This window comes from Pseudomonas putida (genome assembly GCF_028682455.1).
In the GTDB taxonomy this organism is placed as follows: domain Bacteria; phylum Pseudomonadota; class Gammaproteobacteria; order Pseudomonadales; family Pseudomonadaceae; genus Aquipseudomonas; species Aquipseudomonas putida_AA.
In genome coordinates this window covers 1,933,177-1,990,847 of sequence record NZ_JANHLD010000001.1, presented here as the reverse complement: position 1 = coordinate 1,990,847, position 57,671 = coordinate 1,933,177, and the positions used below count along the sequence as shown (strand labels likewise).

48 protein-coding genes (2 of these 48 only partly in view) are annotated in these 57,671 nt (G+C 58.9%); 19 read left to right on the top strand and 29 right to left on the bottom strand.

The features are described 5' to 3' along the window. On the top strand, positions 1-1,932 hold the 3' portion of the coding sequence (traD, locus tag NPS58_RS09595; protein WP_274115156.1) for a type IV conjugative transfer system coupling protein TraD. 252 nt of this gene lie to the left of the window's left edge; 1,932 of the gene's 2,184 nt are visible here — the last part of the coding sequence; the start codon falls outside the window, past its left edge; the stop codon is at positions 1,930-1,932. Continuing rightward, entirely contained in the window at positions 1,929-2,678 is a 750-nt protein-coding gene (locus tag NPS58_RS09590) for a TIGR03747 family integrating conjugative element membrane protein (protein WP_022579854.1), read from the top strand. The genes traD and NPS58_RS09590 overlap by 4 nt, the downstream gene beginning before the upstream one ends. A gap of 91 nt (positions 2,679-2,769) precedes the next feature. Here NPS58_RS09590 and NPS58_RS09585 read toward each other — a convergent pair whose 3' ends face one another. The 7 genes from NPS58_RS09585 to NPS58_RS29580 all read right to left on the bottom strand — a co-directional run bounded on the left by NPS58_RS09585 (position 2,770) and on the right by NPS58_RS29580 (position 9,534). After that, positions 2,770-4,647 carry an ATP-binding protein gene (locus NPS58_RS09585; protein ID WP_034027948.1) on the bottom strand — a complete coding sequence of 626 codons (1,878 nt, stop codon included), beginning with the start codon at positions 4,645-4,647 and terminating at the stop codon, positions 2,770-2,772. Beyond that, positions 4,644-4,835: a hypothetical protein gene (locus NPS58_RS09580; RefSeq protein WP_274115155.1), complete on the bottom strand. Its 192-nt coding sequence runs from the start codon at positions 4,833-4,835 to the stop codon at positions 4,644-4,646. The genes NPS58_RS09585 and NPS58_RS09580 overlap by 4 nt, the downstream gene beginning before the upstream one ends. Positions 4,836-4,884: 49 nt before the next feature. Further along, a complete protein-coding gene (gene ltrA / locus NPS58_RS09575) occupies positions 4,885-6,306 on the bottom strand; it encodes a group II intron reverse transcriptase/maturase (protein WP_003253430.1) in 1,422 nt (473 codons plus the stop codon). 397 nt (positions 6,307-6,703) lie between these two features. Further along, positions 6,704-7,069, bottom strand: coding sequence for an ABC-three component system middle component 2 (locus NPS58_RS09570; protein WP_274115154.1), 366 nt, complete (start codon positions 7,067-7,069; stop codon positions 6,704-6,706). Next, a complete protein-coding gene (locus NPS58_RS09565) occupies positions 7,054-8,142 on the bottom strand; it encodes an ABC-three component system protein (RefSeq protein WP_022579858.1) in 1,089 nt (362 codons plus the stop codon). Before NPS58_RS09565 ends, NPS58_RS09570 begins: the two co-directional genes overlap by 16 nt. Further along, entirely contained in the window at positions 8,139-9,137 is a 999-nt protein-coding gene (locus NPS58_RS09560; protein WP_033991618.1) for a restriction endonuclease, read from the bottom strand. The genes NPS58_RS09565 and NPS58_RS09560 overlap by 4 nt, the downstream gene beginning before the upstream one ends. Positions 9,138-9,210: 73 nt before the next feature. Continuing rightward, positions 9,211-9,534 carry a HigA family addiction module antitoxin gene (locus NPS58_RS29580; protein ID WP_034027947.1) on the bottom strand — a complete coding sequence of 108 codons (324 nt, stop codon included), beginning with the start codon at positions 9,532-9,534 and terminating at the stop codon, positions 9,211-9,213. Positions 9,535-9,738: 204 nt separating this feature from the next. Here NPS58_RS29580 and NPS58_RS09555 point away from each other — a divergent pair, with 204 nt between their 5' ends. From NPS58_RS09555 to NPS58_RS09480, 16 genes are all read left to right on the top strand, one after another. After that, the gene (locus tag NPS58_RS09555; RefSeq protein WP_022579860.1) at positions 9,739-10,122 is read left to right on the top strand and encodes an RAQPRD family integrative conjugative element protein; all 384 of its coding nucleotides are present in this window, start codon (positions 9,739-9,741) and stop codon (positions 10,120-10,122) included. Continuing rightward, complete coding sequence (locus NPS58_RS09550) at positions 10,119-10,352, top strand: TIGR03758 family integrating conjugative element protein (protein WP_022579861.1); 234 nt, start codon at positions 10,119-10,121, stop codon at positions 10,350-10,352. Before NPS58_RS09555 ends, NPS58_RS09550 begins: the two co-directional genes overlap by 4 nt. A gap of 16 nt (positions 10,353-10,368) precedes the next feature. Continuing rightward, on the top strand, positions 10,369-10,728 hold the full coding sequence (locus NPS58_RS09545; RefSeq protein ID WP_034027946.1) for a TIGR03745 family integrating conjugative element membrane protein: 360 nt from the start codon (positions 10,369-10,371) through the stop codon (positions 10,726-10,728). A gap of 13 nt (positions 10,729-10,741) precedes the next feature. Beyond that, positions 10,742-11,152, top strand: a complete 411-nt coding sequence (locus tag NPS58_RS09540) for a TIGR03750 family conjugal transfer protein (RefSeq protein ID WP_034027944.1) — start codon at positions 10,742-10,744, stop codon at positions 11,150-11,152. Continuing rightward, complete coding sequence (locus tag NPS58_RS09535) at positions 11,149-11,841, top strand: PFL_4703 family integrating conjugative element protein (RefSeq protein WP_034027943.1); 693 nt, start codon at positions 11,149-11,151, stop codon at positions 11,839-11,841. Before NPS58_RS09540 ends, NPS58_RS09535 begins: the two co-directional genes overlap by 4 nt. Before the next feature lie 5 nt (positions 11,842-11,846). Continuing rightward, positions 11,847-12,764, top strand: a complete 918-nt coding sequence (locus NPS58_RS09530; protein WP_034028055.1) for a TIGR03749 family integrating conjugative element protein — start codon at positions 11,847-11,849, stop codon at positions 12,762-12,764. Further along, a complete protein-coding gene (locus tag NPS58_RS09525; RefSeq protein WP_034027941.1) occupies positions 12,754-14,163 on the top strand; it encodes a TIGR03752 family integrating conjugative element protein in 1,410 nt (469 codons plus the stop codon). Before NPS58_RS09530 ends, NPS58_RS09525 begins: the two co-directional genes overlap by 11 nt. Further along, positions 14,144-14,593: a TIGR03751 family conjugal transfer lipoprotein gene (locus NPS58_RS09520; protein WP_042919405.1), complete on the top strand. Its 450-nt coding sequence runs from the start codon at positions 14,144-14,146 to the stop codon at positions 14,591-14,593. The genes NPS58_RS09525 and NPS58_RS09520 overlap by 20 nt, the downstream gene beginning before the upstream one ends. Next, positions 14,593-17,487, top strand: a complete 2,895-nt coding sequence (locus tag NPS58_RS09515; RefSeq protein ID WP_058137605.1) for a conjugative transfer ATPase — start codon at positions 14,593-14,595, stop codon at positions 17,485-17,487. Before NPS58_RS09520 ends, NPS58_RS09515 begins: the two co-directional genes overlap by 1 nt. 15 nt (positions 17,488-17,502) lie before the next feature. Then, entirely contained in the window at positions 17,503-18,267 is a 765-nt protein-coding gene (locus tag NPS58_RS09510; RefSeq protein ID WP_255849434.1) for a DsbA family protein, read from the top strand. A gap of 193 nt (positions 18,268-18,460) precedes the next feature. Further along, positions 18,461-18,955, top strand: coding sequence for a JAB domain-containing protein (locus tag NPS58_RS09505; RefSeq protein WP_033981957.1), 495 nt, complete (start codon positions 18,461-18,463; stop codon positions 18,953-18,955). A 164-nt stretch (positions 18,956-19,119) separates the two neighbouring features. Beyond that, positions 19,120-19,566 carry a TIGR03757 family integrating conjugative element protein gene (locus NPS58_RS09500; RefSeq protein WP_102886001.1) on the top strand — a complete coding sequence of 149 codons (447 nt, stop codon included), beginning with the start codon at positions 19,120-19,122 and terminating at the stop codon, positions 19,564-19,566. Then, a complete protein-coding gene (locus NPS58_RS09495; RefSeq protein ID WP_102886002.1) occupies positions 19,563-20,510 on the top strand; it encodes a TIGR03756 family integrating conjugative element protein in 948 nt (315 codons plus the stop codon). The genes NPS58_RS09500 and NPS58_RS09495 overlap by 4 nt, the downstream gene beginning before the upstream one ends. Positions 20,511-20,520: 10 nt before the next feature. Further along, the gene (locus NPS58_RS09490; protein WP_102886003.1) at positions 20,521-21,927 is read left to right on the top strand and encodes an integrating conjugative element protein; all 1,407 of its coding nucleotides are present in this window, start codon (positions 20,521-20,523) and stop codon (positions 21,925-21,927) included. Continuing rightward, positions 21,924-22,295: a hypothetical protein gene (locus NPS58_RS09485; protein WP_102886004.1), complete on the top strand. Its 372-nt coding sequence runs from the start codon at positions 21,924-21,926 to the stop codon at positions 22,293-22,295. The genes NPS58_RS09490 and NPS58_RS09485 overlap by 4 nt, the downstream gene beginning before the upstream one ends. A 15-nt stretch (positions 22,296-22,310) precedes the next feature. Then, positions 22,311-23,831 (top strand): conjugal transfer protein TraG N-terminal domain-containing protein, encoded by a 1,521-nt coding sequence (locus tag NPS58_RS09480; protein WP_102886005.1) that lies wholly within the window; start codon positions 22,311-22,313, stop codon positions 23,829-23,831. Between the two features lie 11 nt (positions 23,832-23,842). Here the strand turns inward: NPS58_RS09480 and NPS58_RS09475 are convergent, their stop codons facing one another. From NPS58_RS09475 to NPS58_RS09465, 3 genes are read right to left on the bottom strand one after another with little or no spacing between them, the layout of a single operon-like run. Continuing rightward, on the bottom strand, positions 23,843-24,208 hold the full coding sequence (locus NPS58_RS09475) for a DUF3742 family protein (RefSeq protein WP_102886006.1): 366 nt from the start codon (positions 24,206-24,208) through the stop codon (positions 23,843-23,845). Between the two features lie 27 nt (positions 24,209-24,235). Beyond that, the gene (locus NPS58_RS09470) at positions 24,236-24,694 is read right to left on the bottom strand and encodes a type II toxin-antitoxin system YhaV family toxin (protein WP_255849433.1); all 459 of its coding nucleotides are present in this window, start codon (positions 24,692-24,694) and stop codon (positions 24,236-24,238) included. Next, entirely contained in the window at positions 24,694-25,011 is a 318-nt protein-coding gene (locus NPS58_RS09465) for a type II toxin-antitoxin system PrlF family antitoxin (protein ID WP_102886008.1), read from the bottom strand. The genes NPS58_RS09470 and NPS58_RS09465 overlap by 1 nt, the downstream gene beginning before the upstream one ends. Before the next feature lie 308 nt (positions 25,012-25,319). Between NPS58_RS09465 and mobH the strand changes: the two genes are divergently transcribed. Next, positions 25,320-27,176, top strand: a complete 1,857-nt coding sequence (mobH, locus tag NPS58_RS09460; RefSeq protein ID WP_255849464.1) for a MobH family relaxase — start codon at positions 25,320-25,322, stop codon at positions 27,174-27,176. A gap of 30 nt (positions 27,177-27,206) precedes the next feature. Here mobH and NPS58_RS09455 read toward each other — a convergent pair whose 3' ends face one another. The 19 genes from NPS58_RS09455 to NPS58_RS09365 all read right to left on the bottom strand — a co-directional run. Further along, the gene (locus tag NPS58_RS09455; protein ID WP_274115153.1) at positions 27,207-30,542 is read right to left on the bottom strand and encodes a DNA-binding protein; all 3,336 of its coding nucleotides are present in this window, start codon (positions 30,540-30,542) and stop codon (positions 27,207-27,209) included. Then, positions 30,539-33,175, bottom strand: a complete 2,637-nt coding sequence (locus NPS58_RS09450; protein WP_042921216.1) for a chromosome partitioning protein ParA — start codon at positions 33,173-33,175, stop codon at positions 30,539-30,541. Before NPS58_RS09450 ends, NPS58_RS09455 begins: the two co-directional genes overlap by 4 nt. Before the next feature lie 2 nt (positions 33,176-33,177). Beyond that, positions 33,178-35,118: a hypothetical protein gene (locus NPS58_RS09445; RefSeq protein WP_255849432.1), complete on the bottom strand. Its 1,941-nt coding sequence runs from the start codon at positions 35,116-35,118 to the stop codon at positions 33,178-33,180. Beyond that, positions 35,112-38,468, bottom strand: a complete 3,357-nt coding sequence (locus NPS58_RS09440; protein ID WP_042921212.1) for a DEAD/DEAH box helicase — start codon at positions 38,466-38,468, stop codon at positions 35,112-35,114. The genes NPS58_RS09445 and NPS58_RS09440 overlap by 7 nt, the downstream gene beginning before the upstream one ends. Further along, positions 38,465-39,808 (bottom strand): protein kinase domain-containing protein, encoded by a 1,344-nt coding sequence (locus NPS58_RS09435; protein WP_042921210.1) that lies wholly within the window; start codon positions 39,806-39,808, stop codon positions 38,465-38,467. Before NPS58_RS09435 ends, NPS58_RS09440 begins: the two co-directional genes overlap by 4 nt. Further along, complete coding sequence (locus NPS58_RS09430; protein WP_023124773.1) at positions 39,801-40,517, bottom strand: PP2C family serine/threonine-protein phosphatase; 717 nt, start codon at positions 40,515-40,517, stop codon at positions 39,801-39,803. The genes NPS58_RS09435 and NPS58_RS09430 overlap by 8 nt, the downstream gene beginning before the upstream one ends. Continuing rightward, the gene (locus tag NPS58_RS09425) at positions 40,514-41,002 is read right to left on the bottom strand and encodes a hypothetical protein (protein ID WP_042921206.1); all 489 of its coding nucleotides are present in this window, start codon (positions 41,000-41,002) and stop codon (positions 40,514-40,516) included. Before NPS58_RS09425 ends, NPS58_RS09430 begins: the two co-directional genes overlap by 4 nt. Then, positions 40,999-42,762, bottom strand: coding sequence for a Card1-like endonuclease domain-containing protein (locus NPS58_RS09420; RefSeq protein ID WP_042921203.1), 1,764 nt, complete (start codon positions 42,760-42,762; stop codon positions 40,999-41,001). The genes NPS58_RS09425 and NPS58_RS09420 overlap by 4 nt, the downstream gene beginning before the upstream one ends. Continuing rightward, on the bottom strand, positions 42,759-45,434 hold the full coding sequence (locus NPS58_RS09415) for an FtsK/SpoIIIE domain-containing protein (RefSeq protein ID WP_042921200.1): 2,676 nt from the start codon (positions 45,432-45,434) through the stop codon (positions 42,759-42,761). Before NPS58_RS09415 ends, NPS58_RS09420 begins: the two co-directional genes overlap by 4 nt. Then, positions 45,431-45,661 (bottom strand): hypothetical protein, encoded by a 231-nt coding sequence (locus NPS58_RS09410; RefSeq protein WP_041863147.1) that lies wholly within the window; start codon positions 45,659-45,661, stop codon positions 45,431-45,433. The genes NPS58_RS09415 and NPS58_RS09410 overlap by 4 nt, the downstream gene beginning before the upstream one ends. Beyond that, positions 45,654-45,998: a hypothetical protein gene (locus NPS58_RS09405; protein WP_012251128.1), complete on the bottom strand. Its 345-nt coding sequence runs from the start codon at positions 45,996-45,998 to the stop codon at positions 45,654-45,656. Before NPS58_RS09405 ends, NPS58_RS09410 begins: the two co-directional genes overlap by 8 nt. Then, complete coding sequence (locus NPS58_RS09400) at positions 45,995-47,305, bottom strand: hypothetical protein (protein ID WP_042921195.1); 1,311 nt, start codon at positions 47,303-47,305, stop codon at positions 45,995-45,997. The genes NPS58_RS09405 and NPS58_RS09400 overlap by 4 nt, the downstream gene beginning before the upstream one ends. Before the next feature lie 16 nt (positions 47,306-47,321). Beyond that, the gene (locus NPS58_RS09395) at positions 47,322-47,591 is read right to left on the bottom strand and encodes a WXG100 family type VII secretion target (RefSeq protein WP_012251067.1); all 270 of its coding nucleotides are present in this window, start codon (positions 47,589-47,591) and stop codon (positions 47,322-47,324) included. Then, positions 47,591-48,325, bottom strand: coding sequence for a vWA domain-containing protein (locus NPS58_RS09390; RefSeq protein WP_012251124.1), 735 nt, complete (start codon positions 48,323-48,325; stop codon positions 47,591-47,593). Before NPS58_RS09390 ends, NPS58_RS09395 begins: the two co-directional genes overlap by 1 nt. Before the next feature lie 80 nt (positions 48,326-48,405). Further along, a complete protein-coding gene (locus NPS58_RS09385) occupies positions 48,406-51,444 on the bottom strand; it encodes a type III restriction-modification system endonuclease (protein WP_042921191.1) in 3,039 nt (1,012 codons plus the stop codon). Positions 51,445-51,454: 10 nt separating this feature from the next. After that, on the bottom strand, positions 51,455-53,380 hold the full coding sequence (locus tag NPS58_RS09380; RefSeq protein WP_255849430.1) for a site-specific DNA-methyltransferase: 1,926 nt from the start codon (positions 53,378-53,380) through the stop codon (positions 51,455-51,457). Between the two features lie 41 nt (positions 53,381-53,421). Next, positions 53,422-54,231 (bottom strand): DUF4391 domain-containing protein, encoded by an 810-nt coding sequence (locus NPS58_RS09375; RefSeq protein WP_255849429.1) that lies wholly within the window; start codon positions 54,229-54,231, stop codon positions 53,422-53,424. Positions 54,232-54,233: 2 nt separating this feature from the next. Further along, complete coding sequence (locus tag NPS58_RS09370; RefSeq protein WP_255849428.1) at positions 54,234-57,467, bottom strand: helicase-related protein; 3,234 nt, start codon at positions 57,465-57,467, stop codon at positions 54,234-54,236. A gap of 12 nt (positions 57,468-57,479) precedes the next feature. After that, positions 57,480-57,671, bottom strand: the 3' end of a protein-coding gene (locus NPS58_RS09365; protein WP_042919484.1) for a WYL domain-containing protein. 717 nt of this gene lie beyond the right edge of the window; only the last 192 of its 909 coding nucleotides appear in the window; its start codon lies off the right edge, out of view — the gene reads right to left on this strand; its stop codon occupies positions 57,480-57,482.

The following is a 57,671-nucleotide window of genomic DNA, read 5'->3' as shown; positions in this document are numbered from 1 at the left end:
GTGCCGGTCAGCCAGCAGCGTCTGTTCGTGGGCCGCGGGTTTCTGTGGGAGCAGAAACACACCCATCGGCTGATGCAGACGTACCGACCGGAGTTTCGCCGCTACGTCGAGCCAACGCCGGCCTACCGGCTGGCGCGCAGGCTGGAGGAACGGCTGGAGTTCGCGCCGTTCCCGCTGTCTCGGCTGCCTGCACTCACGGGCTGGGACGTGCCTTTCAACCCGGTGCGCCCGCTGCCGCCTGTGGGCGGCCTGCCGCGCCTGCACGGCATCGAACCCGATGAGGTGGACGTCAGCCTACCGCTGGGTGAGCGCGTCGGGCATTCGCTGGTACTGGGCACCACGCGCGTGGGCAAGACGCGGTTGGCCGAGTTGTCCGTGACCCAGGACATCCGGCGCAAGAACGCCGACGGCGAGCACGAGGTCGTCATCGTCATCGACCCCAAGGGCGACGCCGATCTTTTGAAGCGGGTGTACGTCGAGGCCAAGCGTGCGGGCCGCGAGGGCGAGTTCTATGTCTTCCATTTGGGCTGGCCGGACATTTCTGCGCGCTACAACGCCGTGGGCCGCTTTGGGCGCATCAGCGAGGTGGCCACCCGTGTTGCAGGGCAGCTCTCCGGGGAAGGCAACAGCGCGGCATTTCGCGAATTTGCGTGGCGCTTCGTCAACATCATCGCCCGCGCCCTGGTGGAACTGGGGCAGCGCCCGGACTACATGCTGATCCAACGCCATGTGATCAACATCGACGCGCTGTTCATCGAGTACGCCCAGCATTACTTCGCCAAGACCGAGCCCAAGGCCTGGGAGGTGATCGTCCAGATCGAGGCCAAGCTCAACGAGAAGAACATCCCGCGCAACATGATCGGGCGCGAAAAGCGCGTGGTGGCGCTGGAACAGTACCTCTCGCAGGCTCGCAACTACGATCCGGTGCTCGACGGCCTGCGCTCGGCGGTGCGCTACGACAAGACCTACTTCGACAAGATCGTCGCATCGCTGCTGCCGCTGCTGGAGAAGCTCACCAGCGGCAAGATCGCCCAGCTTCTGGCCCCGAACTACTCCGACCTGGCCGACCCGCGTCCGATCTTCGATTGGATGCAGGTCATCCGAAAGCGCGCCGTGGTCTATGTCGGCCTGGATGCGCTATCCGATGCCGAGGTCGCCGCCGCAGTCGGCAATTCCATGTTCTCCGACCTGGTTTCGGTCGCTGGCCACATCTACAAGCACGGGATCGACGACGGCCTGCCGGGCGCATCGGCAGGCTCGCGCGTGCCGATCAACGTCCATGCCGATGAGTTCAACGAGTTGATGGGCGACGAGTTCATTCCGCTGATCAACAAGGGCGGCGGCGCTGGCCTGCAAGTCACCGCGTACACGCAGACCCTCTCGGACATCGAAGCCCGCATCGGCAACCGGGCGAAGGCCGGTCAGGTGATCGGCAACTTCAACAACCTGTTCATGCTGCGCGTGCGCGAAACGGCCACCGCTGAGTTGCTGACCCGGCAATTGCCGAAGGTCGAGGTCTATACGACCACCATCGTCAGCGGCGCAACCGACAGCTCGGACATTCGCGGCGCGACGGACTTTACGTCGAACACCCAAGACCGCATCAGCATGTCCAGCGTGCCGATGATCGAGCCATCGCACGTCGTCGGCCTGCCCAAAGGCCAGTGCTTCGCGCTGTTGCAGGGTGGCCAGCTTTGGAAGGTGCGCATGCCGTTGCCGGCGCCAGACCCGGATGAAGTGATGCCGGCGGACTTGCAGCAACTGGCTGGGCACATGCGCCAGAGCTACAGCGAGGCCACGCAGTGGTGGGAGTTCACCAGCTCCCCGGTCTTGCAGGACGCGGCCTTGCCGGACGACCTGCTCGATGAGGCGGCCATCGCCATACCCATCACCGACACGGGCGACACGGCCAGCGAAGAGGCCGCGCCATGAGCGATGCCGCCTCCACTGCGCAGCGCGAGCAGAACCGCCGCCAGGGCCTGATCGTCGGCACCATCACCTTGCCGTTCCGACTGCTCGGGGTGCTGGTCAGCTCGCTGCTGTTCTCGATCCTGATGGAGTGCATCGGCATGCACCTGTTCTGGAAGGATCAAGGCTGGCAGCACTCCCAGCAGATGTTGCAGTACGAGTTGGGGCACCTGTCCAAGCACTTCCCACGCAGCGTGGTCGTGCAGGAGCCGGGGCGCACGGCGCATGCGCTGGTGGACACCGGCTACGAATGGGTGTTCGTGCGCTCAGGACTGCTGGAGCGCATGAGCCAGACCGCAGAGCGCGCCCGTGCGCCCAGCCAAGGGCAGGCGCGGAACTTCCGTTACTTCATCAGCCAGGTCTATGTCTGGGCCGAAAGCTACCTGATCGCCGCCGCCTTCACTACGCTTACTTTCCTGGTGCGTCTGTTGGTCCTGGTGCTTACGCTGCCGCTGATCTTCACGGCGGCATTTGTTGGTTTAATCGACGGCCTGGTGAGGCGTGACGTGCGCCGGTTCGGCGCGGGCCGGGAATCCGGCTTTATCTACCACCGAGCAAAAGCCAGTCTGATGCCACTGGCCGTGCTGCCCTGGGTCACATACCTGGCCTTGCCGATCTCGGTGCATCCGCTGCTGATCCTGCTGCCCAGCGCCGCCTTGCTGGGACTGGCCGTGAGCCTGACTGCAGGGAGTTTCAAGAAGTACCTGTAATCGAGTCCCCATACGAAAACGCCCAGCTTCAACGGTCGGGAATTCTCGCGCTCACCTCATGCCATTGGCTTCTTCCCATTTCTATGCCCATTTATTGAGCGGAGTCCGTTGTATAAGGGAATAATCCGTACCGCCCATGATACGGGTTCTTGCCGAACATAAGCGACTGCTCGCGCTGCATAATTGAAGCAGGCGGATCCGTGTTCTCAACAACGATGACTTGTGTGTCGCTAGGCAACGCTTCAAGATATGCATAGAACTGTTCTTGAAGGTCAGTACCAGTCAAGTCATCTTCCGCTCCGTCTGGCTCTCGGTATGCCAGCAAAGGAGAGTCGAGCACGACAAATCCCGTATGCGGGGTCTGGCGCGCACGGCAGAAAGCAAGCAGCCCGAGGGTGAAGGCTGCATGAGTGATGGCGCGAAGCCCCTTACCAAAAGCACTACGCGACTTTCCAGCGATAACAAGATCCCGAGCCTTGGAATCGAAATACACATCCCCAGTCTCTGGGAAGTGCCAACCGGTCAGTATGCCCTCGACAGTCTTGGCAAAACTATAAGTCACAGTGGTTGAGAGATCTGCGCTTGCAACAGCCCCGGCCTTCTCATCCTCGGTGTCCTTCTCAAGGTCGGCGCGACGGCGCTCCATGTCTTGTACGGTAGCGTAGAGTGCCAGCGCTTCGCGCACCTCGGCACGCTTGTCGGCAAAGTCGGAATAGGACTTTCGAAGAGTTGAGAGCTTAGGTGCGATCAATTCTTCAACCGACTCCGAGATTGACTCCAGCTCTCGAACAACAGTAGGCATCCTGCGATCAAAGTTGGCACCTTCACGCTCAAGGCTTCGGACGGTCGCTACAAGTTCAGTGCGCAAAACTTCGATCTTGGCGACCTCCACTCGTGCGGCCTGAACGACAGCATCAGTGTCTCCATTACACCCGGTATCGACGCGATGATGATCGGGATCCGCTCCGCAGAGAGGGCAATGCCCGGCACCCAGCACGCTAAACAGCGTCCCGCCTTCCTCAATGGCGCGCAGCCTTTCAATATCGGACACGTAGTGCCTGTCGAGCAAACCGAATCGCTCAAGCATCGCGCCGACCTCTGCACGTCGCTCTCGGCTTTCCTCCAGCTTCTTGCGCAGTTCTCGCCGTTTCCCCGCAGCCTCCTGAAACTCAGCTTCTGTGGTGTTTACCAGGGCCGCCTGTTGACGAAGCGAGGTGTCGATCTTCTCTAGCTGCTCCTCCAACTCCTTCGGACTCTTGGTCAATTCCTTGAGCCGATCACGATAGTCATCAAGAAGCTGATCGAGAAGATGCAATTGTGCCTCGCGCGATAACTCCTCTGGCTCACTCTTATTGCTAGCGACCAATGCGGAGTCGTCCGCCCCGGTTAAAAGCAACTTGAACGTCGCCAAGTTCGGTGTATTCGCGGTGGGATTTCCATCAACCAGCGGAGAGCTTTGTTGGGTAATCTCCGTCTCATCGACGATCATCAAGCGAGCAATGTTGCGAAAGCTCAGGCTGATCGTTTCGTTTCGGGAGTTTTTGCGGACACGCTTGCCACCAAGGTTGCATAGATTCAGCAAGAACGAGGACAGATTCGTGCAGTTCTTATCGCTGTGCTTTTCGTCAAGCTGCGTGTACGGGATGTCGGTCGTCGGCGGCATCTGGTGCAAGTCTTCGTATAGCCGAAAGCCGCCGCCGTCTATGCTGCGCCAAAGCGTAAATGACTTCCCATCAAGGGTCTCAAGCCCCAGGAGAACGAGGTCGTAGCCGACGCGTTCAGGGATGTCGCGCAGGGGTGGTTTGCCACCAAGCATGAAGTCGATGGCTTCGACAATGAAAGACTTTCCAGTGTTCGAAGCGCCGTAAATGACGTTGAGACCGGCGCCGAAGGTCACTGTTGCGGGTGACTTCTGTGGGCCGAAGAAGCCGAGGAAGCGCAAGCGAAAACCGGGGGTTATTGCCGTCATGCTTCGCCTCCCAGGCTTTGCTCGACGTGCTGAAACTCCTCAACCCATTTATCGAAGAAGCGGCGCATCATGCCTTTGAACTGTTCGTCCGTCAGGTAGCCAATGGTTTCGACAAGCCATACAGCGCGATCCTTCAGGGACAGCAGGTAGTTGGAAGATACTGACGATCGAGTAGGAGGCGGATTCACACCCGCCGTCCTCTCACACCACCGTGCGTACGGTTCCGTACACGGCGGTTCAGGTTACGCGGCTAAGCCGGTTAATCGTATCCAGTATCGAGACCAGCCCGAGCCGGTCCCACAGTTTCTTTGGCAGCGCGTAGTTCATATGTTGCGCTCCCGAATTCCACCATGGACCTCGGCCATTGAAGGCTGACTTGTTGGCACGCTCCTCGCTCAACCCCAGGCGCATCAAGTTTCTCAGCCTCGTGGGAGGCTGCTTCCATTGACGCCAGATGACGCAGCGGAGTTTGTGCCTGACCCAACCATCCAGTTCCTCAAGCGGCCGCTTGCTCTGGCTGAGCTTGAAGTAGCTAGCCCAGCCTCTCAGGACGGGGTTGATCCGCTCGATGACAGTCGCCATTTTGCGAGCCCGTACGCTGCGCAGCAGCATTCTGAGCCGGTCGCGTAAGCGGTCTAGGCTCATCCTTGCCACGCGCAGCCTTGGCTGCTGGTGCCAGCTTATCCCATAGCCTAGGTAGTCGCACTTCCACGCCCTTGCCACTTGGCTTTTCTTCCTGTTCACCGTCAGCTTCAGACGTTCTCTCAGGAAGCGCTCGACGCTGACCAACACCCGTTCGCCGGCCCGGGGACTGCGTACATAGATGTTCGCATCATCGGCATAACGTACGAAGCGATGGCCCCGTCGCTCCAGCTCGCGGTCGAGTTCGTCGAGCAGGATGTTCGACAGCAACGGCGAAAGCGGGCCGCCTTGCGGCGTCCCCTCCTGCCGTGGGCTGACGACACCGCCCGACATGATCCCGGCTTCAAGGTAGCGGCGGATAAGCCTGAGTACGCACTTGTCTTTGATCCGACGTTCGATGCAGGCCATGAGGATGTCGTGATTGACCCGATCGAAAAACTTCTCCAGATCGAGTTCCACGCACCAGCGGTGTCCCGCTGTCACATGAGCACGAGCCATCTCGATGGCTTGATGCGTACTTCTGCCCGGACGAAAACCATAGCTGTAGTCCGAGAACAGTGGGTCGAAGATAGGTGTGAGCTGCTGCTGCAGTGCTTGCTGGATCAGGCGATCCACGACGCTGGGGATTCCCAGTTGCCGTGTGCCGCCCTGCGGCTTGGGAATTTCAACCGCTCGCACTGCTTGGGGCTGGTATTCACCGGCCAGTAACCTGGCCTTGAGGGTTGGCCAATACTGTCTCACGTAGCCCGCCAAGTCAGCAACCGTCATGCCATCGGCACCCGGTGCTCCCTTGTTGCTGACCACGCGTTGATACGCACGTCTGAGGTTGGCCGGTGCAAGCACCCGCTCCATCAGCGTGTCCGGCTCCGCGTTCGTCCACGTCACGGACGCCGTCGATACCTTTGCACTGTCAGGCGTCACCCTCGGCTTCTGGCCGGAGCTCGGGATGACAGTTTCCGCTGTGGGAAATTTCTGCATTACGGTTACCAACGAGACGGCGACGCCTACTGGCGGCATAACCTGTTCGGCCCTTGGTGGCGCGGTTAACCGCCACTTACTACGGCTTCGGCTGACTTCTGCACGCTCATCCCGTCGCCTTTCGACGCGCGGTAGCACAATGGCAAACGTACAGATCTCCCAGGGTAATTCGCGCGACCTTCCTGCTTATGCCTGTCGGATCTACGTCACAGCGTTCCGTGCAAGTATTGGGCTTTGGCGATTTGTGCCACCTCACCCCGCTGTGCCGCCTCTATCCGCTTCCTGTTCGTCAGGCCAGCATTTTGCCTCGGGCTTCCTTCAGATTCGCGGTCACCCGCGACACCCTTGCCTCCGGCTAACACTTCCCTTGCCGGGTGTGTAGAGGACTTTCACCTCCAAGTCACCCGCTTGGCCACCACAGCCAAGCGGGTTGCGCTTACGCGCAACGCGCCATGCCTGGCGCACACAAAAACGTCGCAGCATTCTCGCCTGCGCCGTACTTGATTCCTTCGGGTGTAACTTCACGCTCAACAAGGTCGCGGGTCATCATCAGAAGCAGCGATTGCTCGACCAATTTACGGCGCACGAGCAACTCAGCCGTGTGCATTGGTGTCGGTGGGTGCAAATTGTCTGGACCGTCGATATCGCCGGTATGAACAAGAAGGTAATCAAGGGCGACAAGCCGCTGGAGGTCGTAGGTTTGTGGATAGGCAGCACCCAAAATCGAGACCGCACGAATACCCGCCTCAAGTGGGCCATTGAATGTAATCGGCTTATGCTCTTGGCTCATGATCGTGTCCACCGAAGACGCTCCTCATTCACGAGTTGATGGCAGATCCCGTCCCGATCCTTGGGGTTCGTACAAGTGATGAGGGCGTTTGCCGTAATCTGCATGTCGCGGGCCGCCTTGGTGACAGCGCAGACTTTTTCGTAGCCATCGCCATGGTTCCCGTCATGTGTGTCGATAACGCCATCGTGAATATCATCCAGCAAGGACTCGAATGTGCCGGGCGGCACACTGTCGCGTGCGAAGACGCGCAGCGACTCGGCCTCATAGAACGCCTCTCGTTGGCGGCGGAAATGATCTTTGAGTTTCGCTATGGGCAGAGCCGAGGAATCAGTCACGATTGTCCCCGTGTGCTCGCTGTATGCACCGAATAACTGCGTCACATAGCGACTCTCGGTGACAGCGACTTCTTGGGGAGGTTTTTCGGATGCAGGCCGCGTTGGCAGTCCACCACCGAAGCGCGCTGTGTGAACCGGTGTGGCACGATGATCGTCAACAAGCTGGAGCGCAGTCTTGGCGTCGAAGATGGAGAAATCGAAGGTGTCCACATAGGCTCGGAGTTCCGCATCGAGCAGCACTTCTTGCGTGCTAGTGATCGCACCTTTCACATGCTTATCCCAGTTCGCAAACAATTCCTCGCGCAACTTCGTTGCATTCGAGAATAGGCGACTAAGCGACGTGCCAGCACCGAGCGGCGAAACAAAATAGTAGCGACGGGGGGCCGCGTATTCACCTTTGTACGAGTACCAGATGACCTTACCGAACTCAGTCCATACATCGCTGGGCCTGATGGCATGGTCGTAGTGCTTACACTGGAAGTTTTCCCATACACCCTGAAGGCGTTTTCCGTCAGCGAACCCGGCGACGTCGATACCCATATCACCAGCACCTGAGAAGCGCTGAACGTGTTCGTACTTCGTCGTGAGGCAGTAATAAGCCCACTCCTCGACGAACCCCTCCCACTCTCCCGGCGAGTAGGTCAGTAGCCTTTGCTGCGGCGGCATCACAGGTCCATTCGCCACCTGTGCGGCCGTAACGACGGTCGCGGGGATCGGCGGCTTATTGATATCCTTCCAACTCGCTGTCATGACGCACCTTGTCCCTGGCTACCATGAGGGCAGAAGTACGGGTTTTTGTGTATCTGTGCTGCCTGGACTTTTTTCGTGAAAAATTCCGTGAGGTCGTCCTGTTGCTCAAGCAGGCGCACGACCTCCTGAAGCGTCGAAAGAACCAACACTTTGTGTTGCAGGAACTCTCGTACCGTGTGAATCGCAGGTTCCGTGTAGTCACTGGCAGAGATGAAGATACCTCGAACTTCGGCCCGCGACATGAGACGTACAAGATGCTCTGCAATCTCTGGCTTTCCCACCGGATTGCGATACCACTTCATTTCTACGAAGTACAGAACACCGCCGAGTTCAATAACCCCATCAATTTGCTCGACAATCCCTTCACCAGCCTCACCAACCAAGTGGAAGGCTTTATGAATGAGGACGCCGTAGGCTTGGAATAGATTATTGAGGGCCGTTTCCAGCATTTTCCCGCGTTCCTGCGCCGTCGCGGCAGTGCCAAACAATGCATACAAACCCTGCTTGGCATTTTCGATCCTGGAACTGCGCTCGCGATTTTCTGCTGCGATCCGCTTCGACTCGGCGAGGCGAGCTTGTCGTTCTTCTTCGCGGGCATTGTTCATGCGCGTGAAAGCGTCTTTCTGGTTAACGACTTCGCGGATACTAGCGACAAGGCCCTTGGCCTTGAGCTGGTCGGCGGGCCAGCACGAATCGAAGTTCGCAAAGTCCACCACGCGCCGCAGTACTTCGCGCCGTTCACGGAGAGCGTGTTCCCCCTTTGCGTTGAGGCGTTCAAGCACCGTGCGAACCATCTGGTACTTGTTGACATCCTTCGGTGTGACCCTCAAGTGAGCGGCAACGTCAGAAGTCATGTTGTCAGGCACCCCTGCACCCCGGAAGAACACCAGCACATCCTGCTTCGAACGATTGAGTAGCGGCACAACATCCACCAGTAGATTAAACAGCTCCGGTGGATAGTGGAATGTGATGTCTGTTGGTGCATCATCAGTCATACGCTGCCCCTCTCCAAGCACCCTCACTACAGTGAGAAAAGGCTTTTCTGCCTTTTTTCATAAAAGACCTTTCCTACGTAGATTTCACATGCCTGTTAGGCTTATGGCCGCGAACGGCTGGGCCAGTAGGGAGCGACCTGATAGCTCGTCCCGATTCAGCCTCTGCAAGTTCCAAGTCGTACCGCGATTGCAAGTTCATCCAGAACTCTGGGGCGTCACCGAACCAATGAGCAAACCGTAGCGCCGAGTCACCAGTGACCCCACGTTTGCCGTTGATTATCTGGGTGACCCTATTAGCAGGGACGCCAAGCTGACGCGCCAACTCAGTCGGCGACACACCAACAGCCTCAAGACGCTGGGCGAGAACTCCTCCCGGATGATGGGCTGCTGCGGTCATATTGCGCCTCGGAATGGACAGGCTATATCCCTCCAAAGATAAGGGAGTTGACGATGTACGTCAATCGTACATCAATTGGGCTTATTCATATCTGGGAAGTGCCTCTCCCATCAATCCGGTCATCCGCAGGTTCTTATTGTTTGCGGCCTGAAATGCCTCTGATCTCCACGATCAAGCCATTGCTGATCACACAGGAATGGCGCGATGTTGGCTCCGATCTGGCTGCGCGCCGCGCATCGCGGCGTGCCCACTTTTCTCGTGACGGCCCTGCTGCTGGGGCAGTCTTCGATGGCGTTGGCCGAATCCCCGGCACAGCGCCAGGAGCTGGTCGCTGCGCTGCGCCAGCTCGATGCGCTGGAGCGCACCGTCGCGGGTGGCGCCGCGCATGACCCCATCCAGCCGGGCGAGCGCTACCACTTCGATTACCCACGACTGCTGGCTGATCTGGCGCGTGTGCGCGCCGGCATCCAGGCCCATCTCAACCCTTCGCGCGCCCAGCCGCGCGACCTTTCCGAACTGGCTGGCGAGTACCGCACCGAGCTGGTCACCCCGCCATCGCTGCCGACGACTGCGCAGGGCAAGCCATGAACGGTGCCCAGGTCTCGGCATTTCAAGCCAACAGCGGCATCGCGCCGTCCGCAATGGCGACCGTCCTGGTCGGCGTCGTGTTCGCGGTTCTGCTCGTCTGGGGCGTCTGGGCCATCCGAACGGCCTACGTGGGGTGGGCCGAGAACCGCCTCAACCAGCGCCAGTTCCTCGGTGTCTGCATCCGCTTCGTCGCGATGTACCTCGTGCTGACTTTCTTCCTCCTCTCCTGACCTGAAGGGATTGACCATGCAAAACCGCATCCTCATTACTCGTTTTGTCCAACGCGCCGCCGTCGCCCTGGGTGCCGCCGCGCTGCCCGCGCTGTCGTTCGCGCAGGGCCTGCCCCAGTTGGAAAACCCGACCCGCGGCGCCGGCAGCGGCATCATGGACACGATCAGGAACTACGGCTACGACATCATCATGCTCGTGGCCCTCCTGGTGGTGGCGTCGATGTTCATTGGCGTGTGCTACCACGCCTACGGCACCTACGCGGAAATCCACACCGGGCGCAAGACCTGGGGCCAGTTCGGCCTCACGGTCGCCATTGGCGCTGTCCTGCTCGTGATCGGCATCTGGCTGCTCACCGAAGCCACCGGCATCCTGTAAGCGAGGACGGGCCATGTCCGAGCAACAGCATGTCCGTGCCGATGGAACGGTCACGTTCCTTCCACACCGGCTCAACAGGCACCCGGTGGTCGTGCGCGGACTCACCGCCGACGAGCTGTGGATCTGCTGCGGCCTATCCGGCGCTGCCGGCCTGGTGGTCGGCGCGCCGTTGTCCTGGGTGTTACGCACCATTGCCATCGCGCCGACCTTTGTTGTCCTGGGCGTGGCCCTGGGCGTGTTCATTGGCGGCGGCATCCTGCGCCGCCTCAAGCGTGGGCGTCCCGACACCTGGCTGTACCGGCAATTGCAGTGGCGCATCGCCACGCGCCATCCGCTGATGGCCGCTTGGGTGGGCGGCCATGTGTTGATCTCGCGCTCTGGCTTCTGGACTACCCGCAGAGGCACGCACAGGGGCGCACGATGAGCCGTTTCAAGAACGAGATCACCCACCTGCAGGCGCACATTAAGACGCTACGCCTCGGCGCGGGTGCGCTGGTCGTCGTCGCCCTGGTCATGGGCGGAGGTTGGTGGAGTGCGCCGCGCGACCTGACCATCCACGTCCCGCCTGACCTGCGCTCCGGCAGTACCCGCAAGTGGTGGGAAGTACCGCCTGAATCGGTCTATGCGTTCACGTTCTACGTGTTCCAGACCCTCAATCGCTGGCCCACAAATGGCGAAGAGGACTACCCGCGTAACCTCCATACGCTCTCGCCGTACCTCACCCCGTCCTGCCAGGCGTTCCTCAAGGCGGACTACGACTATCGCCGCAGCACGGGCGAACTGCGCCAGCGTGTGCGTGGCATCTACGAAATCCCCGGCCGCAGTTATGGCGACAACCCCACGGCGCGCGTGCGTGTGATTTCCGACCGCGACTGGGTGGTGACATTGGACATCAGCGCCGACGAGTACTACGGCGCCGAGCAGGTCAAGCGCGCCCTGGTGCGCTACCCCGTGAAGGTCACGCGGGTGGACGTCGATCCAGCACGCAACCCCTTCGGCCTGGTGCTCGACTGCTACGAAGGCACGCCCCAGCGCATCAGCGCACCGGAGCCGACGCGCCCGGTGCCTGGAGGCCTGACGCCGCAAGCGCCTCAAGGAGGTAATTCCCCATGAAGCCCATGAAGCATCCCGTACTCGCGCTGCTGGGGTTGCTGGCCGTGGCCGCAGCACCTGTAGCCCATGCTGTGGAGATCCTGCGGTGGAAGCGCATGCCGCTGGCGGTGCCGTTGAAGGTCGGCCAGGAGCGCATCGTGTTCATCGACCGAAACGTCCGCGTGGGTGTTCCCGCAGGCGTCGGTGAGCGCTTGCGCGTGCAGAGCGCGGGCGGCGCGGTGTACCTGCGTGCCAGCGAGCCGATAGAGCCCACGCGGCTGCAACTGCAGGACGCCGACACGGGCACGCTGATCCTGCTCGACATTGCGGCCGATCCGCCCAAGGACGGCGAAGCCGAGCTGGAACCGGTGCGAATCGTCGAGGGCAACAACTCAGCAGCGCGCTATGGCGATCAACCTGACCGTGCCGATGCGCCCCAGGCGCGCACCCAGGATCAGGCGGGCACCCGTATGGCGCGGCGCGAAACGCCAATTCCCGTCGTGCTGACACGCTTCGCGGCACAGAACCTCTATGCGCCGCTGCGCACAGTGGAACCCTTGCCAGGCGTCATGCGGGTCAACCTGCGCCGCGACCTCGACCTCGGCACGCTGATGCCGACCTTGCCGGCACGCGCGGTCGCGCTCGCCTCGTGGCGGCTGGAAGACCAGTGGGTCACTGCCGTGCGCCTGACCAACAACAGCAGCGACTGGATCAGCCTCGACCCGCGCGTGCTGCAAGGGGATTTCCTCACCGCCACCTTCCAGCACGAAGCGCTTGGCCCGAGTGGAACCCCCGAGGACACCACCGTCCTGTACCTGGTGACGCGCGGGCACGGCCTCGCGCAGTCGCTGCTGCCGGCGATCCATCGCTTCGACCCCGCTGTGCATCTCCCGCAGCCCAAAGCAGCAGCCAGCCACGACAGGGAGGCCCGCCATGCGCAGTAACGGACTCCTGAAGTGGCTGCTGATCCCCGTGGCCCTGCTGGTGCTGTTCGTCGTCATCCGGTTGTTCTCCGGTGGCGGTGCGTCGGCGCCGCCCACCGCAGATGGCAGCAGCAGGCTCACGCCGGAGGAAATGAAGGCGCTGGGCATCGAAGGCGATACCCCACGCGACACCGTGGCAACACTCGTTGCCCAGGTGAAGCAATTGCGCACCGAGCTTCAAACCGCGCTGTCCGACAACAGGTCGCAGCGTGAGGAGAATCAGCGACTGCGCCAGCGCGAGAACGCCATCGACCAGCGCATCAGCTCGGCCCTCGAATCCGAGCGATCCAACTTGCGCCGTGACCAGCAGCAGGCGGCCAGCACGCGCCAGCAGACCGAGGGGCTGCTCGCCGACCTGCAGCAGCGCCTGGACAGCATCGGCGGACGTGGCGGTGGCCATGCCGATTTGCCGGTGGGGCTGGGCCTACGTGACGGCGACGAGGCTGGCATGGAAGGCGGTATGCGCTGGGTGGAGCCTGATGACGCGAAACAAAGCGACGGGCGCGGCAGGTCGAATGGCGGCATAAGCTTCCCCACCAGCTTCGGTTCCGCACAGAGCTCGCTGGAAACCACAGCGCAAACCGTGACGAACGCGGGCGCACGCGCCGCTGGCGTCAAGACCGCGACGCTCGTCTATACCGTGCCGACCAACTCGACGCTGATGGGGTCGGTGGCAATGACGGCGCTGATTGGCCGCGTGCCGATCGACGGCACGGTGAACGATCCATACCCCTTCAAGGTCTTGGTCGGGCCTGACAATTTGACCGCGAACGGCATCGACATTCCCGATGTGGCCGGAGCCGTGTTCTCCGGCACCGCATCGGGCGACTGGACGCTTTCGTGTGTGCGCGGCCAGGTGCGCAGCATCACCTTCGTGTTCCATGACGGGACCATCCGCACCATTCCCGAGGACCGCGAGGGCAACCAGCAGAACAACCAACAACGTGACGGCCTGGGCTGGATCAGCGATCCGCACGGCATTCCCTGTGTCAGCGGCGAGCGGCGCAGCAATGCGCAGCAGTACCTCGGCACCCAGGCGCTGATCACGGCGGCTGGCGCAGGCGTGGCCTCGCTCATCGAATCCGACAGCGGCAGGGCGTCCTATGTCGGCGCCGACGGCTCCATCGGCAGCGTGGGCATCAGCGGCCAGGAAGCCGTGGGCCGGATTCTCGCCAGTGGCGTTCAGGACATGTCGAGCTGGGTCAACAAGCTCTACGGCCAGGCCTTCGCTGCCGTTTATGTGCAGCCCGGTGCCAAAGTCGCCGTCCACCTCGAAAAGCCGCTCGCCATCGACTTCGATCCAGAAGGCCGCAAGGTCGATCACCGCGCAGGAGAAAGCCATGCTCTCGAACTTGAATAGCTGGGCTCAAGGCCTGGCGCTGGCCTTAGCCGTCGCGCTGCTCGGCGGCTGCGCCACCAGCAAGGAAAAGCTGCTGACCCACGGTGACCGCACGATGATGGACATCTGGCAGCAGGAGGCCGGCGACGGCGGTGGCGCGGCCGGACGGAATGCCGGCCGCCAACTGCTCGATGCGCGCCAGAGCCTGCGCCGGCCCCTTACAGAGGTGGACGTGCAGGCCGCGCCCGCCGAGCAGATGCGCTATACGCGCACGGCGCGCAACGAGGTCTATCGCCAGTTCCAGCGCCTGCCCAACCCCGACCTCGTGATGTACGTGTATCCCCATTTGGCGGGCACCGACCCGGTGCCGATTCCGGGCTATACGACCGTGTTCCCGCTGTACCAGCGCGTGCAGTACGCCATGCCAGGCGAGCGCGTGGAGGACTACTGATGCGCTGGAAACTCCCCTGGCCGAAGCTGGCCGCGTCCGGCGCTGCCGATGACGAGCAGCCGGACGGCTGGCAGCGCCACGTCGAGGCACTGCACCAGGCCGGCCTCCCCGAACCTGGCGCGGTGGTGCAAGCTCGCAGGCCGGCGACCATGGCAGACGAGCAGGCGCTGTACGAGGTCGCGCCGTCGTTCGTGGAACTGCTGCCCTGGGTGGAGTTCCTGCCACAGTCGAAGGCCATGTTGCTGGAGGACGGGCAATCGGTGGCGGCGTTCTACGAGCTGGTGCCGCTGGGCACCGAAGGCCGGGAACCTGGCTGGCTCGCGCAGGCCCGCGATGCTTTGGAGAACGCGCTGCAGGACAGTTTCGATGAACTGGACGAGAACCCCTGGGTGCTGCAGCTCTACGCTCAGGACGAGCCCAGTTTCGACCAGTACATGCAGACCCTGCGCGACTATGTGCAGCCGCGCGCCCGTGATACGGCGTTCAGCGAGTTCTACCTGCGCTTCTTCGGCCACCACCTACGCGCGGTGGCCAAGCCGGGCGGCCTGTTCGAGGACACGGTAGTCACGCGGTTGCGCTGGCGCGGCCAGACCCGGCGTGTGCGCATGGTGGTCTATCGCCGCGTGACCGGGCAAGGGCAGAACAGCCGTCGCGGGCAGACGCCTGAGCAGATGCTCAATATCGTCTGCGACCGCCTGTGCGGCGGACTGGCGAACGCCGGCATTCAGGCCCGGCGCATGTTGGCTGCGGATGTTCATGACTGGCTGCTGCGCTGGTTCAACCCGCGCCCCACGTTGCTTGGGCCTGGGGCCGAAGACCGGGAGCGCTTCTATGCACTGGCGCGCTACCCCGACAGTGCGGAGGACGGCGAGGACGGCGAGATCGAATTGGCGAGCGGGCGGGATTTCAGCCAGCGGCTGTTCTTCGGCCAGCCGCGTACCGACGTGGCGCACGGCACCTGGCATTTCGACAGCATGCCGCACCGCGTGCTGATCACCGACCGCCTGCGCATGCCGCCGGGCACGGGGCACCTGACCGGCGAGACGCGCAAAGGGGACGCCATCAACACGCTGTTCGACCAGATGCCCGAGGACACCACCCTTTGCCTGACGCTGGTCGCCACGCCGCAGGATGTTCTCGAAGCGGATCTCAATCATCTGGCGAAGAAGGCCGTGGGCGAAACCCTGGCGTCCGAGCAGACGCTCAAGGACGTGCATGAAGCACGTTCCCTGATCGGCAGCGCGCACAAACTCTACCGGGGCACGCTGGCGTTCTATCTGCGCGGCCGCGACGAGGCGGAACTGGACCGGCGCGGCCTGGATCTGGCGAACGTGATGCTCAACGCCGGTTTGCAACCGGTGCGCGAGGACGACGAGGTGGCGCCGCTCAACAGCTACCTGCGCTGGCTGCCGTGCTGCTACAACCCTGGCCAGGATCGGCGCCGGTGGTACACGCAACTGATGTTCGCCCAGCACGCGGCGAACCTCTCGCCCGTGTGGGGCCGCGCCCAGGGTACGGGGCACCCCGGCATCACGATGTTCAACCGCGGCGGCGGGCCGATCACCTTTGATCCGCTCAACCGCCTGGATCGGCAGATGAATGCCCACCTGTTTCTGTTCGGCCCGACGGGTTCGGGCAAGTCGGCGACCCTCAACAACCTCTTGAATCAGGTCACGGCGATCTACCGGCCACGGCTGTTCATTGTGGAGGCCGGCAACAGCTTCGGCCTGTTCAGCGACTTTGCCCGGCGCCTGGGTCTGACTGTGAATCGGGTCAAGCTTGCGCCGGGCTCGGGCGTTACCCTGGCGCCGTTCGCGGATGCGCGGCGGCTGATCGAGACGCCCAGCGACGTGCAGACGCTCGACGCCGATGCGCTGGATGAAGACCTGCCCCCCGATGCTGTGGCCATGGAGGCGGATGAGCAGCGCGACGTGCTGGGCGAATTGGAGATCACCGCACGGCTGATGATCACCGGCGGCGAAGACAAGGAAGAAGCCCGGATGACGCGGGCCGACCGCTCACTGATTCGTCAGTGCATCCTCGATGCCGCCGAGCACTGCCACAGCAAGGATGGAGAGAAGCGCACCGTGCTCACGCGCGATGTGCGAAACGCGCTGCGCACGCGCAGCCAAGACCCAACGCTGCCGGAAATGCGGCGTGTGCGACTGCTGGAGATGGCCGATGCCATGGACATGTTCTGCCAAGGCACGGACGGCGAAATGTTCGACCGCGACGGCTCGCCGTGGCCTGAAGCCGACATCACCCTGGTCGATCTGGCGACCTATGCGCGCGAGGGCTACAACGCGCAGCTCTCCATTGCCTACATCAGCCTGATCAGCACGGTGAACAACATTGCCGAGCGCGACCAGTACCTGGGTCGCCCGATCATCAACGTCACCGACGAAGGACACATCATCACCAAGAACCCGCTGCTTGCCCCCTACGTGGTGAAGATCACCAAGATGTGGCGCAAGCTGGGAGCCTGGTTCTGGCTTGCCACACAAAATATCGACGACCTGCCGCGCGCCGCAGAACCCATGCTCAACATGATCGAGTGGTGGATCTGCCTGTCGATGCCACCCGATGAGGTGGAGAAGATTGCCCGGTTTCGCGAACTGTCACCCGCGCAGAAAGCATTGATGCTTTCCGCGCGCAAGGAAGCCGGGAAGTTCACCGAGGGCGTCATCCTGTCCAAGTCGATGGAGGTGCTTTTCCGGGCGGTGCCGCCGAGCCTCTACTTGGCGTTGGCGCAGACCGAACCCGAAGAGAAGGCGGAACGCTATCAGCTCATGCAGCAGCACGGCATCAGTGAACTTGATGCGGCCTTCAAGGTGGCCGAGAAGATCGACCAGGCGCGCGGCATCGAGTCGCCGGCCTTGGGCCTGCCGCAATAGCCGCCGGAGACTGCCGTGAAACCGAAACCTCCTTCCGTTCCTATGCCGGTGCAGGCGTTTCGCCATCGGTGCTCGCTCAAGCGCTGGCCCTGGTTCCTGGCCGCAGGATTGATCACACTGCTGCTGATCTGGCTGGTGTCCCGTGCACCCAGCGAATCAGTATCGCAAGCTCACGCGCCGATCAGCACGGCGCAGGTAGCCGGCCCGCCCTGGCAGATGGGCAACCCCGAGAGCCGTTTCACACTGACGCTCTATGCCGACCTCGAATGTCCGTTCTGCCGAGCGTACTTCCCGCAGCTCAAGCGCTGGGTGGGTGCCAACGCGGACGTAGCTCTGCAATGGCACCACCAGCCGCTGGCCGCGCACGAACCGGCCGCCTCCGCCGAGGCACGCCTGGCCGAGTGCGCCGCCGAAAGTGGCGGGCATGCTGCGTTCTGGCAGGCCATTGAATGGATCTATGCGCACACACGTAGCGACGGCTTGGGCTTGCCCGAGGGTCTGCGCTATCCCGGCCTCAACCCAGCCGTCGAGCAGTGTTTGGCCAGCGAGCGACCGGATAGGGTGATTCGCGCTCAGGCCGAGGAAGCCACCAAGGGCGGCGTGACCGCGACGCCTTCGATTCGTCTGCAGGATCGCCAAACCGATCAGGCAGTCGTGTTGCAGGGGCCGATCGAAGGCGATGCACTGCTGTCGGCCATGGACATGCTGGTGGCTGAGGATACCGCCGCTCCACCGACCACCGAAATGCCTGCCGACGTTGTCGGCGACATGCCCAGGTAGCCTGCGGTCATTGAGGCTACGGCGCAGCACGCTGCGCTGACCGCGACCCGTTCGCCTCGCATCCTGGCCGCGAACGATCACCGCAGCAGCGGTGATGGATGCACCCTGTTCCCTTGTTTTCTTTTCCTATCCCAGGAGGGCCTGCCCTCCTGGGGCATGTGCGCCCTTCGATTTCCCTGTCTGGAGGTTCGCCATGTCTGTCGTCATCAATGACTCCTGCCTGGAGTCACTTTCCGATATTGCCGCTCAGCACGAAGACTGGATCGTTCAGCAAGCCATCGTGCTGCTGGAGCGACGGGTTTTCAAAGCCGGGCCACGTCTTGAACGGCCCGCTGCGGTCAGGGACTACCTTCGCTTGAAGCTGGTCGCCGAGCCCAACGAGATCTTCGTCGTTGTATTCATGAACAGCATGCACGACGTGCTGGCCGTGGAGCCGATGTTCCATGGAACGATCAATGCGACCTCGGTTTATCCACGGGTCGTGCTGCAGCGCGCTTTGCAACTGAACGCCGCTGCGGTCATCTTCGCCCATCAGCACCCCTCGGGTTCCACCGAGCCATCCAATGCGGATCGCGTGCTGACCGAGCAGTTGAAGACGGCCTTGGCGCTTATCGACGTGCGGGTACTCGACCATTTCGTGATTGGTCAGGGCACGCCGTACTCGTTCGCCGAGTCGGGTCTTTTGTAGGAAAGCACGTGGTTCACTGATCACAACGGGGGCTTCGGCCTCCGCTTTTTTCCATACGGCAGCACCGAACAGGTATGCGGGGTGCCCGCGATGCGCATTGTTTGTTGGGGCGGCAGCGGGTTCGCGTTCGACTATGGCTCTGATCAACTTCCAGGGCACGCAACATGCCAGCATCTTTACTCCGCTTCACAGCAGGCTGGCGAACCCTTGGCCTGGCCGTTGCACTACCGGCGTCCTTGGCTGTTTTCAGCCCAGCCACCTTCGCCGCCGATGTGGTGGTCATTACCGATAGCCGCCACCCGGTCAAGACCATGGGTGGAGAGCGGCTGATTGAGCTGGATGAAGGCCCGCGCATCGAAGCCGAGCTTTCCGCACAACTGCCCGTCGATCCCGAGCAGGCCACGGCCATCGTCAAGCGCCGCCTGAACAACGGTGGTGCCGACCTCCAGCGCCGCATCGCTGCCGCCTACCAGGGCGTCGCCGACGCATGGAGCCTGGGCGTCACCAGCATCCCGGCGGTCGTGGTGGATCAGCGTTACGTGGTCTATGGCGAGCCGGATGTGGCCCGTGCCGTCGCGCACATCGAGCAACATCGGAGGTCGCAGCCATGACCCGAGCCTTCGAGCGGATGCGTCGCCTGCGCGCGGGCGTGGCCTCAGTGCTGCTGCTCAGCGCCACGGGCAGCTACGCACTCAACACCGCCACCATCGTTGGCTCAGTGGCATCGCCGGACTGCCTCGAATACCGCGTCGTCGGCATCTGCTACTGGCTCTACTGCACCTGGACGGGCTGCACGGTGCGCACGTCCATCAAGGTCCGCCACTACATCCCCGATGCGGTCGTATCCAGTTACAGCAACACCGGCGAGAACCCCTGGGTCGAAGTCCGGGCGATGAGCGTGCCCAACCCGTCCGCACAGGCCGGCGGAGACGGCACCACCAACGAAGATCACGAGAACAATCTCGCCAAGTTCAAGAACGCGGACGTCATCGGCCATCCCGGCGTCGAGGTGTTCAACCAGTTCATCTCGTCTTCGGGCTATTTCTGCGAGGGCGCGGGCACGGCGTTCATGCCGTACCTGCTCAGCACCCTGGACACGCTGGCTTGGCGCTACAACGTGCCCGAGATGGCCTACCCGGAGGCGCTGATTCCGGGTAGGCGCGAGATCGGCGCGCGCACCACGATGAACCTGTGGGGCAATGTGTATCCGCGTGGCGGCTTCCTGCACCAGGCCGACGACCACAAGGCCGGCGCCGTGGTGGCCCAACGCGCCGGCGATGTCGTCACGCGCCGTGGGCAAATCCACGTCTATCAGCCGCTGCTCGCCAACTCGCGGCCTGGCTATTGGCCTGCCGGCGCGCTGATGGAAGGCGATGCCTCGACGGGCAAGTGGCAGGAACTCACGCCCGTCCTGTCCTCGTCCTGCACGGTCTTCCCCCGCAGCGGCTTCCTGACTCAGGCGCAGCAAGGCGACTACGCCTGGGCACTGTGGCGGCCCTATACGTGCTGCGAACGTCGCGGCCAGGTGTTCCTCGGCAGCGTCGATTTCCAATGAGGGTACGGCGATGAAGCGTCCTGAACTGACAAACCTCTCCACCAAGGCGTGCCGCCTGCTGCGTCCCACGGTATTGACTGGGGTGCTGTCTGGCGCGCTCGTTCTTGGCGGCGGCCTGGCGTGGGCGCAGACCGGCTTTCAAACCGGCGGCTCCGTGATCGGCGACGAGGTGATGTATTCGATTGGCGGCGGCAGCGCAGTATCCATGGGGCGTGCGGCCGGCATGCGCTCGATCGGCGTCGGCGTGGGCTGGAACAGCAATCTGATCTGCGGCGACATGAGCATCCAGACCACGCTGCGCAACCAGCTCAACGGCGTCACCAACGGCTTTCAGCAGATCATGAGCAACGTGATCCAGAGCGCCACCAGCGCGGTGGCATCGCTGCCTGCGCTGATCATCCAGCGCGCCGATCCGGGCCTGTACAACCTGCTGACCAACGGCGTGCTGCAGGCACGGCTGGATTTCGACCGCTCCAAGCTGACCTGCCGCGCCATGGCCGAGAAGATGGCCGACACGGCAGGCGGACAGCTTGGCTGGAGCCAGATGGCCGAAGGCATGGCACTGCGCGATGCGGTGTCGAGCACCGATGCCGTGTCGGCGATTGAGCAGGCCGAGACGCGCCGTGGCAACAACGGCGTGCCCTGGGTAGGCGGCAACAACGCGGGCGGTGCAGGTCAGTCGGCCATCCGCGTGGTCGGCGACGTCACCCGTGCGGGCTACAACCTGGTCAACGGCCGCGGCGTGACCGACACGTCGTCCATCGCTTCCGCCAGTTGCGTGAGCCTGTCCTGCCAGACCTGGACTTCGCCGCAGCAGGCGACCGAATGGGCCACGCGGGTTCTTGGGGAACAGGTGCAGCGCACCTGCGATGCCTGCACCAAGACCGAAACGGTGCCCGGCGTCGGGCTGACGCCGCTGATCCAGGAGGAGTACGAGGCCAAGCTGGAGGCCTTGCAGGAACTGGTCTCGGGAACGCGCAATACCACCTTCGAGAACCTGCGCGCGGCCGGCAGCACCTCGCTGCCCATCACGCGCAGCGTCATCGAGGCGCTGCGCGACGAGCCTGACCAAGACTTGCTGGCGCGGCGCCTGGCCTCGGAGGTTGCGCTGGCGTCGGTGCTGGAGAAGGCACTGCTGCTCCAGCGTACCCTGCTGACCGGCAAGAAGGAGCCCAACGTCGCGGCGAACCAGTTGGCGATCGAGGCCGTGAACCACGAAAGCGACACGCTCGACCAGGAGATTCGCAACCTCAAGACCGAACTGGAGCTGCGCCGCGAGCTGGCGAATAACTCGCCCATGGCCATCATCCAGCGCCACGGCACGCGCGCGGCTGGCTCGCGTGGCATCTACGAAGGCGATCCCATTCCCGACCGCCTCGACCGGCTCCAGAAGGGCAATCCGGGAGGCAACCCATGAACCTGCCGCGCGCCAGTTGGCTGCGCCCACGCTGGCTGCTCAGCCGGCGCGCGGCGAAGGCGTTGCTGTGGGCAGTGGTGCTCGTCGCCGCTGCGGTGGGTGCCAACGTCGTCGGCATTTACCTCGTCGGCAGCGTTGCCAACTGGGAACTGTGGCTGACGGCCACGGCGGGCTACTTCCTAGTGTGGCGGCTGTGCCTGTACGGCGCAACCGCCTACGGCTGGGTCTGGATGCGTCGCCGGCTGCTGGCGCGTGAGGCCCAACGCGGGGCGGATAGGCAGGCGCGGCGGCGACTGTTGCGCAGCGAGATCGCTGGCGTCGCCGCCATTGTGGCGCTGGAAGCCAGCCTGTTGATGCAGGCCGCTTGAGGGGAGATCGGGGTCATGACGCTTTTTACGACCGACTACCTGGAGTACTACCTGACGCTGGTGTCGTGGATTGTCCATAACGGCATCTGGGCGGTGCTGGTGGCAAGCGGTGTCTTCGCGCTGCCTTTCATTGCCATCATCGTGCAGGAATGGCTGAAGGCCCGTGCGGAGGGTGCCGACGAAGGCAACAAGGGCGTGCTCTCGGCTGCGCGCATCGAGAACCGGGTGTTCGTCGCCATCGTGGTGGTGATGTTCGCCGGCATCCCCTTTATCGACGTGGATCTCAACACCATCCGGTACGACAGCGCGCGCTCGGCGCAGTGCCAGGTCAGCGTGCCGCAACCCTCGGCGACCGGCTGGTCGCAGTCTTTCAGCACGCTCAACAACCAATCGGCGAAGGTGCCGGTCTGGTGGGCCTTCATGCACGCGCTCTCGCGCGCCGTCACAGGGGCCTCGGTGGCAGCGATCCCATGCGGCACAGACCTGCGGCAAATGAGGATGGAGATCGACGCGACGCGCATCGACGACCCGGTGCTGGCTCAGGAAGTGGCGGATTTCTCGCGAGACTGCTACGGACCGGCGCGCGCCAAGCTGTTCATGCAGCGCCCAAACCTCGATGAGGCGCAGATGCACGACGTGACCTGGATCGGGTCGAGGTTTTTCACGGACACCGGCGGCTACTACGACAGCTACCGCTCCAGCACACCACGCGATGACTGGCCCTACGACAGCACCCGCGACGCGGGGCTTGCGCAAGTGGCCAGCGGTGGCGGTTATCCGTCCTGCAGGCAGTGGTGGGCCGATGGCAGCAATGGCCTGCGCGCACGCCTGCTGGGGCAGGTAGACGCAAGCCTGCTGAATCGCTTGGCGGGCTGGGCCGGCTTTCTGAGCCGAGCCGAGGTGGACGACTCGGTGATCCGCACGATCGCCTCGCCGAGGCAGCAGAAACTGAACCAGGGCAGCGTCTATACCGACTACGGCGGCCAGATCGACAAGACCCTGCCGAACATCGTGACGCGGGCCACCGGCGACGTCGGGATGGCCGTCGGCGCGATTGCCGCGTTTCCGGCCATGGACGTGGTGCGCCAGGCGTTACCCATGGTGCTCGCCTTGCTCAAGATGGCGCTGGTCATCTGCATCCCGCTGGTGCTGGTTGTGGGCACCTACGACCTGAAGACCGTCGTTACTGTGAGCGTCGTGCAGTTCGCGCTGTTCTTCGTCGATTTCTGGTTCCAGCTCGCACGCTGGATCGATTCGACGATCCTGGATGCGCTTTATGGCTGGGGGTTCGGCTGGAACCGGCCACACGCCAACTTCGATCCACTCGTGGGGATGAACAACGCCTTTGGGGATCTGCTGTTGAACTTCGTCATGGGGACGATGTTCCTTGTACTGCCGGGATTCTGGCTCGCGAGTCTTACCTGGGTTGGAATTCGAGCCGGGCACGCCATCCAGGGGCTTTCAGACGGCAGCAAGAGCGCTGGCCAAGCGGGCGGTAAGGGTGCAGGGGCGCTTACCGGAGGTAAGCTGAAGTAGCGCAAGGCCGGTCAGTCGTCGGTGTATAGCTCGTGGGACGTGTCGTTGTACAGATTCGGATCGTAGCCCGGCGTCTTGCGCAATTCGGTGAGATCGGTGAAAGACCACTCGTCGTCATCCGAGGTATTGGCAGCAGCAGCCCATCCTGCCGCCACAACGCCCAGCAACACGAGGGCGAACCAGAACGCAACGTATAGCAGCAGCCCCAGCACAGCCAGCTTGACCGCCCACAGCAGCACGGTGGTGCCGGCCACCGGCACTCCCTTGGATACCAACCAGCTCGATGTGCGCCGCTCGCCCCGCGCATAAGCGCGCCATCCACGGCCAAAGGCGCGGCCGATGCGTTCTGCAGTGCTGATGCGGGTTGTCGTAGTCATGGTCGTCTCCTGCTACATGAGGAATGCCTATTCCATTTTGCTCCAATCCTGTTTGCTTGACTCTACCAATGCGCTCCAGTCGTCCGGCGGGTTCCCGCGCCCGAGCATCTTCTCGAACACGGCATAGGGGTCTGATTTGCTCCCCGAAGACCGCAGGGTCTGCTCATCGTTGACCCAGGCGTACACGATGATCTTGGCCTTCGAGTCGTAGCGGAAGAACAGCCTGTATCGCCTTCCGAGCTTGGCTCGCCGCCAGTGGCGATAGACCGGCCCCATGGTATTGCCTTGACGGTACTCGTCGCGTGCTGGATCACTCGGCACCACATCCTGCATCAACTGAACCAAGGCCCGGAAAAACTTGACGTTGGCGTTCGATCCAAACCCTTCCGGGTCGTTCTCCTGGGCGCGCAGCACAGCCGCACGCAGCTTCATCATCTGCTCGATCAGGTTGTCGTGGAACAGCAGTGTCCAGCCATGCTGTCGCATCAGATTTCCACGTCCTCATCGAAATCATCGCCCAGCTCCACCTTGTGGCCCGCGTGCTCCAGCATGGTGCGAGCCAAATCCTCGGGCAGGCCGCGCACATTCCGGCCCGCTTCAATGTCGTGGGCCAGCAGGGTCAGGAACGCGGCAATGGCAGGGTCCTCGTGCTCGGCATCGGCGCGGGTCACGATGACTTCACTGCCACGAAGCTCGAACGCGAGCTTGCTGCCGGTATCGGCACCCAGCGCCTGCCGGATGGATTTGGGCAGCGTGATCTGACCTTTGGAGGTCAGCGTGGCAACTTCGTGAATGGCAGGCATGGCGGCTCTCCTGATCGCAATGCCTGCATTGTAAGGAAACATCCTTACTTCGTCAATCTGTGGTCTCACCGCGGCTCTCCAGCATCCAACAATGGATCGCATCGTAGAGCGGGAACAGCCAGCCTTCCCGCATCAATCCGGCCCCGCCATACCCGCATTGACGATGGACGACCCATGCTCACCGCTCTATATCCAAAGGCTTCTAAAGGCCAAAAGGTCAAGGGGGCAAGGGAATGGGGTGCAAGGGGAAAGGCCCTACCCAAAAAGGCGAAAAGGCCTCCCGCTTGGCCAGCCACCAGGACACCCACATGCTCTCTCTGTTCCAGCGGAAACGGCCTCCGGTCGCTGCCGCTCCATCGCCAGCACCCACCACCGACCTCCCGAAAGGGCTGATCTGGCCGGAATCGGCCGCATCGCTGCTGGCGACACCGCGCCGGCAGAAGCTGCTGGAACACATCTGGCAGCGTACCTCGCTCTCGCGCAAGCAGTTCGCCGCGCTGTACCGTGCGCCGCTGGAACGTTATGCCGAACTGGTCCAGGCTTTCCCTGCCTCCGAAGCGCATCACCATGCCTACCCAGGCGGCATGCTCGACCACGGTCTGGAAATCGTTGCCTACAGCCTGAAGCTGCGCCAGTCTCATCTGCTGCCCATCGGCGCCAGCCCGGAAGACCAGGCTGCGCAGGCCGAAGCCTGGACCGCCGCCGTTGCCTATGCGGCCCTGTTGCACGACATCGGCAAAATCGCCGTTGATCTGCACATCGAACTGGCCGACGGCAGCACCTGGCACCCATGGCACGGCCCGCTGCGCCAGCCATATCGCTTCCGCTACCGTAACAATCGCGAGTACCGCCTGCACAGCGCCGCGACAGGCTTGCTCTACCGGCAACTGCTTGACCGAGAAGTCCTGGACTGGCTCAGCAGCTACCCATCACTGTGGGCGCCGCTGCTTTATGTCCTGGCCGGGCAGTACGAGCATGCAGGGGTGCTGGGCGAACTGGTGGTGCAGGCCGACCGGGCTTCCGTGGCCCAGGAACTGGGTGGCGACCCCACACGTGCCATGGCCGCACCCAAGCACGCGCTGCAACGCAAGCTGCTCGATGGCTTGCGCTACCTACTCAAGGAACAGTTGAAGCTGAACCAGCCGGAAGCCTCCGATGGCTGGCTCACCGAAGATGGCTTGTGGCTGGTCAGCAAAACGGTCTCGGACAAGCTGCGGGCGCACTTGCTATCCCAGGGTATCGACGGCATCCCTGCGAACAACACCGCCGTGTTCAACGTGCTGCAGGACCACGGCATGTTGCAGCCCACGCCGGACGGCAAAGCGATCTGGCGTGCGACCGTGACCAGTTCCACCGGCTGGAGCCACTCGTTTACGTTGCTACGGCTGGCACCCGCGCTGATCTGGGAATCTGGTGAGCGACCGGCACCGTTCACCGGGACGTTGACGATCGACACGCCCACCGCAGTTGAAGATGTCGAAGCAGGAGCCACCCTTTCTGCGAACGGCGCGACGTCCGCTTTGGAGAATCCAAACGCTCCGCCAGCGGAGGGTAGTGGCATCACCTCAGCCCCTCCACCCAAGGCCCAGGCCAGCCCCGACGTCATAGCGGACATGCTGGCGATGGTGGGAACGGGAAACTCGCCAACCACAGATCAGGATGTGGAAACCGTCCCGGACGAAGTACCCGCAACTCTCCCCGATGCGACCCAGCCGCCCTTGGCCGCCGCTGCGCCTTCGTCACCGGCCTTCACGTCCTCGACGACACAGCCATCCGGCGAGCACTTCATGGCGTGGCTGAAACATGGCATCGCCACGCGGCGGCTCATCATCAACGATGCGAAAGCGCTGGTGCATACCGTGAGCGACACCGCCTACCTGGTCAGCCCTGGCGTGTTCCAGCGCTATGCGCAGGAACACCCGCAGGTAGGCAAACTGGCCAAACAGGAGAACCTGCAGGATTGGCAGTGGGTGCAGAAGCGCTTCGAGCGACTGCAATTGCATCGCAAGCAACCAAGTGGCCTGAACATCTGGACTTGCGAAGTCACAGGCGCCAGAAAATCGAGGAAGCTACATGGCTATTTACTTATCAAACCAGAAATGGTTTTCGAATTTACGCCTCCAAATAACCCATATCTATTTTCAATGAAATTTCCCGGCCTATGAAGATCAAGATATGAAAATCATCTATCAAAATTAAATGGTCTCATCAGTATTTCCATCAGAAACACTAGATATGTGAATAGCGTTCGCACCATCGTCACCAGTGAGGTACAGGCGCAGCGCGTAGAGCAGATCGGGGGTGCGGTCGCCTGAGGGTTTCTGGATGTTGATTTTCACACGGGAGAAGAGCTTGATGTTGGACAGTGTGACAATTTCTGTCACTCGCTCGATTTTCTTGGCCAATTCCTTAGTGATTTTTTGATGCGGCTGAAGGAGAATCTTGATTTCGGGGGTGGATGATGCACGGGTGCGAAGCAGGCCGAGCAGAAGTTCAAGCGGTTCTGTCGTGGCGCGAATCCAGTTGCGAGCAGTCCACTCGTCTTTCCGGGGCGGATATTGCTTGATGTTGAGCATAATGTTCAGAGCATTCAGAATGGACTGCAAGTTGGCGAGGCTGAATTTCTCGACAAACTGCTGCTCTCGCCAGATGGCATAGGCCAAAATACTGAGCGCGTCATTTGACGGATTCGCAACGAGCTGGGATAGCAAATCTTTCTGCCATTGCTGCGAAACATCACCAAGCGCGAAGCCGACGGCTCGCAGGTCACGAATTTTCTGACCCTCAACCTGCCCGGTTATCCACTGAACGCAATTTTCAGGCGCATCCTTGTGCATACAGGCCATTAGAAATCGAATTTCATTCTTTACTTGCTCAGGAATGCCACTCTCGTTCAGCAGGGCAACGAGGTGTTCTCCTCTGGCCTTCATTGCGTCGGCAAACCCTTTCGGACATTCACGGTCTCCAGTCGAGCGCCCATCGCGCCAAACCTGAATGACAGGAAAGTAAAGTCTCTTGCGTATACTGGCAACCAGATTTTTTGCTGATTCTTCGTCAAAGTTTTTCAGACGCACTTCATCTTTGTATCTCGGCCCTGCCACTTTCCAGCCAGAGAATTTCCCATCGCGCTCCTGAGGCTCGAATGAAATTTCTGCCCCCTCAGTGAAGTCGGCGTAGCTCAGTTCATGAACAAAACTGTTCTGATGAATGAATACAGACTCATCGGTGGATTTACATGTAGCAAAGGTAAACTGCCCGCCTATTTTGTCGGTCAGCCACTTTCTGTTTACCGTGCCAGTCGTCCTCTGTTTGGGGCGGATGTAAAAATCACGGTCAAGCTGTTCAATTGCCCTTTCCACCCAGTCCAACAGATCAGAGGTTTTATTACTGTCTTGCTTCGGAAACCGCTGCAACTCCGCCCAAGTCATTGGCTGCGGATATTCCGGCGCAGGGGCATCAGTGATTTCTTCCGTGCGTCGCCAGGTAGCGCGGATGGGTGGGAAAGATTTGTCGCGCGGTGTGAAGACGAGTTTATAGGGATCATCCGCGCCGTATTCAAAGGTCAGGTTCAACTCGCAGTCAACCTTGTTTTCCAATGGGAAGGCGGGTGAATCGAGACGAGCAGAGAAACCGAAGTCGTCACCCTTATCGCCGACATAGAGCGGAAACGAGTAATGCGGCCTGCCAGCGGGCAGTGTGAAGAATTCATCAACCGGGATGGTGACGGGTTTACCCCGAATGGGTTTGACTGTCGTTCCGCGCAAAACCAGGTGGAATCGTTGCTGATGTCCATCCTTCATCACTTTGACTGAAAGCTCAGGAATCTGGTCGCGCCAAAGTGGAATATCAGCCACCTGTTGTTGTAAAGCATGTAGATGGATTCCGCCCATAACGGGGCTTTCCATCAAATTGATGCAGAACGCGAAATTCCCGATGTTTGGAATACGCTTCAGGTGTGCTGCCTCAATGAATGGGGGGTTTTCCGGGCGGATCGCATCGTGCCACCGCCCGTTGGCATCCAGCGTGATGATGTCGTAGCCGCTGCCACCTAGCCTTTCTGCTTCCTCGCCAGGGATAACAACCGGCGGGCAACGCTCCCAATAAAAGCCTTTGGTGATGGGAAGACGTTTCGCCAGGTCTTTGTCGCGCTTGGCGATGAGCTTGGTGGCGGTCGTCTTGCCGCCAATGGAATCAACGACGATGATGGCGTAACCCTCGCCCGTGATTTTGGTCGGGTCAGCTTGAGCGAACACGGCCGCCACACTTCGCGGCAACGGCTCGGCATTCGGGAAACGCGCGTTGAGGTTGCGACGGATGACTTCAAGCTCGAAATCGTTGAGAAAGTCAGGCGCAAGCCAGATGAGTGTATCGTTCTTGAACTCTTCGCGTAGCCGAGTAGTGAACGCGCGGGCGGCGGGGTCAAAAAGCTCAGTGGCGTTGTCTTTGGCGAAAAACAGATCTGGCGCAGAAATGGTGGTCGCATCGGGATTCAGCCAAACGGCATCGGAACCAAAGAGTTCGATGTCAACGGTTTCATTTTCGCGCTGCCACCTCTGCCAAAGAAAGGGGGCCGCCAGCGACTGCGCTCCTTTTCCGTCACCACTGGCATAGCGGGGATGCAGGGCTGTGATATCAACACAAATTGGTTCGGCACTCGCGCTTTGTCGCAAATGCCGGGGCATCTTGTACTTCACTTCCTTGAACAAAGGTGGCTTGGAAGTCCACGGAAGAATCTCAAACTTTTCATAATCGAATAGTAACGGTATCTCAGCAAAAAGATGCTTTCCATCAAGCCACATTTGCGCGCATTGCTGCCAAAGGCGCATGGTTTTCTCGCGGACATCCAGTTGAGAAAGGTCGCTGGTGATGTCCTCATCGAGGGTTTGCAGCCAGCGCCATGCATCCCACACGTGACGGTAATCTCGGTGTGCTAGTAGCGTGTTGTTAGGTGGCAGATTTTCCCAATTGCCGATGGCTTGCGCCTCATCAGAACGCAACCATAAGTAGATTTTTGATAGAAGCTCATCCTCTTGACCGAGACAATCACCGCGTAAATCAAGCATTTCCGCAAGGCGAATGGCAAAGGCTTTCAGCAAGCGATTTTCCGGCAGGTCGACGGATTGAAAACGACGCACAGCCTGTATGTAGGGGTTACCTGCCAGTTTTTCCCGAATGGTACGACCCGGACGATTACTCAGCTTAATAAAACTGTTGGCATCCAGTTCACGCACAGCATGAACAGGCAGTAGAGCGTGTTCGCGGCGAGGACTTTCGTTGAGAGAATGAAATAATCGCTCGACAGAAGCGCGGCAGTGTTCCGTTATGCGCCAAAGGCGGTCACGGGTTATCTCACTCGCTTCTGGCTGTGCGACTTTGGCGAGGAACCCTGACAAGGATTTCGGCAGAGCCGCGCCGGTCTTAGGATCGAAATCCGTGATTGAACCAAACCAATTCATTTGCTCAAGCAGTTTTTTGGCAAGTTTTTCTTTGGCACGGAAGTCGGTATAGATTTTTTCCAGAGTAATACTCATTGCTTGGCGTGAATCCTTCCTGCTCTGGCATTTTCTTCAAGTTTCACGCGCAGCTCATCTCGTTGCTCTGGTGTCTTTAAGTTCCACATTTTATGACGCTTGTCTGAATCTGGTTCATCTTTCATAAAAAGGGAGTGTGGCAATTCAGCATTGTCCGAGTCTCGACTGGCCGTGGATCTATCATTGGTTTCCGTGTCACCGACGTTTAGGTAATTTGCCGATTGCCAAATAAACTGACCATAGCCAAGATCACAGGCAAGGTCGAAATCCTCTGTCAGATTGAATGAGTTACTGCCGATTCCTGTAACGAGTTGTCCACGAATCCTGTCCAGGCACTCTGTCTTGCTCTTGCCGCGTGTATCAATACCCCGCAATTTGGGCATGACCTTCTGCACGAGTTGATCCTCGAAGGCGACATGCATAGCTCTGGCAAGCGCATCTTTATCGCGTGCAGCACGGACATCCGGGTAATTGGCCATGTAGTATTCAATGGATTGCCAAACGCGGTGACCGAGGGCACGGCCTGTAACCGCTAAAGAGGCATTGATTGCTTCAATGAATTTTTTGAACGGGCTGACTTGATCGTCGGAGAAGTTGCTGCCCTGTGCTAGCCAACTCTGCCACGACGTTTTGTGTAGCGCCGGGCCTCGATTTTTGTCATCAAGTGGAGCAAGCTTCAGGCGGCGTTTGAGTTCCGTCGGGCGCGGAAAGTTGATGATGATGGAACGGTCAAGCACCTTGTCCGAAAGGGACTTGGTGGTTTCGTCCTGGTTCATCGTCCCTGTCCAGAGTACATTACGACCGAGGGGAAGCTTATAGGGTTCCATGCCGGCGCCAATTTTCACCGGTATGAACGGAACATCATCACCCTTTCTGCCACGCCGCAGTTCTAGCTTGCTCAAAAACTCTGCAAAATAAAGCTCAGGGTGTGCCAGATTCATCTCATCAAGCAGAACAAGACACACTGCGTCCTGCAATCCTGGATAATCTGCTTGTTTCAACGCTTCAATCAGCTCTTTGTCCTTCTCAGGGTCAAGTGCTATTTGCTGATCTGGCGACATACTCTGCCAACGTCTAATGCGCTGTTCATATTGTTCGCGGCCTGATATCTGACTTTGCGCGAGAAAACGCAGCACCGGCTGTGCATCGAATTTATTGTCTATGGAATTGAAAAAGCCCAGCATGGATTCCTGCGAATCCCAATTAGGCTGGACAGACAGCGGCTCGAAATAAATTCCGCCAAAGTGCGAGTAGAGGCGCGGCAGTTCGGATTTTCCGGTTCCGGAAACCCCTGCCAGGACAGTGAGCGGCGACCATTCCGCTGTTTTGAGAGCTGTATGAAAAGCTTTCAAAATACGTGGATTGAAATGTAGTCCGTATGTATCGCAAGCATTACCAATCCCAGTGAGCCAAGTTAGCTCATCGATCTCATGCTGCACCGGCTGCTTGACCTTATCCACACTGATGTGCGGCATCTCAATTTCTTTGTAGCGAGCGGTAACTTCAGCGGGGCGCTCATAAGCTGCACGCAAACGCTTGAGTTCGGCTTGCGCTTCGTTGGCTGCTCCCTCGAAGATGGATGCCCTTTGCGCCAGAGATTTGTTTTCGGCGTTGAGCTCCGAGCCTTGACGGCGCAGCTCGCCAATTTCAGCGACCGCAGCCTCATTGGTGGAAAGTTTCCGTTCTAACTGGTCCGCCCGTGTTTTCTGATTTTTGGCTTCGGATTCAAGGGCTTGATACCGCTCGCGCATTTCCTCAGTAGGTCGGGTAGCAAGCTCCTCTCGTAGGCGTTTGAGTTCGTCGGCCTGGCTGTTTAGCGCACGCAGAATTTCAGCAGGGTCTTTGCCACCAAGTTGCAACTTTAACTGTTCGAACGCGCCGAGAAGTTCGTCTTGAGTTTTAAACGCCTCGCGCAGTCGAATGTTTTCCTCTTTGGCAGATTCCAGAGCAGCCTCTAGCGATTTTCGGCGATCCTCAACACGCCTCTCAACCTCATCGTCCAGTTGCTCGCTGCGCCTCTGGTTCTGCTGTTCCAGCCGTTGTTCTTTGCGTTCGAGTGTCCGCTCTGAAGTCTCAAGCTCTGCCTGTCTTCCTTCGACTTCGCTTTGCAAGGCGGAGAGTGCGCCTTTTTGTTTCTCAAATTCCGTGCGCTCTGCATTCAACTGCTTTCGAGCGTCACCCTGTTGTTTTGTCCAAGCATCGCGCTCTTGGGCGATTTCTGTCCGAATGCGCTCCCGTTCGGCGTTTTCGGCATGGGCAACCGCACCCAGTCGCTTTGCTTTCAGCTCGGAAATTTCAACCTCCAACGCTGAAAGGTTTTTCTCTCGCATCTCGGCAATTGCTCTTTCTCCCTGGGCGCGCTTTTCACGCAGCTCATCATTCAGCGCGGCTCGTTCATCGGCAAAACCTGCATCACACTTTTGCTCAGCCTGCGTGACGGCCTGCTCGCGCTGCGCCAGCTTGGCCTTGTCTTGCTCGATGACTTGACGCTCTGCAGTCGCATCCCTTTCACGTGTAGCCACGGCGGTTTCACGGCTGGCGATTTCGCTTTCCTTGGTGTTTATCCAGCTCTCACGCGCGTTCAAATCGGCAAGCCGCTGGGCTTCGGTGTCGGGTTGGACGGGGCTGTTCATTTTCAAGATTCCATAAGTGTTCTGATAGTTGTGAAAGCAGCTTTGCGAAGCTGTGCGATGTTCTCTTTGGGCAATGGCAGCGGCTCGTTGCCATGCCCACGCCGAGCGATAAGGTTTGCCATATCGCCGATCAAGGACGGCTGCGTGTCATGAATTGCGGCAAGTTCATCAGCATCGCTCACCAGCAGCCATGCAAGAACGCAAGCTCCGAGTGTTTGGCTGCCGCCTTGCAGTGTCTGACGAACAGCCGACGTTTTGACGGTGCGCAGGCTCTCAGGTAAGCCCTCGCAGAAACCAGCCTCAGCAGCTTTACTTTCAGCCATGTCTTTGATCTGCCCTTCACAGGTATCAGGCGGCAGCCTGCCTGCCAAAGCTCTCGCAAATGATGACTGGATTGCGGCATAAAGATCGCGAACATAGGCCAAAGAGTCATCCCCGTCATGACAAGACTGGAAAAAACGCTCCGCGTGAACCAGCCGGTCTTGCAGGTTTGCGCCCAGGCGGTTGAACAGCTGGTGGCCGAACTCCTCTTGAATGCTGGTACGGGCATCCAGCAGTGCATCACCCTGCTCGTCCTTGTTTGGCGCGGTAGGAGGCGTGTCGGTAAACATGATGTCTGGCACAAGCGCATGAACGACTTCGCGCATGAACGAATCGTCAGTTAGTGCCTGCTGCGGGGCGTCCGCGCCGCCCTTGCCGTGGCCCTTCTCGTTACGTTTGGCGTTGATGGCAAGAAGGCGGTTAATGAGGTCTGAATACGCGACCACAACACGGCGCAAGGGATGCAACGCATCGTCTTGCGCTTGAAGCAGAGCGATCGCGAGAACCGTCTCTTGGAACGCACCACCGTCCTCAAATTCCCGCAGCTTACCTTCCCGAATCGGTCTGAAGCCGTTCGGCGGCGGCTCAAGACCGACGGTTTTCGCGGCCTGCTCAAGCAGGGCGGCGTGCTGGTCTTGCGCAGTGAATTTCAGCCTTTTAATGACGGAATCAACCGGCCGGCGGCAACTGGCATAAAACAGTGCCCATTCGATGGCGGCATGGATTTGGGCGATGGAGCGGAACGGGCTATTCCGCAAGGGGCGCAAATTAGCGACGAGCTTCGGGTAACTTTGCCAGTTGGCGTCGTTGTCGAACGGCTCTTTGACCGTGGCATCCTGCTTTTCTGGACGAGGAGTGCTCAATGACTGCTTCCAACCATGCAGCCACGTGGTCAGGCTTTCCTCCTGCTCAAGCAACTGTTCGAACGATTTTTCGAGAATCAAGGAAAAACCGTTGCCGAATGGGTCGGCGATGCGGAATTCGCCATCGCTTTTCTGGATGGCGATAGGGCAGTCAAGGTGAAGCAGGTCGGGCTCGGCGACTATCGTGATCTGCTGGACTACGGGCATCTTGGTGTCCTTGCCGAACGCAGACGAGCGCTTTTTCATTGCGCGCAAAGTTCTGATTACATCACGCGGCGCGGGTATCGCTTTTCTTTGGACACCATCCCAGCGGATTATCCGGAAGTCTTTGTCCTCGCTTTCCTTTTTCCGCATGGGGTTTGTGTCGTCCAGCCAATGCAGGAAGGGCAGAATTTTTCCAGTGGCGAGTTCGCGGAACAAAAGCGCGGTAACGAATGCCGGGGCACATTCTTCTTCGCGCTCCCGCTCAATGATGGCATGGTGGTCGTCAATCAAGTCCTTGTCTTGCAAACGGAGCAGAACGCTCTTGACCAAATCGACTGGAATGCGGGTTTCATCCGCCAGCGCATCGGCGTTCATCAAGCCGACAGTTTCAAGCAGTTTCAGGATGACGCGTTCAAATGCGTTCAAGCCATCGCCATCGTCAAGAACTCTGGGCAAGGTCACGCGGTATACGTTCACCGGCCACGCGAGGTGGCGAGGCCTGCCGATGATCCCTCCGAAGGGGGCAGGTTTACCGTAATCAAGGAGCTTCAGCATGGCAGCACCACTCCTTGCTCGCGGCATAGTCGAAGGAAATCCACCAGTCCCGGCACAAAGTCCGCCGCGAGTTCACTTTGCAGCAAACCCGTATCGCCAACGACCACCAGTAGCTTCTTCTGACGACTCATCGAGACATTCAGGCGGTTGTAAAGGCAAAGGTGTCCGAACAACCCTGTGGCCTGCTTTTCACGGTCATCGCTCTTGGATTTCCAGTTATGCGGCAAGGTTCGCACCATTGAGAGGAAGACGACATCGAACTCCATGCCCTGGAATGAGTCCACCGTGCCGACGCGGAGTTTTCTCTCGTCGTCCGCGATGCTGCCGAGTTGTCTCTTGATGAGTTCGGCCTGCGCCTTGTAGAACGAAATCACGCCGAACGAGAGGTCTTTGCCTGCATCTGAACTCATCCACGCCTGCAATTGGCGGGCAATAACGGTGGCCTCTGCCGGGCGCGTCCAACTGGTTCCGCTGCGCTGGTGTCTGCCTTTCGCCGCTGGCACGTCCAGCCACACAGCAGGTTTACCGTTTATGCCGGGCAGGTTGTGGGCGAAATCGCTTTCAGGCCGTCCAGAGCCGAATTGTTCCGTCGGATCGAAGCGTTCATAAAAATTGCGGCTGATAAAGCTGCCGAGCAGTGGGTGCATCCGATACTGCTTGTCGAGCGTGACACGGCGGGAGATACCGTCGCCGTCTTCCAGCGTTTTCAAGCGGGTGGCGAACAGATACTGGAACATGGATCTCTTGAGCCAGTCAGTTTCATTCTGTACCGGTTCGTCGGCCGATGCTGCCTCGCCAGCCTCCATTTGGCGTGCTACCTCCTCATCAATGATATGCGGCAACTGCCGATGGTCGCCCACCAGAATGATGCGCTTGCCTTGCGCCATCGGAACCATCAGGTCGCGGGGTGAAACGCGAGCGGCTTCATCCACGATGACATATTCGTATTCCATGCCTTTCTGGTTTTCATTGACGTCGCGCCCGACAAGCCCTTTGCGCTTTTGCATATCACGATTGACGCTCTGTTGGCTGGTGGCGGCAAAGGCAAAACTGTATTCGGACAGGGCATCTACAATGCCATAGGGGTTGCCTTCCAGTTCGGCCAGAAACTCGGCCAGCGCAGCAGATTTTTTATCCTTAGCCGAATACTCGGCGTTTTTGATGCGTTGTATGGCGAATTCTGCCAATGCAAGCACTGCGTCGTTCTGCTTTTCCACGCGAAAAATCGGTGGAGCGGTGAACCGGGCGAAGAGCCTCTTTTTCAACGCGACCAGGTTGTCCAAAAATGGCGCTGGGCCATCTTCATTGCGCCACAGACTGGCTTTGTCCAGCAGTTTGCGTTCGTCTTCTTCAAGCACATCACGCAGGTCATCCAGTGCGTCCATCGCCCTTTCTGGCCCGTCGTCAGAAAAGCTTTCATGGCGAACACGCAGACGGCGCGCTGCATCAAGCCATTGGGTGGAGCCATCGTTGAGGTTTTCCTCGTGCGCGAGCTTTTTCGCCAAATTCGCCGACCGCCGAGCGCCGTCTTCGCCAAGAATTACACTGCCGAGCGCTGTGATTTTCCCAGCAAGGTTGGCGGCGAGCGCGCGTGACGGGGCTTGGACATATTGCAGGCACAGGTTTTTTATTTCCCGCTCCTGCTCAGCTTCCGCAATCTGGGGATTGCGCTCGCGCAGTTCGGTGGCAAGCGAGCTGCACCAGGCTTCAAGATTGCGCTCGAAGGTGCTGAGATCGTCTTCCGTCGCGCCAGACCGTTTGCCGAATTTCGGCACGGGCAGGCTGTTGAGCGAGAGCCGCTCGATCATGTTTTCCACCGCATCGTGCTGAAAGCCGGTCAGCAGCACTTGGCCTTTGATGTTCGCGCCGCGCTTGTCGGCCATCTCGTTCAGCCGCTCCAGAATGGCGGCGATGACGGTGGTTTTTCCCGTTCCCGGCGGCCCCTGAATAAGCGCGAGATCTGGCGTATTCAGCGCAACCTCAATAGCCCTTTCCTGCATGACGGTTGGCGGATTGCGAAAGACCTTGTTGCGAACGAATGCGGTGAGTGACTGGACTTTTTGCGGCGGGCGGACTTGTGTGATTTGCCCCTGTTCCTCAATCAATAGCCCAAGCTGTGGATTGGCGGAACGGCCTTCCAGAATGGCTTGACGGGCCGCCATACGCCGTTTGATCTGGGTGGTTTCACCGGCCAGCGACAGGATGAGCGTGCCGGATTCCTTGGGCAGAGCCTCGATTTTGAGCGTAAGCACACGGGTTTCCTGGTCAAACCCGACGACATCAAGGTAGGTCTTTCCTTCACGTTGCTCGCGATTTCCGTCGCCCTGCTTGATCTTCTCCGCTTGCTCAATTCCACTTGCAAAATCCTTGAAGCTCAAGCGTTCAACTTTCAAATAATCCGGCAGTTCATCCACCAACTCGACTTCAGGTACGGCACCGTTCCCCAGCGCTTTCAATGCAGAGTCAAGTGCCTGTGAAATGCGAACCGTGACGGTTCCATCCCGCTCCTGAGCCATCTCTGTGAATTGTAAAGCCCCCACTTCGCGCGCTTGCTTGAGCAGCAATTCGCCCTCCATGTCACCAAATTCATCCCACTTTTTCAGGTAGCTGTTGTCGTCTTGGGTAAGAGCGCGCATTTGCGCTTTGGCAAGAGTTTGCACTTGCCCTGCTTGTGTCCAATCGGCAAAACGCAGCCGGCCTTTGGCGAGGCGCAGGGCGCGGTCGGGTTCTTTTTTGGTCCTGGTTATGCGTGTGGCGATGTAGATGGTTTGGCCGCCTGGCATTGCTTTTTCGGTGGCAATGAAGCGGATACCTTCGCCAGTAACACAGAAAGCGTTTATTCGGGTCGGCTCCGCAGCTGCATCGCGTGGCGTGTCCTCGCCGACAGGTTTCAGTTCTTCATCAATCGCCGGGCCAGCAGTCAGGAAGAAAAATGCGTCGTTTCCCTGTTGGAAGCAGCAAAGTTCGCCCAGCCTCTTGTAAAGTGCCTCGCCCTTCGTCCGCATCTTTTCTTGCACATACTCATCCACACCGATTTCAACATCGCCCATTTCCATGCAGACGCCGGTGAAAAAACCGATCTTCAGCTCGATGCTGCCATCGGCGGCAGGGTTTTCAAGTTGTGCAAGCAGGGAACGCCCACTGGCAAGTTCAGCGTTGAGGCGGCGGATGTCAACAGCCGCGACGGGGCGAACGAAAACAACCGCGTCTCTCAGGCGGATTTCAAATTCATCTGCGCGGGATAGGCTGGCCTCTACCGAGAATACTGGCTGCTCTTGCAGGGCTTCGACATTGTCAGACCGCTTGATGCGGACAGTTATGATGTTGACAGGAATGTCCTGAAACTTCATTTGCAGGCCTCCACGAACTCAAAGGTGAGGTTGTCCGGGAAAGGCAGCGTGCCCCGCACGGGGACTGCGGTTTTGGCCGCGAAGTTCAGCATGGCTTCGTATGCTGTGTTATCGAAATACTCGAATGAAAACGGGTGAAAAAGCCGCTGCGGCAATCTGAACTCCGTGGCACCACCAGGAATCAGGATTTCCCAACGTGGCGTTTTGACGCGAATGAAAGCCGGGCGCGCCGCGCCACAATACGGGCATTGCGCGTATTCATCGGCGAAATGGCTCATGCCACATTCGAGGCAATCCAGCGACTGATCCGCCGCCCTCGCAAGCTCCAATATCCAGAACGCCATTGTCGGGCGGCGGTGCGGCAGTGCACGTCCTGCACCGAAAGTTTCCTGAAACAGGCGGCGTAATCCTTCTGTTGCGACTAATACACGGGGCAGGCCTCCAACTCCTTCGTTGGAATCGTCATCTTCGTCATCCACGAAAGGCAAGAAACCAGCGAATGCCTGTTCGTTCAGATCGGTGACAGTGCCATTGGGCGCAGGGTCGGCATCCCAGCCGTCTTCTTCATCTTCGGGCTCCAGTACTTTCTTGCCAATGAAAGGGTGGCAAAGCGCCAGTAGCTTGAATGTCATCACAGCGAAAGCCCAGCAGTCGGTTCGCGGGCGGGATTGGTCACGGCCCTGCACTACCTCCGGTGCACCGTAGCCCGGCGTATAGACGGACACGCCGCCGCTGGGTAACTCCAGGCGCATATTGTCGGCATCTATGAGCCAGACATCGGTGGTGTCGTCTTCGCCAATGAAAGCGTTGTTGGTGGAAATGTCGCCATAGACCAGTCCAGCGCTGTGCAGGCGGGCGAGGATGGCAGCGCACTTGGCAAGCGCGAGCGAACGGCGGCGGGTGGAGCCAGTTTGTGCGTAATGCTGCAGTCGCAGCGCCAGGTCCTTGTCAGGAATCTTCGTCAGCCATTGGGGCAAGGCTTGGCTTTGATCTTCCAGCTTCTTTTTGCTTCTGCCGTCCAAATCGAAACTGGCGAAGGGCTTCATGCCGCTCAACAGACGCATCACATAGCCCGGCTCGTCGCGCAGGATGGCAAGTGGCAGGGAAACGGGGATGCGCCGTGGTATGGGCAACAGGCGGACGTGCTGGAAGCGCTCGCGCAGATTGGCGTTTTTGTCCGGCTGGCCGGCTGCGTCCAGCGGCTGCTTGACGGCCAAATCCGCATCCTTGGTGCGATAGACCACGCCTTGTCCACCGCGCGCAAGCTCATCGGCCATCTGATGAACATTGTCGTATTCATCCACAAGTGGCTTCAGAGCCTGGTGTTCGGCGTTACTCATCTGCAACCTCCTCACTGCACAGGCAGGCGAGGGTTTTATCGTCGCTGTGCTTGGGCGTGGGCCAGTTTTCGAGCATCTCGTGGATGCGCCGGTTGGCACTTACCGGCGCGAGGGTTCGATGCGTTTCGGCGAAACTGCTCACAAACCCGTCAGCGTTATCCAAATCGTCAGCCACCCCATCAGTGCAGAGCAATACTGCGATGCACTGCTCCCCCGGCAGCGACAAATACTGCCAGTCTTTGGCGGAGACCTTGGAGGACAGCGCAATGGTGATATTGGAGAAGCCTTGTGTCTTGTTTTCCGACAGCGAAACGACTGATCCATCGGACTTGGCAATAGCGGCAAGTCCGTCGCCAAGCATCCCTAGGTGGATTACGCCATCCAGGCGTAGTGCGAAAAGACAGGTGGCCGCGCAATCGCGAGGCTCCAGCGGAGCGACAAGCCTCAGCCAGTTAGCTTGGATGTTGCTAAACAGCGCGTTGTGTTCGATTTCACCACTGGTGCAACAAGCCCGGGCTGCGAACTCGACGGCGAGACAGGCAGCATGGCTGCCGAAGCTGGAGAAGGGCTTGGAGCCAACCCCGTCGGACACGACGATGCCATCACCCCAAACATGGTGAAACTTCGCCCATGCATCCTGATTTGGCAAACCTTCGGCGATATGGCTCGGGCCGCGAACGCTTGCCCCAAAACTTTTCCAAAGCGTCATGCCCATTCCTCATCCGCCTGCAGCCAGTTATCGAGTACGGCGAGCACTTCTTCTGCGGCAAACACCTTTGCGCCTTTGAGCCCCTTGGAAAGATGCGGGTTGGCATCCGCGCCGATTTGGATGACGCGCAGCGTATCCGGCGGTAGGCCTTCCTGCCAGCGGCTCAGAGTCTTCACGTCGTCTCTTGTCCAGAATCCATCCGTGAGAATCAGAACTTTTCCATCCGGCTCGCTACCCAACAGTTGAACCAGCGCCTCGCCATTGGTACCCCCTTGGCAAACCAGCATTTCCACCGGGAGATCCTCCTTGACGCTCCAGTTCGAGATGTTGCGTGCCTCACTGCTCCAAGCACAAAGGTGGATTTCCGCCTGTCCATAGCCCTGCCGCACCCATTGCGCCACGGTCGTGGCCAAGGTTCGCAGGATGAAGGGCTTACCTCCTTCACTCATGCTGCCGGAGATGTCGCAAACCAAATGGAGCATCATGGCGTTGCCTCACTCGCTTCAGCCCGCTCAGTGATGCTGTTCATCATTGCCTTTATCTGCTCAGAAAGTGATGCACCACTCCAAAGCGTCAGCCTGGCATCCTTTATTTTTTTCTTGGCCGACTCAGTATTTGGCGGAACACAGCAGGCAATGATGCCGCGACCTTCAATTCCCCCGTAGAAGCGCACAAGATTTTGCAGCTTCATAATCTGCTCTTGCGTTACATTGCCTGCCTTGCATTCCACGATATAAAGTGAATAGCCATCGGTGAATGTGATATCCAACTCGCTGTATTCAACGCCGAAGCTCGAATAGCCTTTCGACTCTTCTAAACTCAAGTTCAGCTTGACATTGATACGCAAGTCTTGAATGACGCCAGCGTCTTCGTAGGGCTTGCATTGCAAATAAACAAACTCCTCGAACCAGCCGCCAGATAGGTATTTAGCGAAATCAGGCCATTTCTCAAATACCATATCCAATCCGTAGCCTTGGACGGATACTGTCTCCATGTCATCCAGCTTGAATTTGAAGCCATCACGACAAATTTCGAATGGTCTGAATCCATTGTTATAATCGGTCAGTTCTCTATAGAACCTACGCACCTTTTCACGATATAGCCAAAGAGTCTCAGTTAGAAGTTGGCGATTCGGCGACATATCATTCATAAGGGAACTGCCGGCGATCATCAAGCCGTCGCTATTAAGGCGCAAGAATGTTTCAATTGAATCAATCTGCCTGATTTTTTCGCGCCGAACACTATCAATGAAAGTAACGCAACGATTCTTGCTATCAAAATAAAACGGAATGGCACCCAGTTCGCGCGCAGCAGAGAGTGCGCCTGCAAACATTAATTTTGTGCCGCCGGTTAAATTGATTCCAACTCGTGTTTTTTCTGGAAATTGCTTTGCCAGCTCGGTGATTCTTTCGTGAACAGCACGATCATCCCAAGGGTCAACGGTAAGTTCGTGTAGGTCCCGGGAGCCAATAAAGGCTCGCATACATGTAGCAGGGAAGTCTTTTGAGTTAACAAAGATGTGATGCGCCGACTCAAATTGCCGGATGCTTAACAAGGCAGGCATCCGTTGCTCACCAAAAAGATGAAATGTCACATCGAACCCGTTGGAGATGTCTCGAATCGCAGCCTGTTTTACGCTGTGTCGCTCAAGCCACTCGGCAGGCAACGCTATGATTTCAGGTGCTTTGCCAATGATGGACGACGCTATGAGTCTTTTTTTGAGTTCAGGATAGCTCAGCGCCGCGAGCGCCCAGACAAAGGCCATAACCGGAGTTCCTGGGCTGAGATAGAGCGTGACAAGCTTTTCACCTGACTCCTGTTCCACCTCATTCAGCGCCCGCATCGCGCCTGCGTAAATACCTTCGGTGTCGTTTAGTTGGCAAAGCTTTTCGCTTTTTAAACGGATGCTTGCGTCGCAGCCCAAGGCGGCGGCCTTCTTTTCCAGCCAAGTCGAAAAATGTTCATGGGCGACAGCCGTATTGGCAAACCTGGAGACAAACTGATTAGTGGCCTTCCAATCCTTCTCTTGTCCCATGTTTCGTATTGACGCCAATTCGAGTGCGAATGCCTTCTGCACCTCGATCAATTCGCTGGCATCATTATCCATCCGGGTGTAGCCCAAGATGACGATATCAGAATAGGACGCACCCGCAATGGCACTCGCAATAGGGCCATCGGTATTCTCAAACCCAAGAGACGCGCGAAAATCGGTGATTCCATACCACGTGAGCAGAAATCGCTTCATCGAGTGCTTTCCTGAACATATGGGCGGAACCATGTGATGTCATTCGTCATTTTGTTTACAAATACAGCTCTGTTCGGTTTTTCAATGCCTTTGAACTTACCAATACCGCCACTCACAAGCGATCCGGCATCGTCTTCGTTCATGCAATACGCCACGCGCAATTCGAAAAATGAGAAAAGGTCTTTGCAGGTACTGGCACAGCGCTGCCAACGGTCGACAAAGGCAAATACAAACGTCCCCTTTCTTGGGCCGTCCTCGGCGAGGCGCTTTAGCAAGTCAGACGGGGTTGGTGGTTCGCCCGGCTTGGGCGATCTAAACGCTGGGGCTGGCTGGAGCGCTTTCTCGGAATCCAGGCCATCGACAATCAACGCGACGCGGCGATTCCCAATATCGTCTGATATCGCTTGAAGTGGTAGTTCGGCTATATCGTCGAACATCTTGAGGCGCACACCGAGCATTTGCACTGCGGCTGAGAATCCTCCCCCAGGGGGGACTCCGCGCGCGTTGAAATACACGATTTCATCAAAGCCATCGACGAAAGCCAGACTGAAAAGCATAGCGGACAGGAGTCCGTCGTGAATCTGATCGTTGTAGCCGCTGAATAGAACATTGAACGCGGATCGACGAGTAAGTGGCACGGTCAACGGTTTTGAATCGAATGCGAGGTTTTCGCCCAAAAGAAGAGTTTCTTCATGCGCACAAACTGTCTGATAGTCAAAGGGAGACGGCATCTCAGGAAGGAATGCTCCGCTGAAAACCTTTGTTTTGGGAGCCCCCCCAGAAGGAGATGTACGCTCTATCAAATTCGTCAGCAAATCACGTCGATGCTCACTTTCTCCGGCGAATGGAATCATGAACTTCACATTGCCGGATTTGGCACCGTTAGCATTGTTGATAATGCCTTCAGGTGGGCTGCGCAGCTCCGCAGCCGCCCAGTTCCCGCCCCCGAGGATCATTGCGGAATCTTCCTGCCCACAAGCCAGTGCAATACGGCATCCCAACTGGGTGATGATGCTTCCGATTGACTGCGCGTTGATGCCTTTCAAAGTCTGAGTAGCCAAGAGGATGTGAATGCCAAACGAGCGCCCCTGTTTCAAAAGCTTCGAGAGCAGCTGCTCAGCAGCTTCTGCTACCTGGCGACTTTCTGAAAACAGAACCTGGAACTCGTCTATGATTAACAGAACGCGGGGTAACCGTATTCCGGTTGATTTTCGGTATTCGCCGAAGTCGTTAACATTTTTCGACTTGAATATGCGTGCGCGAATTTCCAGTTCACCCACAAGATGCCGTAGTACAGTGACACCATATTCAGGATCACTTTCCGTCGCGACAAGACGGGCTTGTGGAATTGGCGGAGTTGCGTAAACATTGAACTCAGTCGATTCCTTGTAATCCAGTAGATAAAGATCAAGCTCTTCGCTCGGATATTTCTCGCACAGCGTGTGAATCAAAACATGAAGCAGATTGGATTTTCCCGAGCCCGTCTTCCCTGCAAGCAGCACATGATGCTCGGAGTCCGTCGCGCCCAGTCTCAGGGTCGCGAGGTCGCCGGCGCTCGTCCAGCCGATGGGAATATCAAAGCCACCAAGAGTCGTCTCTTCCTTACCGAAGCTCGTCCAGAGATCAGCCATCGTTTTCTTGAAGCGCGTCCTAGCAGCACAATCTTCAGCGAGCCTTGCGATAAAGCCATCCAGCACATCTTGTCGCGGCCATTGCTCCGGTTGATATGTGAATGACAGCCCACCAGCCCCAGCGCGTTGCAAGAGATCATTCAGTTGCGTGGTTGAGTTTTTCAGCGTGGCGTTGAGCTTTTCATATCGCCGGTCTTCCATGCGCTGCTCATCAATTGCAATGATGGGCAGCACGCCGCAGCGTGGACCGTTTTCGCAGATGCGTCCAAGGAGCCAAAGAGATTTTTCCGATATCTGCTCTGGCACATCAAAGAGCAGTACTACCTTGTAAGGCAACGGGGCATCGGGTTGAACTGCGTTGTATTTCAACCAGTTGGATGCCTTCTCATTGAACCGCAGCTGGATCAGCTCCTCAATTTCGTCCGTCAGTTGTCCGAGCGCTGCTTCGATTTCGTCCGCACGAGTAAGAACATGACCTTGCGGCACCAATTGCTCAACCTTCAGCAATGGTAGGAACGGCTCGACCGATTGACCCTGCTGTAGGGGGTCAATCAGTGTCAACTCTACTTGACCTGCAGGCAAAGCCGACAGCAACCGCAACAAGAGACAATGCGCGAGTCTTTTCTTCTCCGCATCGCCTTGCGGAAAAACAAGAGCGCTGGAGAAGGGGAAAGAGATGACTTTTGGGGATTGACAAGAGAGCTTCTCAAAAGAGACTTGCTCCGAGCCAAGCACAAGACCTGCTGGAATTTCCGATGCCATCAATGGCTTGTCTACACAAAAATCCACGAAGGCAGGCTGATGTTGTCTAAGCTGTGCACTTGCGTTCGCTATAGCAGTTGCATTACTTTCCCACTCTCTGACAAAGCCTGCCTGCCAATTCGACTTCCTTATGCTCCGATTGCGCTCCTGGTCTTCGTTCAATGTTTTTTTAGTGGCATTGAATTCGCGGTCGATGCGCGCACAACCTTCTTGATAGTCCGCAATTGCCTTGTGTAGCTTGAAAATTACGCTCTGAAAATCCTTCGCGCTTTCACTCATTGATTCCACCCACTGTCTTTGAACTGGAGCTCGCGAACGTCATTCAAAGTTCGATCAATGGCGAGCGATTGCTGCTGGTAAGCCGCATTGAAAATGCGGAGTGAATCGACTTCCTTGAGAATCGGATCAAGTACATCAGCAACAATGGACGCGCCGAACGTATCACGCACTCCCTCGCGAAATTTTCCAGCGCACATCGCAGCCATTCCAAAGGCCTCATCAAACATTAGCTTCCTCCTCTTCCATATCACCATCGATTGGAAGTTCGAGAACATAGTCGTCAGCTACCGAGAGGTTTGGAAACAGGGGCGCGCAAATAGTCCCAGGCAACAAGTAGCTCGATTCGAACTCAGGGTTCTTGGCCCTGATTTCGCTTAGAAATGCGCGCCACTCTTCCTCGGACAACTCAATCGATCTGCAATCAACTGTCAGCTCCAAGAGGCGTGCGGTGGACGCATCCACGCCATCCATATCTCCGACATTTACTGCATGCAGGAGGACATCAACTTCAGCCCGGACTTGTGCGAGAAGGTCATGGCTAATAATTGCGAAACGTATTTTCATGGTTGCTCCTCCTCGTTTTGGCGGATGAAATCAAGACAGGACTGATCTATTTCATTTTTCCTTGGCAACATTCCCACCATTGGTGAGCCAGCTTCGCGCAAGGCGTCGCGCAGTTCTTTCTGTTTTTCTTCTGGCAAATCGTGGATATCTCGCGAGCAAAGAGTGCATTGCGCATCTGCTTGCTTGTGCCCTTCAGCCTGAAAAATCATGTGATCTTTCTGGGAATAGAGGTATTCCGCCTTGCCGCATTTCACTTCGAATGCCATCGAGCCGCCCACCGGAGCCCCCATGCCCTCACCACGCCCCAGAATGACCGGAACCCGCAAGTCGGTGACTATCAAATCTGTTTTTGTGTAGCGTCCGTTGTCGCCCACAAAGGTTCGCCCTTGCGTCTCGATCCGGCCGCCAAGTGGCGCAAGTGCGTGCCGAACTATCTGTTCCCCGAATTCACCACTCAGGTGTATCCGTGCCTTACGTGCGACGATGTTTCGCTCTGCATCACCCTTGGCGGCTACCCATTGGTTCCGAAATTTATCGACCTGCTTGCGATACGCTGGATCACGGTCGTAAAGATATTCCTGAAGCAATCGTCTCTGCTCTGACGATAGGTTCATGCGGTCTCGCAATATATCTGGCGTCACGGGACGGCCATCTTTGGCTGGATCCCATTTCAACCAAGCATGGAATTGCGCAGCGGACGGGTTTGTCGCGAGATAAGCATCCAGTGCTCCTTGCGCGGATATCAAGCGTGCAGTGCCAGCTTCAATCGCCTGATCGACAGTTGCCAAGTGCGCATTGCATGCTTGTAGGGTCTGCTCCAGGGTATGCTCTGCCATCGCCTGCGCCTGCTTCGCAAGATCCACGCGCTGCTCCATGGATATGCGATCTTCTGTCGCCACATCAAGCTCTGCTCTTGCTTGCTCCAGCATGCTCTGAGCCTGCTCAACAGCGGCTTCTGCTTCGGCGACGGCAGAGTCCTCGCCGGAGCAGTCCGGGCAACGTCCATCGTCATCGTGCGGCTGAGAAAGGCAAGCAGATAGCGCAGACTCGGCGGAAGAAAGCGAGCTCTGACTGCCATCGAGCGCTTGCTCAGCGCCGTCAACATTTTGCGTTGCAGCTTGCTCCTGCTGGATGGAGCTTTCCAACATGCTTGCGCTGTTCTGCGCTTCTTCACGAGCCTCTGCGCATTTCTGCTCCGCAACAGCAATTTGTTCGCGGCATGCGGCCTCTAGCGCCTCGCGCACTGACTGCAGCTCGCGCACGAGGTCTTCCAAATTCTCCACTTGCCCAATTGAAACTTGTGCCATTGCGATCTCGCTGCCTCTAGCTTTGCAAATAATCTCGCAGGCGCGACGCGAGCGCTGCCAGATATGGAACCTGCTCGGACGCGTTGTCGTTGAAGTGCTGCAACTGCTGAACGAGCGCGTTGTAATCCTCCTCAAATCGCGCCCGCTTTTCGTCTTGCCAGGTGTCTCCGAGTGAAGCAAAGGCACCGTTAAGATTGCCTACAGCATCGCTGAGCGAATCAATAAATTGTTGTAATGAACATGCGAAGCGCTCAAGTTCTTCTGGATCGCCGATTGCTTGTGCCATTACCAATACCCTCCATCTTCTGTCGAAGAACTTTGTGTCACAGAGTTCTGTTTATCCTGGCGTGCTTCGATTGTGACGGGCTGGATGTCAATGGCGCTCGCTTCAGGCACATTATTTGGCGTCTGTGACTTCGTCCGAATGGTCACCGACATAGTGACAAACTTGAAGAAGTCACGTAGCTGTTTGGCGTTCTCTGCGTAGAAGAGGCGATTAGAGGTGCCTTCGATAAATTTCCCAAGCACTGCCTCGTCAGCATCAGCGCCTATCGCCATTGCCAAACGGTCACATTTTGCAGAGCGCCCGTCGCTAATGAACGCGTTCAGAGGTTTTTCCCACGCATCATTAGGCCCGCCATCAGAGACCAATACGACCGTTGGACGATACGCACGCGAAGGAACGACATCTTTGTCTTCGATCATCGCTTTGGCCATTTGCAATGCCGTGCCAAGCGGAGTCATGCCGCCAGCTGAAAGGTCCTGCCAATGAATATCGCTGGCGCTGGCAAGCGGCTGATGCAGCGCTACCTGAGAACCGAAAGTGATGATCGCAACATGGATTTCAGTTTCACCGTTCTCGGTGTCGCTGAACGTATCCAACATATCGCGAACGGCATCATTCACATTGCGGATTTTCTCTCCGCTCATGCTGCCGCTGACATCGAGAAGAAGCACGACTGGTAGAGGCTTCGCTTTCGGTGCCGTGAATTTCGACGGGTCGAATGGGATATTGCTCATATAAAAACTCCTTTATTCAAAGCTACGGTGTCCGCTCGTGTGCATGACGAAAACTTATCGTGCCGTCGCGACGGCAGAACCTACCCCTTTGCCGCCTCGGTCAAAAGATCACCAACCGAGCGCGCAACCACATACCGGGCAGGGTTCTCACCAACCCCCAGCGCAGTGAAATGCGCCTTGCCGCATTCGATCTTGGCGCTTTCCTTGTCGCGCAGGTCATCGGTGAACAGGCTGCTCTTGGTTTCCACCACAAAGTACAGGTGCTGGCTGCCGTCCTCTTCCACCAATACGGCCCAATCGGGGTTGTAGGTGCCCAGCGGTGTAGGCACTTTGAACCAGCCTGGCAGCTTGGCGTAGAGCTTGATGGCGTCGTTTTTCTCCAGCCCATCGGCGAAGTCCCGCTCAGTGGTCGAGTCGTACACCACGTGCTCGTAGATCGACTTGCGGGTATCTTGCAGCATGTTCTTGAGATAGCCGGTGAGTTCTTCCTTCTCGAACAGCTCCTGCGCATAGACATGCTGGTCGCCCAATTTCTGGTACTTGATGCCATCGACCAGAGCCAGGCGCTTGCAGCGGTTGATAGTTTCGGCGGTCAATTCGATGAACTGCTGCGGGTTGCGCTTGAAATCATGAAGGCGGCCGCTTCCCGTCAGGATGCTGACGATGGTGCGACGGGTGAGCTGGGTGCGATCTTGCAGGTCGGTCAACAAGTCCGGCAGCTCGATATCCGCCTCATCCAGCACCACGGTCGCCGCGCCTGCCTTCTCCGTCGCGGCGACGCCCGCCTTGCCGATAGCGATGTCGGCCTTGCGCCATTGCAGCCGGGCCTTGGCAATCACCGGGGCTTTCTGCAAAGCAGCGATGCAGTCAGTCACCAGCTTGGCGTTGTCAAACTGCACGCGGTAAGTGGTCTGGTGCTTGATGCGATCCCATAGCGCCTTGAACTCGTCGCTCAGGTAAATGGCCTTGCCATCGTTACCCTTGCGCAGCGGAACCTGTCTGCGTTCGTCGGCATTCTTGATGTCCAAACGGCCCGATACCTTGCGCAGCACCTCGGCGATCTGGCCTTTCTGTGCCTCAAATTCGGCAGGAAGTGCCAAGGTGCCGTTCTTCAGCGCCGTTTTCAGTGAATCTTGCACCTTGCCCTTGGCATCGATATGGCCGGCGGCCTTCAGGTGTTCCCACAGCGCCTTCGATTGCTCGATACCCAGCGGCGTGGCATGCCCGTCAGCACCGGTCACGGCAATGGCGGCAAACTGGTGTTGCTCCACGATGCCGAAGCGTATGCCCGTGTCTTTCTCGATTTCCTTCTGCAGGTTCTCGGCAAACTGTTCGTAGTTTTCCGTGGCCACCACGGTCAAGGTGTTGACCTCGAAGCCGCGTACCCGCTCGCCATCCTGGTTGACGCACAGGCGCAGGCCGCGACCAATGGTCTGGCGGCGCTCGCGCTCGGTCTGGATGTCGCGCAAGGTGCAAATCTGGAACACGTTGGGGTTGTCCCAGCCTTCCTTGAGGGCGGAGTGGGAGAAGATGAACTTCAGCGGCGTGCTGAAGGACAGCAGCTTCTCCTTCTCTTTCATGATCAGGTTGTAGGCGCGTTCGGCATTCTCCCGGTTACCCGCATTGTTCTCGGCGGTATCAAGCCAGCCGCCCTTCTTGTCGATGGAGAAATAGCCGTTGTGCACTTCTTCGGCGGCGGACTCCAGGTCGATCTCGGCAAACAAACTCTGGTAGGCCGGCAACTTGGCGGCACGGCGATATTCTTCCTCGAACATCTGCGCATACACGCCCTTGACCGGCTGGCCGTCCGCATCGTACTGACGGTACTTGTCCACCGCGTCGATGAAGAACAGGCTCAACACCTTGATCCCCAATGGACGCAGGTGCTTTTCCTTGTCCAGATGCTCCTTGATCGTGCGGCGGATCATCTCGCGTTGCACGGCCAGCGCATCCACATCACCGTGGGCCTGACCCGGCTGCAAAAACACTTCGCCGCCGGGGCAGCGCAGCTCCATGAACGCTTCGCCCTTGGCCGTATTGATCTCGCCCACCCGAAAATCGGCGTAGATCGCACGGCCATCGGCGCTCTGCTGAAGGTCGTCGCCATCGCTGACCGTCACCTCAGTCCTTTGCACGCCAGTGGCGGTCTGTTTATCCAGCTCGACCTTGGCGCTGATGCGGCCGCGCTTGTTTTCCACCTTCACCAGGCGCACGAAAGGCTTGTTGTGCGCATCCTCCACCGTGGCCGACGCCACCTCGATCTGCTTGACCAGCTTGCGCTCATAAGCATCCACGGCATCCAGGCGGAACACCATGTGGTGCTTGTCCACATGGGTAGCGGAATAGCGCAGCGTGCAGAGCGGGTTCATGGCATCCAGCGCTTCCTTGCCGCGTCCTTCAAGGCCGCCGTCCACACTTTGCGGTTCATCCACGATGATGATCGGCCGGGTGGCCTTGATCAGGTCGATGGGCTTCTCGCCGCCCGTCTTCTCGGTCTCTTTGTAGAGGTTGTTCACATCCTTCTTGTTGATGGCGCCCACCGTCACCACCATGATCTGGATGTTGGAACTAGTGGCGAAATTGCGCACCGGCCCGGGCTTGCCCGAGTCGTACAGGAAGTAATCGAAGGGCACGCCCGCGTAGAGCCCCTTGAAGTGTTCCTCGGTGATTTGCAGGGTCTTGTAGACGCCTTCCTTGATCGCCACCGAGGGCACCACGATCACGAACTTGCTGAAACCGTAGCGCTTGTTCAGCTCGAAGATCGAGCGCAGGTATACATAGGTCTTACCGGTGCCGGTCTCCATTTCCACCGTGAAGTCGCCGGACGCCAGCGCGCCGGATGGGGGCAGACCACCCCGCAATTGAATGTCCGCTAGATTCTTGTGCAGCTCATCGTCCAGCAGCGTCAGTCGGTTACCGACACCCAGATCCGACTCGGCCATGCCCAGCGTCATTTGCTCAGGCTGGGTCCCGGGAAACAGATCCGACCCCACCGGCATCGGCGCCTTCATCGTCACCGTGAACTCGGTGCGGCACACCTCCTGGCCACGGAACAGGTCGCACACGGCCTCAATGGCCTGCATCTGGTAGTCGAGGTTGGGCTCGAAGTGAAGTTTCATAGCGCCCCCCTCATAGACTGCGCACGTTCTGGATGCCGTGCTGCTCCAGAATGGCGGCGAGGTTGGTCTTGGCGACATCGTTTTCAAAGGCGCTGTCGCGGAACACGCAGGTCGTGTCACCGGCGGGCGCCAGTTCCTTGTGCCAGTCGATAATGCCTTGGGCCAGCGGCTCCACCTGCTCGCGGGTAATCTGCTCGGCAAGACAGGTCATCAAGACACCGCCACCCACGGAATGCACCTCACGGCCCGCGATGGTGCGCTGCTCGATGGGCACGCACAGGTCGAGGCCTAGCTTGAGCAGCAGTTCGTAAAGCACGTCCGCCTCAGAGCGGCCTTCGAGTAAATGCTCCTGGTGGTCGAACAACGAGGCTTCCAGATCCGCCGGGTTGGGGTTCCAGGCGCGGATGTTGGAATGGTCGAGCTTGAAGACGCGGAAGCCGGTATCGCCGGAAAACAGCGGGTTGTCGGCTTTGACCTTGGCTGCGGCGCGGCGCAGGCGCTCTTTGGTGAGCTCGGCGATCGTGCGCGGCTTACCGAGTTGATCACAAAACAGAGCGGCGCTTTTCTGATCGTTATTATCTGCAGATAGTGGCTCTGGCAACTGGACGACTATGTACCTCCGATGACCCTGATCCTCAGCGTTTGCCTTTAATACTGCGTGAGCGGTGGCCCCCGATCCTGCAAAGAAATCCAAAACAATCGCATCTTTCGGTGCTGCTATCGTCAGCATTCTCTGTATTAAGCGCAGTGGCTTTGGCGTGGAGAAAACCTTTTGGCCGAGCAATGCAGACGTCTCCTTTTGGGCTTCATCGTTATGGCCACAATCCTCAAAGGTCCACCATGTTGGAGGCACGATTCCTTGCTGCACTTCCTTTAGATATCGCTTTAGGCGTGGCTTTCGGTAAGACTGATTTGGTCCCCAGTAAAGCCGGCCCTCGCGCTCGATTTCCAGGTGCTTCTCCTGAGAGTATCGCCAGACCGCGTGCTCTTCAGGCCACACCTCATCGCCAGTAAGTGGATGCCGGATTGCGTACCAAAGCGTTGGCCTTTCATCTTTTGATTTATTGCTAACGTAATTATCGGATGCCCATTCGCCACGGGCGTCATTATCGGGATTCGAATAGCGGGCATTCTGCTCGTCCGTGCGCGGCAGCAGGCCGCGAATGAACGCATCTGATTTACGATAGACCAATACATGGTCATGCATTACTCCGATGCCCGGATCATCATTAGCAACCGCATACTTCTTCTGCCAGACAACATTGGCTAAGAAGTTCTCCTCTCCAAATACCTCATCACCGATGCGGCGCATATTTGCGACTTCAGTATCATCCAGTGTCAAAAATAGCGCGCCGTCATCACGCAGCAGATTCCTTGCGAGCTTCAATCGCGGATACATCATATTCAGCCAGTCGGTGTGAAACCGCCCGCTGGCTTCGGTATTGCTGCTGATCTTCTGTCCGCCTTCCACCTGCCCGGTCAGTTCCAGATAGTTCTTGATGTTGTCCTGGAAGTTGTCCGGGTACACAAAGTCCTTGCCGGTGTTGTACGGCGGGTCGATATAGATCAGCTTGACCTTGCCGGCATAGCTTTTCTGCAGCAGCTTGAGCACTTCGAGATTGTCGCCCTCGATCATCAGGTTCTGGGTGGTGTCCCAATCCACGCTCTCGTCCCTGCAGGGCCGCAACGTGCCGGTACTCGGTGTCAGCGCCAATTGCCGAGCGCGGCGCTTGCCATGCCAGTTGAGGCCGTATTTCTCATCGGCATCGGTGACGGTCTGGTCACCCACCAGCGCCTTGAGCACATCCACGTTCACCGCCTTGCCGTTCGGGCCTTCAGTAATGAGGTCCGGGAACAGGGCCTTGAGCTGGTCGATGTTGCCCGCCACCAGATCGGCGGACTGGGCCTCGGGGCTGGCTGCCGTGAGTTTGTTCATATTGTTCTCCATCAGTCGTTCAAGCTTTAAAGCTCAATGATTCAAAGTTGTCGGCGCGCGGCGGCCAGTTCGGCCTGCACGCGCTTGAGCGTCAGGTTCAGTTCCACCTGGCGCGCCAGTTGTTTTTCCTTGGCGGCTTGCGCTCGCAGGCGGTCGATCTCGTTCTCCAGCCGCGCACAATCAGCCAGCGCCTGCCAGCGGGCAGCCGCTTGTTCCGGGGTTGTGTCAGCCTGGTAGGTACCCGTCAGCCGTGCCGCCTGCAAGGCACACACGCGCTCCATCCAACCCTGATAAAGGGCATGCAGCGTGGTCTGGGGCTGGCGCGCTATCGACAGGGACTGCACGAAGGCGCGCTCGATTTGGGGGGCTATTGAGCGATCCACCGCCTCCGCATCTTGGACGACATCTTCGGTGATGTGGGACAGCGAAGCAGATGCTGGGTCGCCGTCGAGCACGACCTTGCCCGCTTCGTTCTGCGCCCAGCGCTTGTGCGCCAGCGAGAGGGTCAGTGCCGGGCCTTCCATCAGCAGTAACACGGGATACGGCACGGCCCGATGCACCAGTTCGGCAAGGCGAGCGAGACTGGCGGGCTTGACAGCACCACGCAGGGTCACGCCCAGCACGGCGATTTCCAGGTATTCACGCTGCGCGTCCCGGTAGCTGGGTACGCCAATGGTGTTGGGCTTGAGTGCGGCAAGCCACTGGATTTCTTCAATGGCGTCCGTGATCAGGCGCTTGTCGGATGCCGTGGGCGCACCGTTCTCCAGCAACAGCTTCTTGGGAACCCGCTGGTCTACCCGTGCGCTGTCGGGCAGTTGTAAAGCATCAAGAAGCGCGCGTGATGTTGCCATTGTCATGCCGCTTCATGCTCGGGCAGCACCACCAGAAATGCCACCACCTCGAAGTCGTCACTACCAGCGAACTCGCCCTTCATGGCGTGCGTGCCGCCAGGTGTGAAGAGGCTGGCAACGGCTCGTTCCTCATGCTTGCCGGCGACGGAGGCCACCGCGGCGGCCAGCAGCTTCTGGGCGTGGCGCATGTCCTCACCGCTTTTTGTCGCCTTGTCGAAGCGCGCGCAGGCACTGTCATCCGGCCGTTCTCGCCCCAGCGCCAGGCGCTTGAGGCGATCCAGGATGCGCTTGGCCTGCGGGTAGGGCAACAATACGTGGCCGTCATCGCCGACATGCACCAGGTAGTGCGGCGCGAGCGGGTAGTCGGACGACGCAGCGGATTTTGCCGTCGGGCCGCAGGCTTGCAGGCAAAAGATCACGCCAGGGGGAATGTCGGCATCCAGCGTGGTGGTGACCGCAAAAGCCCCCAGCGGCTGGGTGTCCAGCTTGCCGGGGTGGCTTTTAAGGAACTGCGCGAGGTCGATGCGGAAGTCGGTCAGGGTGAGGTCGGTAATCGCCACGCCAGTGGACAGGTCTTCCATGTCGATGACCGTGTCCTGCAATTTGAGCAGCTGCTTGCGCCGGTACTCCAGGTCGTTCATGGCGTTGCCGGACTGCTGCTCGATCAGGTTTTCTTCGCCCGTGGCCGAGACATCGAGCAGTACCATGCGACCGCTGACGCGCTGCTCCAGGTTGATGTATTCCTCCAGCTCCATGTTGGGCCAGAAGTTCACGAGCTGGATGCGCTGGTTGGGCGAGCCGATGCGGTCGATGCGCCCGAAGCGCTGGATGATGCGCACCGGGTTCCAGTGGATGTCGTAGTTGATCAGCCAGTCGCAGTCTTGCAGGTTCTGCCCTTCGGAGATGCAATCGGTGGCGATCAGCAAGTCGATCTCGCCTTCACCCGCCATGTCTTGCGGGCGCTCCTTGGCGCGCGGCGCGAAGGCCGAAAGCACATCGCCCATGCTTTTGCGCAGGCCCGGCAACGTGACCTGGATGCCGGCGCTGCCGGTGACGACCGCCGCATGCATGCCCAGCGTATCCCTGGCCCATGGGGCAAGCTGGGCGTAGAGGTAGTGCGCCGTGTCCGAGAAGGCGGTGAACACGATGATCTTGCGGTTGGCTTTGCCATCGTGCGTGTTGATGGGCTCAAGGCATTTGCGGGCAATCATGTCGCGCAAGGCTGCCAGCTTGGCATCACGCGCGGCATCCACTTGGCGGGCTGCAGCCAGCAAGGTCGCCAGGCGGTTGCGGTCTTCCAGCAGATCCTGCTTCCAGCGAATCAGATCCACATCGCCCAGCAGCACCTTGACCTTGCGCCCGACCAACAAGGTCTCGAACGCCGGGTCGTCGATATCGACGTCGGCAATGTCGATTTCCTCCAGCGCCTCGGCATGGGATTCGATGCGCGCCAGCGTGTTCTCTACATCCTTGAGTTGGCGCTGCACGGTCAGGGTGAAGGACGAAACGCAGCTTTCCATGCGTTTGAGCACGTTCACACGCAGCAGGTGGATCAGGCTTTCTTCGCGATCCGCCTGACGGAAGAAACTTTCGCCGCCACGCACCTGGGTGCTGTACTTGGCGTCGTAGGCCGCCTGCTTGTGGGGCAGCACATAGCGCAGCGGCGCGTAGCTGGCGAGCGTGAGCCGACGGATTTCCTGGTTGATGTCGCGGATGGCGCGGAATTCGCCCGCAAGGTCTACATCGGCCTTGATGTTGATGGGCGGGAGCCGGTCGGGGAAGCGGCCGGTCTCGCTGGTGCCGTAGTACTTCTCCACATGCCGCCTGGAGCGGGCAATGGTGAGATGATCCAACAAGGTGAAGTAGTCAAAACCCAGCATTTCCACCAACTGGGTGGGTGTCTTTTCAGCGTCGTCCAGTGCCAGCCAGCGGTTGAACTGCGCCTGCGCCTTGCGGGTCGTGGCCTCGATGCTGGCGATGCCGTGCTCCATCAGGGCAGTGTCATCCCCCTCTGTGACAAAGGCGATCTGGTTGCGCAGGTCGGCCAGGCGATTGTTCACCGGCGTGGCCGAGAGCATCAGCACGCGGGTCTTGACGCCTTCACGGATGATGCGTCGCATCAGGCGGTCGTAGCGCGATTCCTTGCCCTTGTGCGTGGCCTTGTTGCGGAAATTGTGCGACTCGTCGATCACCACCAGGTCGTAGTTGCCCCAGTTCACATGAGACAGGTCGATGTCACCCGACAGGCCGCCATCGCGCGACAAATCGGTGTGGTTGAGCACGTCGTAGTTGAACCGATCAGCCGCAAGGATGTTGCGCTTGTCGTTGGCCTTGTAGAGCGTCCAGTTGTCGCGCAGGCGTTTGGGCGCCAGCACCAGAACGCGGTCGTTGCGCAGCTCGTGATACTTGATGATGGCCAGAGCTTCAAAGGTTTTACCCAGCCCTACACTGTCGGCGATGATGCAGCCGCCAAAGCGGTTCAGCTTGTCGATGGCACCCACCACACCATCGCGTTGAAACTTAAAGAGCTTTTTCCACACCACGGTATTACGGATGCCAGTGGCAGACTTGACGATGCGCTCCTCGTCCATCTCGTCACCGCTGTCCTGAAACAGGCGGTGCAGCATCAAGGTGTAGATAGTGAACGGGTCACGGTGTTCGCCAAGGGCTCGCAACGCCTCAAGAACGGATTCGTGCTCTTCTTCCTGACCCTCGGGGTCGGTTGAAGCAGCAGTTTGCAAGGCTGCCCACTGGTGATCGAACCATTGGGCGAGCTGCGCAGCTTCCTCGGCCGTTTCTGACGCCTGAATCAGGTTCAATGGATTGCCTGGCGTCAGGCCAAGGCCAGATGTGTTGAAGGCAAAGGAGCCCAGAACCACTTGTGCAGGTGTCCCATCCGGGCTGCGCAAGACAGCAGCCCCCTGTGGCACCGACCTCGATGCCCGCCGGAGCGCTACTTTTTCACTGATCCATTTCGCGCACTGATTGGCCAGCCAACGTGCCTGCAGACGATTGCGCGCAGCGCGGTCGCCCTCCGTGCCCAGGAGTTCGAGCGCCTCATTATCGGGAGGCACGATCAATTGGACTCGATCCAGAGCGGACAACGCCTCCCGGATTTCTGCGAAGGCGTAGAGAGAAAACGAAGGCGTTACACAGTCGAGTCGGTTGCCGTGTTTGAGGTTGGGCCTCATCAAGTCGATGACGCGCTGTGTTCCGGTGTTTTGGATCAGCTTCATGGTCGCTTCCGTTCAGTCATCAATCGACGTTTCTGCGCTTGGCGGCGCATACCCCGGCGCCAGCACCGCATTGCGCACGCCGTAGATCGCCAGATGGTCTTTCAACCAAAGCCGGTACTCCGGGCCGCGCAGGCGATGGTCGGGGGAACAGTCCACACTCCATTTGCGCAGGATGTAGCCCGCCGTGGCGGCGCGCAGCTTCAT

Bases quoted from the DNA above. Each gene is read 5' to 3' on its own strand.
- NPS58_RS09540 (WP_034027944.1), top strand. From the start codon at position 10,742: ATGTCCGAGCAACAGCATGTCCGTGCCGATGGAACGGTCACGTTCCTT.
- NPS58_RS09555 (WP_022579860.1), top strand. From the start codon at position 9,739: ATGTTGGCTCCGATCTGGCTGCGCGCCGCGCATCGCGGCGTGCCCACT.
- NPS58_RS09430 (WP_023124773.1), bottom strand. From the start codon at position 40,517: ATGACGCTTTGGAAAAGTTTTGGGGCAAGCGTTCGCGGCCCGAGCCAT.
- NPS58_RS09420 (WP_042921203.1), bottom strand. From the start codon at position 42,762: ATGAAGCGATTTCTGCTCACGTGGTATGGAATCACCGATTTTCGCGCG.
- NPS58_RS09450 (WP_042921216.1), bottom strand. From the start codon at position 33,175: ATGAACAGCCCCGTCCAACCCGACACCGAAGCCCAGCGGCTTGCCGAT.
- NPS58_RS09500 (WP_102886001.1), top strand. From the start codon at position 19,120: ATGCCAGCATCTTTACTCCGCTTCACAGCAGGCTGGCGAACCCTTGGC.
- NPS58_RS09495 (WP_102886002.1), top strand. From the start codon at position 19,563: ATGACCCGAGCCTTCGAGCGGATGCGTCGCCTGCGCGCGGGCGTGGCC.
- NPS58_RS09590 (WP_022579854.1), top strand. From the start codon at position 1,929: ATGAGCGATGCCGCCTCCACTGCGCAGCGCGAGCAGAACCGCCGCCAG.
- NPS58_RS09385 (WP_042921191.1), bottom strand. From the start codon at position 51,444: ATGAAACTTCACTTCGAGCCCAACCTCGACTACCAGATGCAGGCCATT.
- ltrA (WP_003253430.1), bottom strand. From the start codon at position 6,306: ATGCCGCCAGTAGGCGTCGCCGTCTCGTTGGTAACCGTAATGCAGAAA.
- NPS58_RS09425 (WP_042921206.1), bottom strand. From the start codon at position 41,002: ATGATGCTCCATTTGGTTTGCGACATCTCCGGCAGCATGAGTGAAGGA.
- NPS58_RS09410 (WP_041863147.1), bottom strand. From the start codon at position 45,661: ATGTTTGATGAGGCCTTTGGAATGGCTGCGATGTGCGCTGGAAAATTT.
- NPS58_RS09470 (WP_255849433.1), bottom strand. From the start codon at position 24,694: ATGCGACAGCATGGCTGGACACTGCTGTTCCACGACAACCTGATCGAG.
- mobH (WP_255849464.1), top strand. From the start codon at position 25,320: ATGCTCTCTCTGTTCCAGCGGAAACGGCCTCCGGTCGCTGCCGCTCCA.
- NPS58_RS09550 (WP_022579861.1), top strand. From the start codon at position 10,119: ATGAACGGTGCCCAGGTCTCGGCATTTCAAGCCAACAGCGGCATCGCG.
- NPS58_RS09565 (WP_022579858.1), bottom strand. From the start codon at position 8,142: ATGACAGCGAGTTGGAAGGATATCAATAAGCCGCCGATCCCCGCGACC.
- NPS58_RS09485 (WP_102886004.1), top strand. From the start codon at position 21,924: ATGAACCTGCCGCGCGCCAGTTGGCTGCGCCCACGCTGGCTGCTCAGC.
- NPS58_RS09475 (WP_102886006.1), bottom strand. From the start codon at position 24,208: ATGACTACGACAACCCGCATCAGCACTGCAGAACGCATCGGCCGCGCC.
- NPS58_RS09490 (WP_102886003.1), top strand. From the start codon at position 20,521: ATGAAGCGTCCTGAACTGACAAACCTCTCCACCAAGGCGTGCCGCCTG.
- NPS58_RS29580 (WP_034027947.1), bottom strand. From the start codon at position 9,534: ATGACCGCAGCAGCCCATCATCCGGGAGGAGTTCTCGCCCAGCGTCTT.
- NPS58_RS09505 (WP_033981957.1), top strand. From the start codon at position 18,461: ATGTCTGTCGTCATCAATGACTCCTGCCTGGAGTCACTTTCCGATATT.
- NPS58_RS09380 (WP_255849430.1), bottom strand. From the start codon at position 53,380: ATGAACAAACTCACGGCAGCCAGCCCCGAGGCCCAGTCCGCCGATCTG.
- NPS58_RS09530 (WP_034028055.1), top strand. From the start codon at position 11,847: ATGAAGCATCCCGTACTCGCGCTGCTGGGGTTGCTGGCCGTGGCCGCA.
- NPS58_RS09535 (WP_034027943.1), top strand. From the start codon at position 11,149: ATGAGCCGTTTCAAGAACGAGATCACCCACCTGCAGGCGCACATTAAG.
- NPS58_RS09435 (WP_042921210.1), bottom strand. From the start codon at position 39,808: ATGAGTAACGCCGAACACCAGGCTCTGAAGCCACTTGTGGATGAATAC.
- NPS58_RS09480 (WP_102886005.1), top strand. From the start codon at position 22,311: ATGACGCTTTTTACGACCGACTACCTGGAGTACTACCTGACGCTGGTG.
- NPS58_RS09465 (WP_102886008.1), bottom strand. From the start codon at position 25,011: ATGCCTGCCATTCACGAAGTTGCCACGCTGACCTCCAAAGGTCAGATC.
- NPS58_RS09520 (WP_042919405.1), top strand. From the start codon at position 14,144: ATGCTCTCGAACTTGAATAGCTGGGCTCAAGGCCTGGCGCTGGCCTTA.
- NPS58_RS09545 (WP_034027946.1), top strand. From the start codon at position 10,369: ATGCAAAACCGCATCCTCATTACTCGTTTTGTCCAACGCGCCGCCGTC.
- NPS58_RS09455 (WP_274115153.1), bottom strand. From the start codon at position 30,542: ATGAGTATTACTCTGGAAAAAATCTATACCGACTTCCGTGCCAAAGAA.
- NPS58_RS09405 (WP_012251128.1), bottom strand. From the start codon at position 45,998: ATGAAAATACGTTTCGCAATTATTAGCCATGACCTTCTCGCACAAGTC.
- NPS58_RS09375 (WP_255849429.1), bottom strand. From the start codon at position 54,231: ATGGCAACATCACGCGCGCTTCTTGATGCTTTACAACTGCCCGACAGC.
- NPS58_RS09440 (WP_042921212.1), bottom strand. From the start codon at position 38,468: ATGAAGTTTCAGGACATTCCTGTCAACATCATAACTGTCCGCATCAAG.
- NPS58_RS09415 (WP_042921200.1), bottom strand. From the start codon at position 45,434: ATGAGTGAAAGCGCGAAGGATTTTCAGAGCGTAATTTTCAAGCTACAC.
- NPS58_RS09585 (WP_034027948.1), bottom strand. From the start codon at position 4,647: ATGACGGCAATAACCCCCGGTTTTCGCTTGCGCTTCCTCGGCTTCTTC.
- NPS58_RS09370 (WP_255849428.1), bottom strand. From the start codon at position 57,467: ATGAAGCTGATCCAAAACACCGGAACACAGCGCGTCATCGACTTGATG.
- NPS58_RS09515 (WP_058137605.1), top strand. From the start codon at position 14,593: ATGCGCTGGAAACTCCCCTGGCCGAAGCTGGCCGCGTCCGGCGCTGCC.
- NPS58_RS09445 (WP_255849432.1), bottom strand. From the start codon at position 35,118: ATGCTGAAGCTCCTTGATTACGGTAAACCTGCCCCCTTCGGAGGGATC.
- NPS58_RS09560 (WP_033991618.1), bottom strand. From the start codon at position 9,137: ATGACTGATGATGCACCAACAGACATCACATTCCACTATCCACCGGAG.
- NPS58_RS09390 (WP_012251124.1), bottom strand. From the start codon at position 48,325: ATGAGCAATATCCCATTCGACCCGTCGAAATTCACGGCACCGAAAGCG.
- NPS58_RS09525 (WP_034027941.1), top strand. From the start codon at position 12,754: ATGCGCAGTAACGGACTCCTGAAGTGGCTGCTGATCCCCGTGGCCCTG.
- NPS58_RS09395 (WP_012251067.1), bottom strand. From the start codon at position 47,591: ATGGCACAAGCAATCGGCGATCCAGAAGAACTTGAGCGCTTCGCATGT.
- NPS58_RS09400 (WP_042921195.1), bottom strand. From the start codon at position 47,305: ATGGCACAAGTTTCAATTGGGCAAGTGGAGAATTTGGAAGACCTCGTG.